Annotated in this window: 35 protein-coding genes, 2 pseudogenes and 2 other annotated features; of the genes and pseudogenes, 7 read left to right on the top strand and 30 right to left on the bottom strand. The window is 35.6% G+C overall.

Going from position 1 to position 42,355, the window contains the following annotated elements; translation table 11 throughout:
* Window positions 1–58: 58 nt before the first annotated feature.
* From ilvA to ilvE, 6 genes are read right to left on the bottom strand one after another with little or no spacing between them, the layout of a single operon-like run.
* Window positions 59–1,321 (bottom strand): threonine ammonia-lyase IlvA, encoded by a 1,263-nt coding sequence (gene ilvA / locus K5S59_RS00005; protein ID WP_000250341.1) that lies wholly within the window; start codon window positions 1,319–1,321, stop codon window positions 59–61.
* 31 nt (window positions 1,322–1,352) lie between these two features.
* Window positions 1,353–3,026 (bottom strand): dihydroxy-acid dehydratase, encoded by a 1,674-nt coding sequence (ilvD, locus tag K5S59_RS00010; RefSeq protein WP_001255794.1) that lies wholly within the window; start codon window positions 3,024–3,026, stop codon window positions 1,353–1,355.
* Window positions 3,027–3,072: 46 nt separating this feature from the next.
* Window positions 3,073–4,080, bottom strand: a complete 1,008-nt coding sequence (ilvC, locus tag K5S59_RS00015) for a ketol-acid reductoisomerase (protein WP_000861122.1) — start codon at window positions 4,078–4,080, stop codon at window positions 3,073–3,075.
* A gap of 14 nt (window positions 4,081–4,094) precedes the next feature.
* Window positions 4,095–4,325: an ACT domain-containing protein gene (locus tag K5S59_RS00020; protein WP_000019914.1), complete on the bottom strand. Its 231-nt coding sequence runs from the start codon at window positions 4,323–4,325 to the stop codon at window positions 4,095–4,097.
* Entirely contained in the window at window positions 4,322–6,037 is a 1,716-nt protein-coding gene (gene ilvB, locus K5S59_RS00025; RefSeq protein ID WP_120449832.1) for an acetolactate synthase large subunit, read from the bottom strand. Before ilvB ends, K5S59_RS00020 begins: the two co-directional genes overlap by 4 nt.
* A 22-nt stretch (window positions 6,038–6,059) precedes the next feature.
* A complete protein-coding gene (ilvE, locus tag K5S59_RS00030) occupies window positions 6,060–6,959 on the bottom strand; it encodes a branched-chain-amino-acid transaminase (protein WP_000528140.1) in 900 nt (299 codons plus the stop codon).
* A gap of 152 nt (window positions 6,960–7,111) precedes the next feature.
* Window positions 7,112–7,357, bottom strand: a binding site (T-box leader).
* Window positions 7,358–7,617: 260 nt separating this feature from the next.
* On the opposite strand from ilvE, the gene K5S59_RS00035 reads away from it, so the two are divergent.
* On the top strand, window positions 7,618–8,376 hold the full coding sequence (locus K5S59_RS00035) for an SDR family oxidoreductase (protein WP_000911792.1): 759 nt from the start codon (window positions 7,618–7,620) through the stop codon (window positions 8,374–8,376).
* Window positions 8,377–8,426: 50 nt separating this feature from the next.
* On the opposite strand, the gene K5S59_RS00040 is transcribed toward K5S59_RS00035, so the two are convergent.
* The 4 genes from K5S59_RS00040 to K5S59_RS00055 are packed head-to-tail and all read right to left on the bottom strand — an operon-like array spanning window position 8,427 to window position 13,533.
* Window positions 8,427–9,116: a response regulator transcription factor gene (locus tag K5S59_RS00040; protein ID WP_000821648.1), complete on the bottom strand. Its 690-nt coding sequence runs from the start codon at window positions 9,114–9,116 to the stop codon at window positions 8,427–8,429.
* 15 nt (window positions 9,117–9,131) lie between these two features.
* On the bottom strand, window positions 9,132–10,622 hold the full coding sequence (locus K5S59_RS00045; RefSeq protein ID WP_120449829.1) for a sensor histidine kinase: 1,491 nt from the start codon (window positions 10,620–10,622) through the stop codon (window positions 9,132–9,134).
* Window positions 10,623–10,649: 27 nt separating this feature from the next.
* Window positions 10,650–11,888, bottom strand: coding sequence for a copper resistance CopC/CopD family protein (locus K5S59_RS00050; RefSeq protein WP_000966874.1), 1,239 nt, complete (start codon window positions 11,886–11,888; stop codon window positions 10,650–10,652).
* A 16-nt stretch (window positions 11,889–11,904) separates the two neighbouring features.
* A complete protein-coding gene (locus K5S59_RS00055; RefSeq protein WP_120449828.1) occupies window positions 11,905–13,533 on the bottom strand; it encodes a multicopper oxidase family protein in 1,629 nt (542 codons plus the stop codon).
* Between the two features lie 247 nt (window positions 13,534–13,780).
* On the opposite strand from K5S59_RS00055, the gene msrA reads away from it, so the two are divergent.
* Window positions 13,781–14,317, top strand: coding sequence for a peptide-methionine (S)-S-oxide reductase MsrA (gene msrA / locus K5S59_RS00060; RefSeq protein WP_098237664.1), 537 nt, complete (start codon window positions 13,781–13,783; stop codon window positions 14,315–14,317).
* A 168-nt stretch (window positions 14,318–14,485) separates the two neighbouring features.
* Here the strand turns inward: msrA and K5S59_RS00065 are convergent, their stop codons facing one another.
* From K5S59_RS00065 to K5S59_RS30075, 6 genes and pseudogenes are all read right to left on the bottom strand, one after another.
* Complete coding sequence (locus K5S59_RS00065) at window positions 14,486–14,686, bottom strand: hypothetical protein (protein WP_080000221.1); 201 nt, start codon at window positions 14,684–14,686, stop codon at window positions 14,486–14,488.
* Between the two features lie 187 nt (window positions 14,687–14,873).
* On the bottom strand, window positions 14,874–15,776 hold the full coding sequence (locus tag K5S59_RS00070) for an RCC1 domain-containing protein (RefSeq protein WP_120449826.1): 903 nt from the start codon (window positions 15,774–15,776) through the stop codon (window positions 14,874–14,876).
* 164 nt (window positions 15,777–15,940) lie between these two features.
* On the bottom strand, window positions 15,941–16,582 hold the full coding sequence (locus K5S59_RS00075) for a FusB/FusC family EF-G-binding protein (RefSeq protein ID WP_000387070.1): 642 nt from the start codon (window positions 16,580–16,582) through the stop codon (window positions 15,941–15,943).
* A gap of 110 nt (window positions 16,583–16,692) precedes the next feature.
* On the bottom strand, window positions 16,693–17,379 hold the full coding sequence (locus K5S59_RS00080) for a DUF421 domain-containing protein (RefSeq protein WP_001015538.1): 687 nt from the start codon (window positions 17,377–17,379) through the stop codon (window positions 16,693–16,695).
* A 451-nt stretch (window positions 17,380–17,830) separates the two neighbouring features.
* Entirely contained in the window at window positions 17,831–18,961 is a 1,131-nt protein-coding gene (locus K5S59_RS00085; RefSeq protein ID WP_120449824.1) for an RNA-guided endonuclease InsQ/TnpB family protein, read from the bottom strand.
* Window positions 18,962–19,601: 640 nt separating this feature from the next.
* A pseudogene (locus K5S59_RS30075) lies at window positions 19,602–19,721 on the bottom strand (hypothetical protein); the annotation flags it as partial.
* 326 nt (window positions 19,722–20,047) lie between these two features.
* On the opposite strand from K5S59_RS30075, the gene K5S59_RS00090 reads away from it, so the two are divergent.
* On the top strand, window positions 20,048–20,752 hold the full coding sequence (locus tag K5S59_RS00090; protein ID WP_000726881.1) for a polysaccharide deacetylase family protein: 705 nt from the start codon (window positions 20,048–20,050) through the stop codon (window positions 20,750–20,752).
* Window positions 20,753–20,791: 39 nt separating this feature from the next.
* On the opposite strand, the gene K5S59_RS00095 is transcribed toward K5S59_RS00090, so the two are convergent.
* Window positions 20,792–22,129 (bottom strand): sodium-dependent transporter, encoded by a 1,338-nt coding sequence (locus tag K5S59_RS00095; protein ID WP_001088179.1) that lies wholly within the window; start codon window positions 22,127–22,129, stop codon window positions 20,792–20,794.
* A 302-nt stretch (window positions 22,130–22,431) separates the two neighbouring features.
* Window positions 22,432–22,654: a binding site (T-box leader), on the bottom strand.
* 220 nt (window positions 22,655–22,874) lie between these two features.
* Here K5S59_RS00095 and K5S59_RS00100 point away from each other — a divergent pair.
* The gene (locus tag K5S59_RS00100) at window positions 22,875–24,509 is read left to right on the top strand and encodes a putative polysaccharide biosynthesis protein (RefSeq protein ID WP_000107878.1); all 1,635 of its coding nucleotides are present in this window, start codon (window positions 22,875–22,877) and stop codon (window positions 24,507–24,509) included.
* A gap of 38 nt (window positions 24,510–24,547) precedes the next feature.
* On the opposite strand, the gene K5S59_RS00105 is transcribed toward K5S59_RS00100, so the two are convergent.
* The 4 genes from K5S59_RS00105 to K5S59_RS00120 all read right to left on the bottom strand — a co-directional run bounded on the left by K5S59_RS00105 (window position 24,548) and on the right by K5S59_RS00120 (window position 28,195).
* Window positions 24,548–25,372 (bottom strand): DUF4037 domain-containing protein, encoded by an 825-nt coding sequence (locus tag K5S59_RS00105; protein WP_000523183.1) that lies wholly within the window; start codon window positions 25,370–25,372, stop codon window positions 24,548–24,550.
* A gap of 93 nt (window positions 25,373–25,465) precedes the next feature.
* Window positions 25,466–25,978, bottom strand: coding sequence for a GNAT family N-acetyltransferase (locus K5S59_RS00110; RefSeq protein WP_000771314.1), 513 nt, complete (start codon window positions 25,976–25,978; stop codon window positions 25,466–25,468).
* Between the two features lie 77 nt (window positions 25,979–26,055).
* Window positions 26,056–26,973, bottom strand: coding sequence for a cysteine synthase A (cysK, locus tag K5S59_RS00115; RefSeq protein WP_000762287.1), 918 nt, complete (start codon window positions 26,971–26,973; stop codon window positions 26,056–26,058).
* Between the two features lie 10 nt (window positions 26,974–26,983).
* Complete coding sequence (locus tag K5S59_RS00120; RefSeq protein WP_001149402.1) at window positions 26,984–28,195, bottom strand: MFS transporter; 1,212 nt, start codon at window positions 28,193–28,195, stop codon at window positions 26,984–26,986.
* A gap of 222 nt (window positions 28,196–28,417) precedes the next feature.
* Here K5S59_RS00120 and K5S59_RS00125 point away from each other — a divergent pair, with 222 nt between their 5' ends.
* The gene (locus K5S59_RS00125; RefSeq protein WP_000730651.1) at window positions 28,418–30,058 is read left to right on the top strand and encodes a peptide ABC transporter substrate-binding protein; all 1,641 of its coding nucleotides are present in this window, start codon (window positions 28,418–28,420) and stop codon (window positions 30,056–30,058) included.
* A gap of 40 nt (window positions 30,059–30,098) precedes the next feature.
* Here the strand turns inward: K5S59_RS00125 and hflX are convergent, their stop codons facing one another.
* Window positions 30,099–31,358, bottom strand: a complete 1,260-nt coding sequence (gene hflX / locus K5S59_RS00130; protein ID WP_000391882.1) for a GTPase HflX — start codon at window positions 31,356–31,358, stop codon at window positions 30,099–30,101.
* Window positions 31,359–31,842: 484 nt separating this feature from the next.
* Window positions 31,843–32,397, bottom strand: coding sequence for a hypothetical protein (locus tag K5S59_RS00135; RefSeq protein ID WP_000822214.1), 555 nt, complete (start codon window positions 32,395–32,397; stop codon window positions 31,843–31,845).
* A 180-nt stretch (window positions 32,398–32,577) separates the two neighbouring features.
* Between K5S59_RS00135 and K5S59_RS00140 the strand changes: the two genes are divergently transcribed.
* The gene (locus K5S59_RS00140; RefSeq protein ID WP_000555743.1) at window positions 32,578–33,561 is read left to right on the top strand and encodes a ketoacyl-ACP synthase III; all 984 of its coding nucleotides are present in this window, start codon (window positions 32,578–32,580) and stop codon (window positions 33,559–33,561) included.
* Window positions 33,562–33,649: 88 nt separating this feature from the next.
* Here the strand turns inward: K5S59_RS00140 and K5S59_RS00145 are convergent, their stop codons facing one another.
* The gene (locus tag K5S59_RS00145) at window positions 33,650–34,918 is read right to left on the bottom strand and encodes an MFS transporter (protein ID WP_000883333.1); all 1,269 of its coding nucleotides are present in this window, start codon (window positions 34,916–34,918) and stop codon (window positions 33,650–33,652) included.
* A 251-nt stretch (window positions 34,919–35,169) separates the two neighbouring features.
* Between K5S59_RS00145 and K5S59_RS00150 the strand changes: the two are divergent.
* A pseudogene (locus tag K5S59_RS00150) lies at window positions 35,170–36,024 on the top strand (leucine-rich repeat protein); the annotation flags it as partial.
* Window positions 36,025–36,092: 68 nt separating this feature from the next.
* Here K5S59_RS00150 and K5S59_RS00155 read toward each other — a convergent pair.
* The 6 genes from K5S59_RS00155 to K5S59_RS00180 all read right to left on the bottom strand — a co-directional run bounded on the left by K5S59_RS00155 (window position 36,093) and on the right by K5S59_RS00180 (window position 42,287).
* Window positions 36,093–36,905 carry a polyphosphate kinase 2 family protein gene (locus tag K5S59_RS00155; protein WP_000427331.1) on the bottom strand — a complete coding sequence of 271 codons (813 nt, stop codon included), beginning with the start codon at window positions 36,903–36,905 and terminating at the stop codon, window positions 36,093–36,095.
* Between the two features lie 277 nt (window positions 36,906–37,182).
* A complete protein-coding gene (locus tag K5S59_RS00160) occupies window positions 37,183–38,124 on the bottom strand; it encodes an ROK family protein (protein WP_000521668.1) in 942 nt (313 codons plus the stop codon).
* Between the two features lie 19 nt (window positions 38,125–38,143).
* Window positions 38,144–39,067 (bottom strand): 1-phosphofructokinase, encoded by a 924-nt coding sequence (gene pfkB / locus K5S59_RS00165; RefSeq protein WP_000562122.1) that lies wholly within the window; start codon window positions 39,065–39,067, stop codon window positions 38,144–38,146.
* A gap of 12 nt (window positions 39,068–39,079) precedes the next feature.
* Window positions 39,080–39,925 (bottom strand): tagatose-bisphosphate aldolase subunit GatY, encoded by an 846-nt coding sequence (locus K5S59_RS00170; RefSeq protein ID WP_000961386.1) that lies wholly within the window; start codon window positions 39,923–39,925, stop codon window positions 39,080–39,082.
* Window positions 39,926–39,929: 4 nt separating this feature from the next.
* A complete protein-coding gene (gene nagA, locus K5S59_RS00175) occupies window positions 39,930–41,093 on the bottom strand; it encodes an N-acetylglucosamine-6-phosphate deacetylase (protein ID WP_001110426.1) in 1,164 nt (387 codons plus the stop codon).
* Between the two features lie 6 nt (window positions 41,094–41,099).
* Window positions 41,100–42,287 carry an SIS domain-containing protein gene (locus K5S59_RS00180; protein WP_000924259.1) on the bottom strand — a complete coding sequence of 396 codons (1,188 nt, stop codon included), beginning with the start codon at window positions 42,285–42,287 and terminating at the stop codon, window positions 41,100–41,102.
* Window positions 42,288–42,355 lie beyond the last annotated feature (68 nt).

Consider the following 42,355-nt stretch of genomic DNA (forward strand, 5'->3'; position numbering starts at 1 on the left):
CTACTTGTATCTATCTTTTTTATTTCAATTACAACTGTATGCTAACTCTTTCCTTCTATTAAATAAGCAAATCAAACAAAATAGGATTTTTATTAAGCTCCATAAATTGAATATTATTTTCTTTAAAACGAGTAATTAATTGCTCATAATCTTCTTTATGTTTTAATTCTACGCCGACTAATGCTGGACCATTTTCTTTATTATGTTTCTTAATGTATTCAAAGCGAGTAATATCATCTCCTGGCCCTAACCCTTTATCAAGAAATTCTCTTAGCGCACCAGAACGCTGCGGGAATTCAATGATGAAGTAATGTTTTAGTCCTTCATAAATGAGCGAACGTTCTTTCATTTCTTGCATTCTATCAATATCATTATTTCCACCACTTAGCGTACATACAACTGTTTTACCTTTTATTTCATCTCTATATAAATCAAGCGCTGCAATAGATAGTGCACCAGCAGGCTCAGCTACAATTGCATTTTTCTTATACAGTTCTAAAATCGTCGTACAAACTTTTCCCTCTGGTACTAAAACAATGTCATCAATTACATCTTTACAAGTTTCAAATGTTAACTTTCCTACCTTTTTAACAGCTGCCCCATCAACAAAACTATCTATTTTCTCTAATGCGACATTTTCATTTTGAAGAAAAGCCTCTTTCATAGATGCAGCTCCCATTGGCTCTACACCAATGACCTTTGTAGCAGGACTAACACCTTTCACATATGTACCAACACCTGATGCTAATCCACCACCGCCGATTGCTGTAAAAATAAAGTCAACCGATTTCTCCATATCATGCATAATTTCAACTGCCACTGTTCCTTGACCAGCAATAACATACGGATCATCAAACGGATGAACAAACGTCATTCTATTTTCCTCACAATAGCGCTGTGCTTCTTGGAACGAGCTATCAAATGTATCACCAACTAATACAATCTCCGCAAAATCACCACCGAAAAATTGTACTTGCGATACTTTTTGTTTAGGTGTCGTTGTTGGCATGAAGATTTTTGACGGAATCTTCAATAAATTACACGTATAAGCAACTCCTTGTGCATGATTGCCAGCACTTGCACAAACAACGCCGTTTTGTAATTGTTCTGCCGATAAACTTTGAATCAAATTGTACGCACCACGAATTTTGAAAGAGCGAATCAATTGTAAGTCTTCTCTTTTTACATAAACGTCACAATCATATTTCTCAGATAAAACTGTATCACGTTGTAACGGTGTTTTAATAACGATATCTTTCATGCAATTATGAGCCATTAAGATATCTTCAATTTTCACTCTCTCCTTTACCTTCTGCACCATCTCATATCATCCTTATCTCTTTTAAATTGGCTCAATCGAAATTCGGGATTTTTAGGACTGCACCTGTATTCGCCGATGTTACCATTTGTGCATAACGTCCAAGCCAACCAGTTTTCACTTTCGGTTCTGGTCGTTTCCACTCTTTTTTACGCTGATTTAATTCTTCATCACTAACTCTTACTTCTAACAATCTCTCCTCAACATCGATACAAACGATATCCCCTTGTTTAAGAAGTGCAATCGTTCCGCCCGCAGCCGCTTCGGGTGAAATATGCCCTACCGAAATACCACGTGAAGCACCCGAGAAACGTCCATCCGTTAATAGCGCAACATCTGCACCTAATCCCATACCAGCAATCGCTGACGTTGGTGCTAACATCTCCGGCATACCAGGACCACCTCTTGGTCCTTCATAACGAATAACAACTACATCGCCTTTCTTAACTTTCCCAAGCATAATGCCCGCAAGCGCCTCATCTTGTGAATTAAAAATAACACAAGGTCCTTCAAATCGTTTTACTTCGGTCGCTCCGCTTTTAATAACTGCCCCATCTTTCGCAAGGTTTCCTTTTAATATACGTAATCCCCCTTCTTCACTATGAGGGTTTTCGAGAGAATGAATCACTTCCTTATCTTTAATCTCTGCATGAGCAATATTTTCTCTTAACGTTTGCCCAGTAGCAGTAATACGATCTAAATGAAGCACACCTTCTTTTCGGCTCATCTCTTTCAAAATAGCACTAATCCCGCCCGCTCGATCAATATCTTCCATATGCCAATTGGAAGCAGGGCTTACTTTACATAAATGTGGTACACGTCTTGAAACGGCATCAATACGGTTCATATCGTAATCTAATCCAGCCTCTTGCGCGAGCGCCAATGTGTGCAACACTGTATTTGTTGAACCGCCCATCGCCATATCAAGCGCGAACGCATCATCAATTGCTTCTTCTGTTACAATGTCTCTTGGTTTAATATCTTTTTCAATTAAAATCTTTAATTTCTCTGCTGCTTGTTTAATTAATTCTTCGCGTCTTGGATCGATGGCTAAAATACTTCCGTTACCAGGCAGAGCTAAACCTAACACTTCACATAAACAGTTCATAGAGTTCGCTGTAAACATACCGGAACAAGAACCACAAGATGGACAGCCATGATCTTCAATATCCTTTAATTCTTCTTCTGAAATTTTCCCAGATTGATAAGCTCCTACTCCTTCGAAAACAGAACTTAAATCAACAACGTCTCCTTTAGATGTTTTTCCAGCCGCCATCGGACCACCTGAAACAAATACAGTTGGAATGTTAATACGAAGTGCAGCCATCATCATACCAGGTGTGATTTTGTCACAGTTTGGAATACAAATCATGCCATCAAACCAATGTGCATTTACAACCGTTTCTACTGAATCTGCAATAATTTCACGACTCGGAAGCGAATAACGCATACCGATATGCCCCATTGCAATACCGTCATCTACTCCAATTGTATTAAATTCAAATGGAACCATACCTGCTGCACGCACTGCTTCTTTAACAAGTTTCCCAAACTCATTTAAGTGCTTATGACCTGGAATAATTTCAATAAAAGAATTACAGATAGCTATAAACGGTTTATCAAAATCTTCATCTTTCAAACCAGTTGCTTTTAATAAACTACGGTGCGGCGCTTTATCAAAACCTTTTTTAATCATGTCACTTCTCATCTTGTCAAATCCCCTCTTACGTATTTTTCACTTACAATCACTTACTCTATTTCTTTACTAATTCTTTCGGTGCATGAATCCAGCTCATCATTTCACGAAGCTCTGCCCCTACTTTTTCTAACTGATGATTTTGCTCTGCTTTTTTCATCGCATTATATGTTGGACGCCCAGCTTGATTTTCTAAAATCCATTTCTTCGCGAATTCACCTTGCTGAATTTCTGTAAGTACTCGTTTCATTTCTTTCTTCGTTTCATCTGTAACAATTCTCGATCCTGTTACATAATCTCCGAACTCAGCCGTATCTGAAATAGAATGGCGCATGTTCGTTAAACCACCTTCGTACATTAAATCAACAATTAACTTTAATTCATGTAAACATTCAAAGTATGCAATTTCAGGACGATATCCGCCTTCTGTTAATGTTTCAAAACCAGCTTTCACAAGTGCCGTTACCCCGCCGCAAAGCACTGCTTGCTCTCCGAATAAATCTGTCTCCGTTTCTTCTTGGAATGTCGTTTCAATTACACCTGCACGTGTACAACCTACACCTTTTGCATACGCAAGCGCTACACTTAATGCCGTTCCCGTAGCATCTTGATGTACTGCGACTAATGCTGGAACACCATTTCCTTCTTGGAATACACGACGCACGAGATGACCTGGACTTTTTGGTGCGACCATCGCTACATCTACGTAACTTGGCGGATTAATTTGTCCGAAGTGAATATTAAACCCATGTGAGAAAAGTAACATTTGCCCTTCACGGAGATTCTCTTCTACTTCTGCTTTATACACATGTGCTTGCTGTTCATCTGGCAATAACATTTGTACAACTTGCGCGGTTCGAACCGCTTCTGAAACAGACATTACTTCAAACCCATCTGCTTTTGCTACTTCAAAAGACTTACCATGGCGAACACCAACTACAACTTCCACACCAGAATCACGTAAATTTTGTGCCTGCGCATGACCTTGAGATCCATAACCAATTACCGCAACTGTTTTCCCTTGTAATAACTCTAAATTTGCATCTTTCTCATAATACGTTTTCATATTCCATACACCCCTTATAATTTATTTACTTGCAGTACATCAATTAATTTTTTCAACTGACCAACAAGTAATGTCGCTTCATTTTCAGTACAAACTGCTGTGAGTTTCATTTCAGAAACACCACTAGTATCTCTTTCGTTTAAATGTAAAGAAGAAATATAATAACCACGCCGAGCAAAAATTCCACTTATACGTAATAAGACGCTTGGCTCGTTATGAATAACGAGTGAAAAAGTATGACTCATTCTTCCCACCTCTTCATAATCATTTCGTTATTCCCTTTGTTTGGCGGAACCATCGGAAATACGTTTTCACCTTCTTCTACACAAAAATCAACTACGACAGGACCTTCATGAGCAAATGCTTCTAACATCACTTGTTTCGCCTCGGTTGAATTTGTCGCTCTTAATCCTTTCACTCCATATGCTTCTGCCACTTTCACAAAATCTGGCGATCCAATTTTTGATTCTGACAAACGATTTTCATAAAACATTTCTTGCCATTGCCTTACCATCCCTAAAAATTTGTTATTTATAATAAATACTTTTACAGGAATATTATTTTCAGCAATTGTTTGTAGTTCTTGAATGTTCATTTGAAAAGAAGCATCGCCTGCAATACAAATGACGAGTTCTTCTTCTTTTGCAAGCTGAGCACCAATTGCTGCCGGGAAACCAAACCCCATCGTTCCTAGTCCGCCAGATGTTAGAAAAGTCCGTGGATTTTTCGCTTTATAAAAATGCGCAGCCCACATTTGATGCTGTCCGACTTCTGTCGTAACAATCGCTCCACCATTCGTTACTTCACTTACTAGGCTAATAACATGTTGTGGTTTTAACTCACTTTCTTTTTGATTGTAGGAAAGAGGGTATTCAGCTTTCCATTCCTCGATTTTCGTAAGCCATTCTTTTGTTTGTGTACAAATTTGCATATGTAACAGCTTGTGTAACGCTTTTTTCACATCTCCAACAATCGGATATTCCACAGTTACATTTTTATGAAACTCTGAAGAATCTATATCAATATGTACCTTTTTCGAATGCGGAGAAAAGAGTTCTAATTTTCCTGTTACACGATCATCAAAGCGAACACCAAAAGCAAGGAGTAAATCACATTCTGTTACTGCCATGTTTGCAGCATACGTTCCATGCATGCCGAGCATTCCTAAAAACAACGAATCTCCCGGCGGATATGCACCAAGTCCCATTAAAGTGGAAACGACAGGAATACAATTTTCCCTCGCAAACTGAATAAGTTCATCAGAACCACCCGAATGAATGATCCCTCCTCCAATATAAAGAAGTGGACGTTTTGCTTGGGAAATTGCTTTAGCTACCTCTCTAAGCTTCCTACTGTCTGGCATAGGCTCTAGTTTATATCCTGGAATCTCAATTACTTCATTATAAAAACTTGTTACCTTTTCATTTTGAACATCTTTTGGAATATCAATTAATACTGGTCCTGGTCGCCCGCTTTCGGCGATGTAAAAAGCCTCTTGTACAATACGTGATAAATGATTCACATCACGAACTTGATAATTATGCTTCGTAACAGGTACTGTAATCCCGACAACATCTGCTTCTTGAAATCCGTCTTTTCCGATGAGAGGTTTTGCAACTTGCCCTGTAATAACAACTAAAGGAATCGAATCCATATAAGCATCTGCTAAACCCGTAACTAAATTTGTCGCCCCTGGTCCAGAGGTAGCAAAGACTACCCCGACCTTTCCAGAAGCTCTCGCATATCCTTCTGCCGCATGAATGGCAGCTTGTTCATGACGAGTTAAAACGTGCTTCAAACCACTTCCGTATAACGCATCGTACACTGGCAAAATCGCTCCGCCCGGATAACCGAAAACAGTCGTTACACCTAATTTTTTCAAACATTGAATAACGTGCCCTGCTCCTGTCACTTCTTCACAATGCAATTTCTCACATGTTGTATACTGTTGCTCCATTTCAATTAACTCCTCTCCCTACCTATAGTAAGCTTTCCGCTAATCCTGGAACACGTACTCCTCTTTCTCTCGTTAACTTTTTAAATTCCTCTGTCAATTGTTTCGTTACACTTCCTGGCTTCCCATCTCCAATTTCTCTTGAATCAACTTTTACAACTGGAATTAATTCTGCTGCGGTTCCCGTTAAAAATACTTCATCTGCTACATATACGTCATGGCGAGTAAACGGTCTTTCCTCACACCGAATATTAAGTCGCTCACATAACTCAATCACACTATTTCTCGTAATACCTTCTAGCGCTCCTAAATAAGAAGGAGGCGTTAACACTTTTCCATCTTTCACAACGAAAACATTATCTCCAGATCCTTCACAAACATATCCTTGTTGATTTAACATAAGTGCCTCTAGCACTCCTGCTTGCGCCGCTTCAATTTTTACAAGTACGTTATTTAAGTAGTTCATTGACTTAATGCGTGGATCTAGTGCATCTGGCGTGTTACGTCTTGATGCAACAGATACAACGCTTAATCCATTATCGTAAAATTCCTGAGGGAATAACTTTAATTGTTCTGCAATGATAATAACGCTCGGTTTCACACAACTTCTCGGATCGAGCCCTAAGTCACCTTTTCCTCTTGAAACAATTAACCGAATGTAAGCATCCGCATACTCATTTTTTTGCAATGTTTGTAAAACTGCTTCTTCCATTTCTTCAACCGTCAGCGGGATTGTAAGTAAAATAGATTTTGCCGATTCATATAATCGTTTTACATGTTCTTTTAAACAAAATACATTTCCACCGTAACTACGAATCCCTTCAAATACACCGTCTCCGTATAAAAAACCGTGATCATATACTGAAACAACTGCCTTTTCTTTTTCTACAAATTCCCCATTCATATAAATGTACTGGTTTCCCATCTCACATCGCTCCTCTTTTTTTCTCTCTATTTTTGCAACCTATTTCTATATCGATTGCTGAGATGAGTATTTTTAACAGAATATTCAGTATATAGATCTTAAAAATATACTCGTCTCAACAATCGATTACATACATACTTGTAGCAATCCATTGCTGAGACGAGGGAATCGTGGTACCACTCAGCTTCCTTACACTTCTCACGAAATATAAGCTTTGCAGGTCCAATTAGACCCCCGTCCTTTTACCGGAGACGATGCCGTCGCCCTCTACTCAGTTTCCCTTTCGCAAGCGATGCTCCGAGGTGATCTTCAATGATTCGATTGTTACTACTCTCACAGCCTAGGAGCAGCTCTCTGAAACGATCATAACCATCTACTTTCCTCTTCTTTGCATATACAACATATAAAGTTAGAAAATTCTTAATTCACTTTTATTTGTTAAACGTATTATAGGACGTTGTTCTTTTTGTTGTCAACATGTTTTTCCAAAAAAAAATAAAATTCAATCAATTTAAAGGAAGTCTATTTATTTTTTCTCAAAACAAAATCGGAATGAACTTCTTACACATACTCATATATTACTTAAGTATGTTCACATTACTACATAAAGAAAAACAACTTAATAACATATAAAATTTTATGAGGAGATGAGAAAACTATGTTAAAAGGAAAAGTGGCATTAGTTACAGGAGCAAGCCGAGGAATTGGACGTGCTATTGCAAAACGTTTAGCAAACGACGGTGCATTAGTTGCTATTCATTACGGAAATCGAAAAGAAGATGCTGAAGAAACTGTTTATGAAATTCAATCAAATGGCGGATCTGCTTTTTCTATCGGTGCAAACCTTGAATCTTTACATGGTGTAGAAACCCTTTATAGTTCTTTAGATAGCGAATTACAAAAAAGAACTGATAGTACTAAATTTGATATTTTAATAAACAACGCTGGAATTGGTCCTGGTGCTTTTATTGAAGAAACGACTGAACAATTTTTTGATAGAATGGTTTCAGTTAATGCAAAAGCACCATTCTTTATCATCCAACAAGCTCTATCTCGTTTACGTGACAATAGCCGAATTATTAATATTTCATCCGCTGCCACTCGTATTTCTTTACCTGATTTCGTTGCATACAGTATGACGAAAGGCGCTATTAATACAATGACTTTCACGCTAGCAAAACAGCTCGGAGCACGGGGAATAACAGTGAATGCAATACTTCCTGGATTTATTAAAACAGATATGAATGCAGAACTCTTGAGCGATCCAATGATGAAACAGTATGCCACTACTATTTCCGCCTTCAATCGCTTAGGTGAAGTAGAAGATATTGCCGATACTGTTGCATTTCTTGCTTCTCCAGACAGCCGCTGGGTTACTGGACAATTAATTGATGTGAGCGGAGGATCTTGTTTGTAATTTCTTAATCTATTTACGCAAAAAAAGCCAGCATTTTTGCTGGCTTTTTTTCACTGTGTAAAACGATACCCTACTCCCCAAATTGTTTCAATATATGATTTATCGAATGGATCAAGTTCAATTTTGTGACGAATATTTTTCACATGGACAGCGACCGTTGCTGCATCACCAATTACATCCATCCCCCATACTGTTTCAAAGAGACGATCTTTACTAAATACTTGGTTTGGATGTTCTGCCATACAAGTTAATAAATCAAATTCTTTTCCTGTTAACATGACCTCAGTTCCATTTACAAATACACGTCGGGCCGATTTATCAATAAGTAATCCTCGAATCCGAATTTCATCTTTTATTTGCTCTCGCTTTCCTGTTAAACGATCATAACGAGCTAGATGAGCGTTTACACGTGCCACCATTTCACTCGGGCTAAACGGTTTTATAATATAATCATCTGCTCCAAAACCTAACCCTTTAATTTTATCGATTTCCTCTTGTTTTGCGGACACCATAAGTATCGGGATGTCCTTTTTCAATCGAACTTGTTTACAAATTTCATATCCGTCTATTCCTGGTAACATTATGTCTAAAATTAACAAATCATAATCTTTCAGAAGAACACTTTGTAAACCTTTTTCGCCAGAGTAATCAATATCTACTGTATACCCAGCAACCTCTAAATAATCCTTTTCTAACTCTGCAATAACAGCTTCATCTTCAATAATTAAAATTCTTTTCAAGATGCTCTCCTTTTTCTAATTGATTTTTTGTAATGTAAATGCCAGCGTCGTTCCTTTACCTTTTTTGCTTTCTACCCAAATATCACCACCATGTTGTGTGATAATCTGATGTGCAATTGACAAACCAAGTCCGCTTCCACCTGTTTTAGAATTTCTAGAATGATCTGCACGATAAAACCTTTCAAATATATGAGGCAACGCCTTCTCTTCTATTCCTACCCCATTATCTTTTATGTAAATCGTTACATAATCAATAGATTCGGTCATGCGAATTCCTATATATCCTTCTTCTTTATCCATATACTTCACACTATTCCAAATGATATTTGTAATAACACGTCGTAATTTTTCACGATCACCTTTTACCAAAATAGAAGTATCCTTTTGAGCATCCCATCTCACTGCAATTCCCTTATCTTGTAATTCAAGCTGTAGTTCTTCTATACAATCAGATAAGTATTGATTAATTTCAACCTCTTCAAATTGAAACGGTTCCTCTTTTAAATCAAGTTTTGAAAAGAGAAAAAGCTCGTCAATTAATTGATCCATATCAAACACTTTATGATAAATAATCGTTAAATATTTATCTAATTGTTCTGGAGTTCGAGCGATACCTTCTTTAATTCCTTGTACATAACCTTTAATAGCCGTTATTGGCGTCCGTAAATCATGAGAAATATTTGAAAGCAATTCTTTACGATTTTTTTCATATTGCATTTGCAACTCGACCGATTCCTTCAACCTGCCACGCATCTCTTCAAACGATAAACTTAATTCACCTATTTCATCTTTCGCAAGTGGCTTTACTTGAAAATCTAAGTCACCCTTTTGAATTCTTTCCGTTGCCTGCTTTAATGAATGCAATGGTTTAATAATACTCCGTGATATAAAATATGTTAATATTCCATTCGTAATAATTAGCCCAAGTATTAAAGAGAATACGAAATATGGGAAAAATTCTCTAATCATTTCTTCTAAAGGATTTACATACTCAAATACAAAAATACTAACCTTATCCTTCTCTTCATCGTAGTAATCAAATTGCTTATAGTAAAAAGAATTACCCTCTATTTTCATATCCATTCCCTTTCTTTGTCCCTCCGTTTCAAATGCGGGTAGGTATTTATCAAACGAAGAGATTTTAAAATATGGGGATGAATATGTAAGCTCATCATTTTTTCGAATTAGTAATCCTGCTTGATTATCGTTTAATTCTTTATCAGTTTCCTTTAAAAAATTTATATCCTCCAATTTATCTGGAGCATACGATGAAAGAATTTTCAACCTACTAAAAATATCATCTTCATCTTCTTTTGTACGAATAGCTCCCTCCTGTTCTTTATCAATGAGAGAATGACTATTTTGATTAAGACCAATAATTGCTTTTGCAATACGAATATCACCAAATAAAGTAACACTAATTAACATAACTGCTATACCGCAAAAAACGATTGGAATAATTACCATCGCAACATACGACAACAGCAATCTAATACGGATTGACATTACAGAACTCCTATGAACATTATAATTTTAGCTTGTTACAGAATTCACCGGAAACGAAACTTGACTCATCCAAATACCAGCTAATAATACGAGTATAGCTAGAACAATTTCTAAGAGCAATAAACGGCGATTAACTGTTCCAATATCGTTATCCCATGTTTTCGTTTGTCTCCATGCTACAATTGTAATTATACATACAGTAAAAATCTTTATATTTAAAAGGTTCGTCCATATTGAATTAAAATTAAAAAGTACCCAATTCCTTGTCTGTAAAAACACAATTAATTCCCCAGAAAGAAATGCTATAATAAATGAAATACCAGCAATAATGCTAAAATGTTTACGAAAACGCTTTTGGTCAAATGTAATTTTGTATAATGTTGTCCAGGCTATAACAAGAGCTAAATAAATAAGTGCTCCTAGCCACACTGCAATACTCATAACATGGACCATTCTAATTATAACTGCTGCCCAATTTGGATTCGTAATCCATACATGACCTGTGAAAGAAAAACTTGCAACAAGAAATCCCCAAACTAGCGCATACCATTCGTTCCCCATATGCTGTAAAGACATAAGAACTAATAATAGCAGTTGAATCATAATAATAACTGAAAATGGAGAATGAATAAGTAAACTTCCCTTCGGAATAACTGACTTATATACTATTAATTCGGCTATTAATCCTACTACAAGTATAGAGAAGAAAATCTTTTTCATATTCTTCATGCTTTGCAATATGGAAGGTAATCTATAACGTTTTACAAACATATCGAGCCACTTTACTCCTGCTCCAATTAAAATCATTCCCTCTACAATATAGCGTAGTGTTACTATCATGACATCTGAAAATACTGAGCCACTCGCATTTCCCTCTACCACTACATTAGTTTGTAATTCTTCTCCAATTGAAAAGGGATAGCCTCCCTCACTCGGATGTCCGTCTGCAGAAATCATAGACCACCTTACTGTGTAAGTACCATTATTTAAGTTTGGTAATTTCACTTTTATTTTTGTTGGGTTATCTAATATTTCAACCTTTGATACTTGCACTCTCTTTGCACTTGGATCTAGCAGTTCAATATTGACTACATTTCCTGTAACTGGTTCACTAAATTCAAGAATAATCTGTTCCGGTTGTACTGTAAGAACTTCGCCCTCCTTTGGAGTGGCTCCTACAACACTTGTATGAGCAAATACACTACTATGAGAAAACAAAAATATACTTACACTTGTTAAAATAAATACTATAATTCTATACAGCATGAAAACCTCCGTATTATTATTCTGGATGATTACCTGAGTGATCTCCGGTAGAAAATGGAGTAGTTACCCCTTCATAGTTCATCATCGTATGCATTCCTTTTTCCGCATGAACGAGATGATGACAATGAACCATCCATAGTCCACTATTATTTGCCTCTAAAGCAATTTCATATTCTTCTCCCGGAAAAACATTAACTGTATCTAAGTAAATCGGACTTCCCTCCATTGGTTTACCATTTTTAGAAATAACTTGGAATGTATGTCCATGCAAATGCATTGGATGAATTTCTTCTCCCTTATTTTTAAAGCGAATCTTAACTTTATCCCCTTTCTCTACTTTAATGGGTGGAATATCAGGTGATGTCTTTCCATTAATCGTATACACCCATTTTTCTTGTCCATTTACATCTTTCACACCTTCTGCCAAATCCATATCATAGACCTTTGTAAACTTTGAATCTATCGTAAACTTGCCAACTTCTTTTTCTCCATATTTCGTAAAGTCAAACCATGGATAACTCTTTATATCAATAGGTTTTTTCGGCAAAGAACCGTTCCCAATAGTCGCCGTTAACATTCGATTCATTTTCTTAGATGGATCCACATTAATAAGTTTTACACTCGTTGTTTCCGGCATTTTAAAAACAAGGTCATAACGTTGTGCAGCTCCCATCGGAAGAATTGCTTTATCTAGCACGTCCCCACCTTTTATATCACGACCATCTAATGCAATAATTTGAAATGGCGCCCCAACTAATGTCATTAAATGCGTATTATTCCCAGCATTAATTAAGCGAAGGCGTACTGTTTCACCTGGTTTTGCATCCAATCGTAGTCCCTCACTTGTATCGTTTAATGTAAATACATCGTAATCATCTCCATCAGATAAATCTTTGAGTTGATCATTACTTGGCATCATTAACGGTCCTTCTAAAGTTTGTGCCTTTTCATTTCGAATATGATTGCTAGGATAGCTATCCCAATCTTTATCTTGTTCGCCATTATGCTTACGGGTTATTATGGCTCCTGTTTTCCATTCATGGACCGCCACTGTATAATCCTTTTCATATTTTACAGCTGGTTTATTCGGTTCAATAACAATGGTTCCAAATAGTCCCCGCTCCGTTTGTATTGCACTTTTTTGATGTGAATGATACCAATATGTCCCCACCTGATCAGCATTAAATGCGTATGTATATGTTTTACCTGGTTTTATAGCATTTTGCGTAACACCTGGAACACCGTCTACCGCCGCAGGAACATCTAATCCGTGCCAATGGATTGTAACTGGTTCTGGCAATTCATTTTTCAAATTTACAACAATACGTTCACCTTGTTTAACTCGAATTTGAGTACCCGGTGATGTTCCATCAAAGGTCCATGCATCTACCTTTTTCCCATCTCCCAAATCTAAACTTGCTACTTTCTCCGTAATATTAAAAGTTTTTGTAACCCTTTTTTTGGCATCTGAATTAGCAAGCGATGTAATTGATTCTGAAGTAGATGTTGCATCTGTTAACTTCTTTTTTTCATTTGTACCTGGGTAATTATTTATTAAAAAATATCCAAAAATAACTAACCCTAATAGTAAGCATGCCGCAATCAATATATTTCTTAAATCGCTTTGTATAAATTCCTTTTTCATATTAGTCTCTCTTTCATTTTTTGTTGTAAACTATTAATTTCCATACGTGGATTCATTGCCTATCACCTCACATATTCACTTCGATTTACATCATAACACTCAGAAAAAAAGAAACTTTGAAGGAATTTTAAAGACTTTATAAAGAAATATATTTCAATTTTTCTTTACTTCTAAATCTTTTTTATTGCGCAATAAAAAAGATTGTATAATACTATATAAAACATATACATTTAGGAGGATTACAACAATGTCCGAAAAAACATACGAACTCGCAACCTTCGCAGGCGGTTGCTTTTGGTGCATGGTAAAGCCATTTGATGAACTTCCTGGTATTCATAAAGTACTTTCTGGCTATGCAGGTGGTCATGTAGAAAACCCAACATATGAACAAGTAAAAGCTGGTACATCTGGTCATTTAGAAGTTGTACAAATTACATTCGATCCTTCTATTTTTCCATATGAAAAATTACTAAATTTATATTGGCCACAAATCGATCCAACTGATGATGGCGGACAATTCTTTGACCGCGGTCCCTCTTATCGCACTGCTATTTTTTATCATAACGAAACGCAAAAAGAGCTTGCTGAAAAATCAAAACAAGCTCTTGCAGAAAGCGGTATGTTTAAAGAGCCAATCGTAACTGAAATTCGCCCGGCTGCACCTTTTTATGAGGCTGAAGAATACCATCAACATTTTTATAAAAAAAATCCGGAGAAATATTCTACTGAGCAAAAAGAATCTGGCCGTGAAGACTTTATAAAAGAAAATTGGCAAAAAAAATAATAAAAATGCATCGTACTTTCTTTTCAAAGTGCGATGCGTTTTTACTTTTGAAAAAAGTACCATACAATTATGAGAACAACCGCTGTTAATGTCCAAAGTATTATCTCATTTTTAGCTTTATTCTTTTTGTTAGTCATTTCAGTTTCTCCTTTTAGCTATTCAATATGTTCAAGATTTCCTCTGTTTAATTGTCCACCTTATATACGTGAATACATCCTTACATATTCTTATAACAAGACCACCAATTATTCCGATTGCAATCGACATTAATAACATCTGTCCAAAACTAAAAGAATTTGTATATGTTATGTAGAAAACAATACACACAAGTAAAATATATGGTAAAGAAAATAAAATCTTTTTAAACAATTCTTCACCTCTCCTATGCTTTTTTTATAACTTATATCGTCTACTGTAACTTTAAAAAGTTCCATTTTGACACTCATTTTACAGAAAAAATAAGAACCTCTTTTAAAAAGGGATTCTTATCTACATATCCTATTCCATAATTACTCCTAAAATAGAATAATATTACTAATGATTTGTTGTACATTAACTATTTGCCAGGCAATCGGATGTTACGCCAGCTACCTACATCACATTGACCGTATGTATTGTCACCTACCGCTACCACGGTGCCATCTAATTTAAGACCGACCGTATGCACACAACCAGCCGCTATCGCTACAATATCGCGCCAATGCCTTACACTTACATTACATTGACCATACTCATTCCTGCCCACTGCCACCACGGTACCGTCTGATTTAAGTCCGATTGTATGATTACTCCCTGCCGCTATTGCCACAATATCTTTCCAGCTGCTTACATCACATTGACCATGTTTATTATTACCCACCGCCATCACTATGCCATCCGATTTCAAACCAACAGTATGAAGATAACCAGCTGCCAACGACGCAATACCACTCCATTCGCTTACATTGCATTGGCCATATCGATTATTCCCCACCGCGGTCACTGTGCCGTCCAATTTAAGACCAACTGTATGCCAGTCACCCGCCGTGACCGCCACAATATCACGCCAGCTACTTACATCGCATTCTCCTTCTTTATTTCGCCCCACTGCTATTACCTTACCATCCGGTTTAATGCCAAGGGTACGACGCCACCCCGCCGCAACCGATACAATATTATACCAGTCGTTTCCATTACACTGATCATGCTTATTCCACCCCACCGCCTCCACGGTATTATCACTTTTCAGAGCGATTGTATGAGCATTACCCGTGTTCGTCGCCATATGAACATTGCCCGTAGCGACTGCTTCAATATCACACCAGCCACTTACATTGCATTCTCCTTCTTTATTTCGCCCCACTGCTACAACCGTACCATCTGATTTAAGAGCAACTGTATGCCCCCGGCCTGCCGCTATCGTATCTTTAGGCCACCGTTTCACTTTTAACATCTCTTCTTTCAATGAAATGTAATTCATGTTTTACCTCCTTGCATATAAGCAAATCTATCCAAATAGATATTTTTATCTAATTTCATTATAAATGACCCGACTTTTTTTATAAATTTACAGCTACAAAAGGGGCCTATTATTATTTCTTTCAAAAATAAAAACCTCCAGTTTAAATACTAGAGGTTCCTTCTTTATTTCTTCAATCGTTCAATAAAATCATTCAATTTATCAAGTGATTTCATATTCTGATTACAAGCTACACCATCTTTGCAAATATAGTTTCCCTTTTTAACGAAAGTTCCTTGTACATCACCTTTAATTTCAACTAAAAACATTCCTACTTCTTCATGCCCATGACATAATGAACAAATGCTTTTTTTATTTAAACTTTGGAACGTTCCTTGCAGACCAACAAACTTATTTTTATCATTTTTCGCTATAATAAATTTCCTGCTTGACCCTTTATCAATCCAGCTTAAATAAGATAATTCTTTCATGTTCAGTTCTTCCATATCAGGAAGTTTTAATTTTTTCGCTTTAGGAAATAATTTTTTTAATGTTTGCGCTGTAACTTCCTGAAACGGAATGACATACGGATTTATTTTCATTAAAAACGATTCTGCATCTTCTCTATTTTGAACTGTTAATACCGTATCAATTAACTCTTTTTGTTCATCCGTTAAATTCTCAAATACATGTATTATCTTTTCAATCGCAAGTGATTTTAACGCTTGAATTACACCTCTATCATTTGCCGTTGCATGCCCATTTGCTAAAATATAAGCTTGTGATTTTATAAAATTGTATTGATCACTTCTAATAAAAGCTTCCATCTTTATCACTCCATACAAATTGTTGATCTAGTTTTATTGTATACAAAGATTCAGCTTTTTGATATGTAAAAGATAACTTAGAAACGAATATTACATACTTCGATTATGTTCTACCGCTTCATTTCCTGACAAAAGAAACCATCGTCTGTTTTCCATTCTGCATATAATACATCTTCAAATTTAGTAATCCCTTTTTGCTTTATTTGTTTATACAGCCATCCTTCATCGAAGCCAGCTTCTCTCAAATTATCTTTCACTACTTTTCCATCACTAATTAATGAAATCGGTAAATATACAGGCTTATGCTTTAAACTTAAATCATTTATAGTGGGTGTTTCGTATTTACTCTTTTTCAGAACACTTATGTTCCCATTAGGTTCCAAAATCATATATTCAACTTCTCTGATTGAAAATATGTCTTTTTGTTGCCTAAGCATTTGTTGTAGTTGGTTAATATCCAAATGATTTGAACTTAATTGTTCTCGGTCAATCTTTCCATTACGAATAATAATTGAAGGATACCCTTCAAAAAACCTTCTTGTTCCTCTTATTTTTTGTGTTATCACTTCTATTGAATAAATTAAAATTACCCAAACAAATACTGAATATAAAATAGACCACACTTTAATTTTAGGATCATATATTGAATTTCCAACGAGCTCACCAAGAACGATAGCAGAAATAAAATCAAAGGGGGTTAGCTGAGATATTTGTGTTTTCCCTAGTATTTTTGTAGCAATTAATAGAACAAAAAAGCCAACTAAAAGCTCTATCGTTATTTGTCCAATATGATTCATAAATGTTCCCCTTTCTGCTTTTCACTCAAATGTTCTATATTCTATTTAGTAAAAAAACGGCATATTTTTCTATTATCTTTCCCACTCATACGTAATATATCCAATAGATACAAAGCAAAAAGAGTCTAGTTCAAAATAACATTTGAACTAGACTCTTTTATCTTCATTTAGAATACACTATCTTTTTAATCGTTTCTCCGGATAGAAAATACTCCTCTGCAAGTTGATGAACGGAAATCCCACTTTTAAACGCTTCTTTAATCGCTTTATTTCTTTCATCTAGTTGTTTTCTTCCTCCAGATCGTGTACCGATACGATAAACTTAACTAAATCTATACAATTCAATCAAATTTATACAAGTTAGTGCTTCATCGTGTTCTCGCAACCCCGAGGGGACGAGGGGTATAACACTCCACACGAGGCAGTATCGTTACCTCCTATTATCAAGCATTTATTTTACCCATCTTGATAAATTTATCGCAGCATTTATATCCCTATCGTGATGGCTATTGCACCCAAAACAGTCCCATTCACGAATCTTTAAACTCCACTGTCCTTCTGGTTGAACTGAATGGTCGTATTTAACTCCGCAACATGAACAAATCTTGCTTGAAGCGAACCATTTATCAGCTTTTACATACGCAATGCCGTACTTCTCACACTTGTATGATAAACATTGAAAGAAGAAGTTTAATTTTTGAAAGGAAAATGCTTTCGATAGTCTTTTGTTTTTTAACAGGTTTGAGATAGATAAGTCTTCCACAACAATCCTCATTGGTTTGGTTTTCACCAATTTAGCTGTCGCTTGATGGATATGGTTATTTCGGATATTCGTAATTTTCCTAGATAACCGCAGGTGCTCAGCTTTCGCTTTTTCATATCCGGCAGATTGAATCTTTACACCTTTTTTAAATCTCCTAGACATATCTCTTTGCGCTGACTTTTTCCTTTTCAAAAGTTTTTTAACCTTGGCATCTTTGTTTATATTTCGTTCTTTCATACCATTAGAAGCTACAAACAGCTCTTTTAAACCAACATCCACACCAATCGACTCATCGGTTAGTTCTTGTGATTCAAAGTCTTCTTGGAATCCTACACTAATCCACCAGTGACGACCATCAAAGGTAACTCTTGGATTGGATGGCTTTTTGTTTCTTGGTAGTTGTTGGCTTGTTTTCACTTCTCCAATAGACTGAATATGAACCACTTTCTTTCCTATAACCAGTCTTTCATAATTGGCATAAAATCCTTGGATTAAATCTTTTTTGGATTTATAAGAAGTGTGAGAACCATTTTTGTACTTTTTGAACGAATGTTTTCTCGCCGTATCAAAATCTTTTGAAGCCTGTTTGGGAACTTGTGCATTAATGTCTTTTAACCACTCATATCTCTTTCGCTTCTTGATCTTTGTAAATCGTTTCTGTAAAGCTAACTGTGAAACAGATTTTCCAAATAGCTTATAGTATCTATCACTCATTCTTTTACAATAGTTATAAGCAAATCTTGCAGCACCAGCATGGTTTCTAAGCACTTTTTCTTGTTCAGGCGTTGGAATCAGTCTGACTTTCTTCGCTAATATCATCAGAATTTAACTCCTTTAATGAAAGGTTTGTTCTTCTGAATAGTAGCGTGTTCCACCAGCATTCTCCTGAGACTACTCGGATGCAAACCTGTTAATTCCGATACTTGACTAACTCGTGAAAATTTCATTATTATTCTCACCTCATTGAACCTAACGTAGCACGTACGTTCGGCATTTTCAATGAAGTTTGATAGATTTAATAAAATTTATCTTGTTCAACTAAGGGCGCAATTCCTTAGCCAGTTCTCTTATGAACTTCTCATGTTTTCACATGAGCGCAGACTATATGTTTATCTCTTTAGAGATAGAGGATTTTTCCACCACCATAAGCTTGTGATGTACTCTCGTCAGTTATACGAGATAGTCGTTGAACGTTCATCTTATCCATTTTGACTTAGATGATTCGAGGCGGAAGACCCATTGTTCTAGTGTTTAGGATTTAACCTTGCACCATCTGATTGATTTTTTCTGCTTTCGCGACATTCACGCTCGCTATTTCTAGCCACGTTGTAGTTCAATCAGCTTTAGGGATTGCCCGCAGTTAACCCTCACTACTAGCCAATCGCTTGACTAGCAGGGCTTACTGATATATTTAATTCACCTTAGTTGTAATTGGTTAAATAAATCGTAACAGTTAGTTACCCCATTTATAATGTTTCGTTTCTTGTTTTGGAATGTAAATTGTTTCACCTTGTATATACTTTTGAATTTCAATAATTAAACTTTCTGGTAAAACCGTCGCAGCTTTAACGTATTTCATTTCTGCTCGCCCCTTATTTTTTATGGTTCATTTCAATAAGGTGCAAAGCCAAATATAAAAAATGATACGAGCTCATTTAGGCGATTGTATATTACTTATCTACCTCACGCAAAGTATCGCCATTTCCATACTTGGCTTTGCATGAGACGCTGCAGTGTCTGGCAATTGAATTATAATCGCCATATAAACACCTCCTAATATACCTTTTGCATTTTATTATATGATAAATTCCTTCCCCTTGCATCCACATCCTTTTTCAAGCATGAAATTACTTAGTTTGATATAATACTTTTTAGTCCAATCCAAAAGTATAGTGAGGTTGCTTTATGAAAAAGAAAATAATCATTACAATCGTTACATTATTCATTATTACTGTAGCATTACTTGGAACATACAAATTGATGAACGCAAGAAGTTTTCAATTGTTTGGAGATTTAACAAATCGAGTAGAAACAAATGAAAAAGTGATTGCTTTAACTTTTGATGATGGCCCTACGAACAATGTAAAACAAATATTACCGCTACTAGATACATACAATGCAAAAGCTACATTCTTTTTAATCGGCAATGAATTAGAGAAAAACCTATCGTTAGGAGAAGATATCGTACAATCTGGACACCAAATTGGAAACCATACATACTCTCATAACAGAATGGTTTTTAAAACACCTTCTTTTATTAAAGAAGAAATAGAAAAAACGAATGCATTAATCCGCCAAACAGGATATACAGGAGAAATTGATTTTAGACCACCTAACGGAAAAAAGCTAATTGGTCTGCCCTATTATTTAAATAAAAATAATATCGAAACAATCACATGGGACCTTGAACCTGATACTTTTTATAAATCTGCTGCTGATAAAATTGAGTATGTTAATAAAAATGTAAAACCAGGTTCTATCATTTTACTGCACTCTATGTATGATGAGTCTAATGAAAATTTACAGACCATTGAAGGTATTTTAGACTCATTATCTAAGAAGGGCTATCAGTTCGTAACAGTAAACGAACTGCAAAAAAGAGCAAAGTAAAAAGGTAGCGTATCATAGAGCGATACGCTACCTTTCTTTTTAAATAATGCCAAGTACATTTAAGAATACGATAATAATCGCGATTGGTGCGATAAAGCGAAGTAAGAATAACCATAATACGAACAGTTTATAGCCTTTATTTTTACTTACACCAAGCTCTTTCATTAATACATCTTTCTTCATTTTTAAAGGAACAAAGATGGAAACTAATAAAACACCAAGTGGCATTAGTACGTTACTCACTGCATAGTCCGCTAAATCAAAGATTGTCTTTCCGAAAATCTTCAGATCACTTAATATACCAAATGATAATGCTGATGGTACTCCAACAACGAAGATTAATAACCCTACGATTAAGGCCGTTTTTTCACGTTTGCCTTTACCTTTTGATGTTAACGACGCAACACTAATTTCTAGCATAGAAATAGCAGATGTAATCGTTGCGAAGAAGAACAGCAATAAGAAAATAACGAAGAACACTTTTCCGAACGCCATTTTACTGAAAATAGCAGGTAATACGATAAATAATAATCCTGGCCCTTGAGATGGTTCTAATCCAAATGCAAATACAACTGGGAAAATTGCAAGTCCTGCAAGTAATGTAATTACTAATGTTAAAGCTACGATAGAAAATGCTGAACGCGGTAAACTTTCTTCCTTCGGTAAGTATGAACTATATGTTACCATTACTGCTACACCGACCGATAATGAAAAGAACGATTGACCCATCGCATATAAAATAACTTCTGATGTTACATGTGAGAAATCAGGTTGTAAGAAGAAACGAACCCCTTCTCCCGCGCCGTCTAATGTAAGAGCACGAACAATTAATACAAAGAATAAAACGAATAGCGCTGGCATAAAATATTTATTTACTTTTTCAACACCGTTTTGTACGCCTTTACTTACGATAAAAATTGTAATAAGTATGAATAATAACTGTGCTCCTACTGCTAAATAAGGATTGGAAATGATTTCACCAAACGTAGCTTCGTATGCGCCATTTCCTTCCCATAGTCTACCTGTAATTGCATTCCATAAGTATAATAAAATCCATCCCCCTACAACACTGTAGAAAGAAAGTAATATGAAACAAGTTACAATCCCTAATTTCCCTAACCATGGCCATAATGTTTTTGGTGCGATTTCTCTATACGCATCAACGGCCTCTTTTTGTGTACTTCTTCCGATAACGAATTCAGCTAATAATAGCGGTAAACCAATTAATAATGTGAAACCGATGAAAATAAGGAAGAACGCTCCGCCTCCTCCGATACCGGCCATATATGGGAATTTCCAAATCGCCCCAAGGCCAATTGCTGAACCTGCTGCAGCTAATACGAAACCTAATTTCGATGTCCATTGCTGTGAATTCATTTGTTAATCTCCTCTCTGTCTCTTTTTCTTTGTTTCAGTTCAGTATTTATATTGTTCTATCAATACTCTTTTCTAATACGTTCACTTCCTCCCTAATCATAAAAAAACGCCCCTACGTAAATACGTAGGGACGACAAAAATATCGCGGTACCACCCTAGTTATGAAGATACAACAAAGTTAGGACCTAAATAAAAAACGTCCCTACGCAAATACGTAGGGACGATAAATTATCGCGGTACCACCCTAGTTATGAAGCCACAACAAAGTTAGGACCTAAATAAAAAACGTCCCTACGTAAATACGTAGGGACGATAAATATCGCGGTACCACCCTAGTTGTGAAACAATCTTCACCACTTTATTTGATAACGGTATAAACTACCGTCTTTCATTTCCTCATAATGTGAGATTTATGAAAGATGCTCCAGGACGAACTTCATGAATAATCTATATACTGATTCACACCAACCATCAGCTCTCTGAAATAGGGAGATATTCACTACTATACCCTTTCATTGCCCAAATATTATTTTCCGAATTGATTACTATCATTTTTATCATACATTAAAAATAGTGTCAACTTATATTTTGAATTTTTATGTATTACATTCTATTTAAAAATGTAAAATATGACTTTTAAATGAATAATATTAGAATATTTATGTTCCATACTATATTAACTACTCTAACAGGTTTATAGTAGTATACGATGAATGCAAGACAGCACGAGTAGGAGGAAAGAATTTTGTCTACTTCAAAAGTTTTAAAAGGTACTGCTTTATTAAGTGGTGCAACAATGATATCACGTATATTAGGTTTTATATACTTCTTCCCTTTTCAATTATTAGTCGGAACACAAGGGGTCGCTTTATATGGATATGCATACTCTTGGTACGGTATTTTATTAAGCTTCTCAACTGCTGGTATTCCTATTGCCGTTTCTAAATTTGTTGCAAAACATAATGCGCTCGGTGATTATAGTACAAGCAAAAAATTATACAACTCAAGCGTAAAATTAATGCTGTTTATGGGCTTTTTAGGGTTTTTAACTTTATTTATTGGAGCACCGTACATATCACAATTTATTATTCGCTCAAAAACGCCAGATCCACAATTTATCGCTGACGTAACACTTACGATGCGAGCATTAAGTTTCGCACTTATTATCGTACCAGCTATGAGTGTTACACGTGGTTATTTCCAAGGTTTTCAACATATGAAACCAAGTGCCGTTTCTCAAGTCGTAGAACAAATTGCGCGCGTTGTTTTCATTTTAGTTGGTAGTTTTATCGTCTCAAAACTATTAGGAGGTTCAGTCGCCTCTTCTGTTGCAGTTGCTACGTTTGGCGCTGTTATCGGAGCACTTGCCAGCGTTTCGATTTTAATGGTGTACTGGAAAAAATATAATAGATTAAAGCCTCCCGAAGGAGAATTAAAGTCAAGGGCATCGAATATCCCATTAAAAAATATTTATATGGAATTACTACGATATGCAATCCCAATTGTATTTGTCGGCATTGCAATTCCGCTCTATACGTTAGTAGATCAATATACTGTAGCTGATGTCCTTAGAGCTATGGGAGAGCCTTTAGAAACAGCGAATGCAGTTTTCGCTTATATAACGAACTATGCCCAAAAGTTAATTATGATTCCAGCTTCACTTGCTACTGGATTCTCGTTAACGATCATTCCGGCAATAACGAAATCTTATACAAGCGGGAAACTAGAAGAATTACAAGAACAAATTGCAAAGATATTTCAAGTCTTGTTATTCTTCACTATCCCAGCTGCATTCGGTCTTGCTAGTATTGCTTATGATGCATTCCGTATGGTTTATGTAAATCCTGAAATTGCACTTGGTGGATCACAATATTTAATTTCATTTGCACCTTCTGCTATATTAAGTGCGATTTTCACAGTTTCAGCAGCTATTTTACAAGGAATCGATTATCAAAGAAAAACGATGATTGCTTTCTCAGTCGGTATTCTCGTTAAAGTTTTAGTAAATACACCGCTCTTACATTTATTTGGTGGACACGGTGCTGTACTTGGAACAATTCTTGGATACCTCGTTTCCAATGTTATTATGTTGTACTGCATCATTAAGTTTGCGAAATTTAATATTAGTGAAACAGCAAAAACAGTACTTCTTATTACAATTTACTCCGCAGCAATGTCTGCTGTTGTAATTGCATTAAAAGCTATTTTAAAATGGTTAATTCCTGGACAATCTTATATGGAATCACTTCTCATTGTTGTTATATGCGGCGCTGCAGGAGGAATTGTTTACCTTTTATTCGTCCTAACGAGCGGACTTGCTTCACATATTCTCGGTGATAGGATTCAGCGATTACCCGTACTAGGTAAATTAGTCAAATAAAAAGAAGGGATGTAACGCATTGTTACATCCCTTCTTTTCTACTTCGCATATTGAATATGTTTTTGTTGTTCAGCAATATGTAATTCTGGAGCATGTTGTTCTACTAAATGTAATAACTCTTCGATTAACACCTCTAACTCCTGTACACTATACTCCGGTTTCCCTATTAACGTATTCGCCATACGCTCATATAAGTTTTCAGGCTTAATACTCATTCGTTCCACATTATTCGGCATCCATTTAAACGCCGGGTGATGCACATACATTCGGTTTAAACCAAATAAGACCCCAAATATATTTCTTTGTACTTCACAAATAACATCATATAACATAAGCCAATCTTTTCGTTTTAAAAGCGCCTCTCGATTATGCCAGCGATTGCTTAACCAAAGATTTTCTGAAATCATCTGTTTCGCAAGGTCTTCTGGATATGGTACCACTCTATCTTTTAATTCATTCACTTTCTCGTCTCCATACAAACTAGCACCGTCATGAACGGATGATACGATACATTGTTTTTCATAACTTATATCATATTGATCCACCACATCCGAAATAACTTTCTCTACTGTTTCTGTTAAAAAGTTACTGATTTCTAATTTAATTCCCTCTTTTGTCAAATATGTTTCCGACCATTCTTCTTCCTCGTAAGGATGATATGACAAAATTGTTCCACCAATATGATTAATAGGCCCTTTACGATCCTTATCCTCTGGTGGCGTTGACCACAATATATGTAATTCTATATCTGAATGTTCATCTTCTAACTTTCTAGCTACTGAACCTGCTAAAATAACAGCCTCCACTTTCGGATTCTTCCTATAAATCTCCGACATTTCTATTGCTTTCTCTTTTAATCCCACTTCATTTCCCCCTAAAATTGCAGTACACCTTTACTTTTTCATTTATCTATTTCGATATTGCGCATTGTATTCCCTTTTCAAAGTTCCACTAAATCATATTTCTACCCAATAACGCTGAACAATTTCACCAGTATGAAAAGAAACTACTTCATTTTCTATCACACCACCAACCTTTTGAATCGTTTTAGCCGAAGCAATATTAGCTTTATCACAAGTTATTAACACTTTCTGCAATCCTAATTTTTGTGTTTCATATAATGCGAGTTTCAATTGTTTTGTCGCGTAACCTTGGCGACGTTTATTCGGATGAACACTATATCCAATATGACCACTTTCCCTCAATAATTCTTGGTTTAATCGTTTTCTAATATTCACAAAACCTATAAGTTCTCCTTGTTCAACACTTAAAAATTGACTAGAAGGTACTCGATTACCTTGTAAGTTTTCTCCCAGTTCCTGTTTACTCACTTTTTCAAACCATTTATCAAGTGAATCAAAATTTTGTAAAGAACTACTGCCATGTGGTTGTTCATCTGCATGTAAAAATGCCTCTCGATACTCCATAATTTGTTCGCTAAATTCATATGTCGGTTTTAATAGTTTCATTGTGTTTCTCCTCTCTTAATAACCTATAACAAACCCCTTAATAGCACTATTTTACCATTAAGGGGTTTCTATCATTTTCATTCAAATAATCCCATACTCAAATACCGTTCTCCCGTATCAGGTGCAATACATAAAACTTTTTTACCAGCGCCTAATCGTTTTGCTATCATGATCGCTGCGTAAACAGATGCTCCAGACGATGGCCCAACTAATAATCCTTCTTGTCTAGCTAAGTTTCTCATTGTCGTTAAAGCCTCTTCATCTGCAATTTGAATAATTTCGTTATACACTTCTGTATTTAAGTTTTTCGGGATAAACCCTGGACTTGTTCCTACTAGTTTATGAGGACCTGGAACACCGCCTGATAAAACGGGAGATCCTTTCGGTTCTACTACTGCAATATATAAGTTTGGTAGTTTCTCTTTTAACGTTTCCCCAGTCCCTGTAATCGTCCCACCAGTTCCAGCTGTTGCTACAAATGCATCCAGCTTACCATCCATTTGTTCATAAATTTCAAGTGCAGTCGTATAACGATGAATATTTGGGTTTGCTGGATTTTCAAATTGTTGCGGAATAAAACTATTTGGGATTTGCTTTTGCAGTTCTAACGCCTTCGCAATTGCTCCTGGCATTCTTTGTTCTGCTGGTGTTAAAACTACTTCTGCACCATATGCTTTCAATAAATTTATACGCTCTTTTGACATATTATCTGGCATAATTAAAATCGCTTTATATCCTTTAGCAGCTGCATTCATCGCTAAACCAATTCCTGTATTACCACTTGTTGGCTCAATAATTGTATCACCTGGTTTGATAAGACCATTCTCTTCTGCAACGTGCAATAAATTATAGGCAGCACGGTCTTTCACACTGCGTGACGGATTAAACATTTCTAGTTTCACATACACATCCGCTGCGCCTTCTGGTATAAATTTAGATAATCGGACAACAGGTGTATCTCCTATTAATTCTGTAACATTTTCACATAATTTCATAGTGCATCCCCTATTCTATCGTTTTCTTATCACTTGGTAATAACCAAGAAGTAAGTCCAATTAATGGTAGACAACTGCATAGTAACATAATGAATTGTAGACTATATATGTCAGCTAATTTCCCAAGGACTACAGAACCTAAAGCGCCGAGTCCAAACGCAAGCCCTACAATTAATCCAGATACCATCCCTACTTTTCCAGGAACAAGCTCTTGCGCATAAACAACAATTACACTAAAACTACTTGAACTAATAAAACCGATACATATAAATAGCGGTACGACCCACACGAGCGAAACGTGAGGTAATAACAGGGCAAGTGGCGCCGAACCTAGCATTGAAAATACAATAATTGTTTTCTTTCCAAATCGATCTGCTAATGGACCACCGAAGAAAGTTCCTAATACACCAGCAATCATAAATGCAAATACGAAATACTGAGCATTTTTTATAGATAAACCATAATGCTCAATTAAGTAAAATTGATAAAAATTCCCGATACCAGCACCGTACCAAGAGCGTACAAAAGTAAGAAAAACAAGAAGTAAAATAACAAATTTAATATGTGTACTTACAATTGCATTTTCCGCCTCAAGCGCAGCCCTCTTTTTTCTTCTCACAGCACCAGTAGCTAATTCATTCCTATACCAATTTGATACGAAAATTAATAATACAATCCCTACCGCTGCAAATGCGGTAAAACCTAAAGAGCCAATTTGGCCGAGCGGAACAAAAATTAAAGCTGTAAAAATAGGAGCTAGGGAATTCCCTGTATTTCCTCCCACTTGATAAATCGCTTGCGCTAAACCTCGTTTTGCACCGGCTGCCATATAAGCAACTCGAGCACCTTCTGGATGAAAGACTGCGGAACCTAATCCGATAAATAAAACAGAAATAATAACAATAATAAAATTCGGTGCAAATGCAAGTCCGATCATCCCAAGCATACTCGAGAACATACCGAGGGGTAATAAAAATGGTGATGGCTTCTTATCCGAATACATACCAAAAACCGGTTGCATAATCGATGATGTCATATTTAACGCAAACGCAATCCACCCTACTTGCATATAGGATAAATTCATCGTTTTTTCCAAAATAGGAAACAACGCGGGCACAACTGCTTGCATCGAATCATTTAAAAAATGACCGAAACTAATCGCAAATAATATTCGATATATTGTCGGTGTTTCTACTGTGTTTTTTTTCGAAACTGCCTGCATATATGAATCTCTCCTTCCTGTACAAAATATATATTTATTACAGTAGGTGTAATAAATTCTGACTTTTGAAACATTTCTATTCTATACTGGTTTCATTTCTTTTTCCAGAAATATCACTTCTTACATAATATATTTTTTCTATACGTTTTATCGGATTTATTTATAGAAATTTTCTATATTTTCTTTTATACTAAGGCAGAGATGAAGGAAAGGATGACAACTATGAAGAAAAAAACAAAAGGGATCGTTGCACTCTCAATCACATTATCTATGTTTTTAACAGCATGTGGTCAAAAACAAGAGGCAACAACTACCGGGGAAAAGAAAAAAGAATCTTCAAAACAAGTATTAAATATTGTAGAAGCTGGGGAAATTTCTACACTTGATTCGTCTATCGCAACCGATGGGTTTTCTTACGCTGCATTAAACAACGTAATGGAAGGATTATATATGCCTGGTCCTGACAATAAACCTGTTCCTGCAGCAGCTGAATCATACAAACTGAGCGAAGACGGAAAAACATATACATTTACATTACACGATTCAAAATGGTCAAATGGTGATCCAGTAACTGCTCATGATTTTGAATATGCATGGAAACGTGCCGTAAATCCAGAAACTGTTTCTGAATACGCACATATTATGTTCGATATTAAAAACGCTGAAAAAATAAATAAAAAAGAATTACCAATTGACTCATTTGGTGTAAAAGCAATTGACGATAAAACGTTAGAAGTACAGTTAGAACACCCTGTTCCATACTTTTTAGGATTAATGGGATTTGCAACATTTTATCCTCAAAACAAAAAGGTTGTAGAAGCGCAAGGTAAAAATTACGGGCTTGAAGCTGCAAATGTAGTTTATAACGGGCCGTTCCAATTAAGTGAATGGAAACATGATACAAGTTATAAAATGACAAAAAATCCGAACTACTGGGATAATAAAAATGTGAAGCTAAATGAAATCAATGTAAATATCGTAAAAGATACTTCAACAGCCGTTAATTTATTTGAAAGTAAACAAGTGGACCGAATTACGATTAATTCAGAGTTTGTTGATAAATATCAAAAAGATCCGAGCTTAAAGAAAATGGAACGTCCTTCTATGACATTTTTCCGATTTAGCCAAAAAAATCCTTTATTAGCAAACCAAAACGCTCGAAAAGCTATTTCGCTTGCTTTTGATAAACAAGGAATCGCAACAACAATTTTAAATAATGGTTCTATACCTGCGAATGCATTCGTTCCGAAAGGATTTGTAAAAGGACCTGATAATAAAGATTTTCGCAGTACAAGTAATGTAAAAGTAGAAACAAATGTGAAAGAAGCTAAAACACTATGGGAAACTGCGAAAAAAGAAACAAATTTACAAAACGCTTCTCTTTCCATCATAACAACTGATGAATCTAACGATAAAAAAATTAGCGAGTTTTTAAAGGGTGAACTAGAGAAAAACTTACCAGGATTAAAAATCACATTACAGCCCCTTCCAGTAAAAGCATTTTTAGATCGTGAAGGAAATGGTGACTATGACATTTCACTTTCTACATGGGGGCCAGATTATCCTGATCCTACAACATTCTTAAATATGTTTGTCACTGACGGACCGTTCAATAAAATGAGTTATTCAAACAAACAATACGATGAATTAATTGAGAAAACGAGCTCTACTTTAGTAACTGACTTACCAGCACGTTGGAAAGCGTTCCAAGATGCTGAGAAAATCTTACTTGAAGATGATGCGGCTATCGCTCCAATCTTCCAATCAGGACTTGTATATTTAGAACGTCCAACAGTAAAAGGTGTTGTTGTTCGTCCATTTGCAGGAATTTATTCTTATAAGTGGGCCTCTATTACAGAATAAGAAAAGGCGATCCTAAAACATATTAGGATCGCCTTTTTTATTAAATTGCAAAACGCTTATACTTTTCGTAATCGCTCGTCTTACATTCTACTTCTAGTTTCGTACCTTCGTTTTCATAACTCGTAGATAAAACGTGCGCATGATTATTGAAATAAGAAACTACCTGTCCTTGATCATAAGGAATTAACATTTCACACTTCGTATACTCTTTATAGATATGTGAGCGAATCATTTTTACAAGTTCTTCAATTCCAACGTGTTTCTTCGCTGATAAATAAACACGGTCTTCTTGTACTTTCGGAATTTCAACATCTACCATATCTGATTTGTTATAAGCATAGATTGTTGGGATATTTTCTACTCCAATTTTCTTTAACGTTTCATTTGTAATATCAATTAACTGTTCGTAGTTTGGATTTGCGTAATCTACAACGTGAATAAGTAGGTCCGCTTCCGCTACTTCTTCTAACGTTGAACGGAATGCTTTCACAAGGTGATGCGGTAATTTGCTTACAAATCCAACTGTATCCGTTAATAAAAATGATTTGTTATCTGGTAAATCAATATTTCGCACAGATGTTTCTAGCGTCGCAAATAACATATCTTTTTCAAATACTTGTTTTTCTTCTGTACCATTGTAAATTTCAAGCATCGCATTCATCGTCGTTGATTTTCCTGCGTTCGTATAACCGACTAATGCTACAACAGGTACTTCATTTTTCTTACGTTGCTTTCGCTGCGTTTGACGCTGCGCAACAAGAGCTTCTAGGTCTTTATTTAAAACTGAAATCTGTTCTTCAATTTTACGACGATCTAACTCTAATTTCTTCTCACCGACACCTTTATTTTTCGTACCAACTCCGCCGCTCTGTCTTCCTAACGATTCACGAAGCCCGATTAAACGAGGCATCATATACTGAAGATGCGCTACCTCAACTTGCAACTGCGCTTCTTTCGTTTTCGCACGTTGCGCAAAAATATCTAAAATTAATATGGTACGGTCAATTACTTTACAATCTAAATCCGCTTCTAAATTTCGAATTTGTGAAGGAGACAATTCGTCATTAAAGATTACCATATTCGCATCTACTTCATTTACGTAGGCTGCTACTTCTTCAATCTTTCCTTTTCCAATATAATGTGATGGATTTACTCGTTGTAAATTTTGCGTCACTTGCCCAATTACCTCTACATCACAAGCTTCTGCAAGGTTTGTTAGCTCTTCCATTGAATATGCAAAATCATCTTCATTACCTAAATTTACTCCAACTAAAACTGCTCTTTGTAATAATTCTTCCATATATTTATTCCTCCATTTCGATTACGTAAAATAAAAAACACAGGTTACTGCCTGTGTTTTCGTAAACGGATAAGGGTTCACCAAAGAAATAGAAGAAAGTTATACTTTCATCCTATCTCATAGTCAAAAAGTCCCATGATCATATAACGCATCCACAATAAGTGTTCACCTATACGATCTCATTCTATTTATAAAGGCAAAACAAAAAGAGGGCGTATTCGTCCCTCCCTCTTTTTCACATATAAGCTTAATAAAGGGTTCCTTTAAAATAGGCAGACCAATCCCGTTCACTCTGTACACAGACAGAGCCTTTGAGCGCTATTCAATTATTGGCACAAAGTATTGAGACGTAATCTGATTAAGATCAAAGGAAGCCCCTCCGTTCATTTTAAGTTACATAAAGTGTAGCATAAGTAATTCGCTTTCACAAGATGAAACCACCTATAGAAACAGAAAGAAATTCTCTATACTTTTACTTTAATCGTCATTTTTTGCGCATTCTTCTTACATTAAAAATCACAAGAGCTACAATCAGTAACATGCCTATAGAAATGGTAACAACTTTCCACCAACTGAAACCACTGACCATCTTCCCTTTTAAATCGACTTTCTTCGTCGGAACAGATTCTTTTGCAATTTGACTTAAAGCCACTTCGTCCGCCCCTGCCTCATCTAGCTTTTTCGTACCACTGCAACTATGTGTGAATAATTGTTTCTCTTCCCCTCTTTGAGAAGAAAACACTAAGTACTCTTCTCCCTCTACAAAGTGAAACACACAATCACCACCATTTGTATATACAATAATTTGCGAAGATGTTGTCCCTTTCCAAATGCCCTTCACTTCAAATAATACTTCAATTCCAACACTTTCTTCCCTTCCAACCTCAATTACCTTCCCCTCAAACACTACATCGTGTTTTTGAAAGGCATCTTCTGCTGATACATTAATACAATCACAAGCATAAGATTTCTCTGAAAAAATAATAAGAATAAAGCTACAAATAATGACAACAGGAAATATATACAAAATCCTTTTCAAGGAGCTCAACTCTCTTCATTATCAATTTTAAAAACTTCTTGTATATTATTTTTACAACACTCGCCAAATTCCTTCATAATAAGTTAAGCATTATCACTTCTATACAATAAAAGTCTTTATTGACATTTTTATAACTTGATATTAGTATCAGGTTATAAAAATAAGTTAGGAGATGTTCCCATGCATTCTAAATCTCGTATTACTGCAATTGGTACTCATGTTCCAAATCAAATATTATCTAATAATGATTTAGAAAAAATAATCGATACGAATGATGAATGGATTGTACAAAGAACAGGAATGAAGGAAAGACGAATCGCGAGCGAAGGCGAATACTCCTCACACTTAGCTATTAAAGCAATTGAAAATTTATGTACAACTTTTAAAAAGAACTTAGAAGATATAGACTGTATCATCGTTGCTACCACAACCGCTGACTATGTTTTTCCTAGTGTCGCATGTCAAATACAACAACACTTTAACATACCTCATACAATAGCATTTGATTTAAATGCAACTTGCGCTGGTTTCACATATGGTCTGCACGTTGGGAATAGCTTGATTACTTCTGGATCACATAAAAAAGTACTTGTCGTAGCAACAGAGACATTATCTAAAGTTACTGATTACACCGATAGAACGACCTGTATTTTATTCGGTGATGGTGCTGGTGCTATTTTATTAGAAAGAGATGAAAACAAACCGAGCTTTATTGCTGCTCATATGGGAACAAATGGGCATGGTGGTATTCATCTATACCGAACAAACTTATCTACTACTATGAATGGCACACAACTGCAAACAAATGAAAAAATCGTGCAAAATGGGAGAGAAGTATATAAATGGGCAACACGCACGGTGCCAGCAGGTATAAAAGAACTATTACATACTGCAAATATGCAAATAGATGATATAGACTGGTTCATACCACACAGTGTTAACTTACGAATGATTGAATCTATTTGTGAGAAAACCGAAATTTCAATTCAAAAAACTTTAACGAGTGTAAAATACATGGGGAATACATCTTCAGCTTCCATTCCACTCGCTCTAGATTTAGCTAGAAAAGAAGGAAAATTAAATAATGGAGAGACACTTTTACTATACGGATTTGGTGGTGGTCTTACGCATTTAGGTCTGATTGTGGAGTGGGATTTAAACTAATCTTTCTCTTTTTATACAACTAACTACAAAAAGCTGCATTCGAAGATTGGTTATCTCCCATTGAATGCAGCTTCTTTTACCTTAATTTTCATTTACCTGTCCGAGCCCATATCACAACAGGAATCAGCATGAAAGCTACAACTCCTCCAGCTAATGATAATGCCGCATAACTTGAATTTGCCACTACCATACCTGACATCGCTCCGCCTGAAGCTCCAGCTAGCGCAATGAACACATCTATTTTACCTTGTGTTTTTGCACGTGTGGAAGGTATAGTTGCATCAACAATTTGAGCCGTACCACTTATTAAACCGAGGTTCCATCCTAATCCAAGTAAAGACAAAGCAACAATTAATAGTATTAAAGAATCACTCGGAGCTATTGCAGCTATGACACCTGCCGCTAGTAAAATTACTCCACCAGCTATACTCATCGTAGTTCTTCCAATTTTATCAATTAACATTCCCGTAACGAGAGATGGAAGATACATTGCACCTACATGAAAACCAATCACTAGTCCTACTGCACTTAATCCATGACCGTGATGCCCCATATGAACTGGCGTCATCGTCATAATTGCAACCATCACAATTTGCGTAAGTATCATTACAATTGCTCCAACAGTAATACCTCGTTTGTTTTCTGTCGCTTCTTCTGTTACTGCTTGCCCTTTATATGTATGTTCCTGTTTATATGTTTCTATCATATTTGCAATAAGTAACGGATCTGGACGAAGCATAACAAATAGAACAATACCCGCTAGTATAAATGCTGCTGCCGATAATATAAACGGACCAGCAAGTTCAGGAATTCCAATTGAATGAGCAAATCTTCCCATTACACCTACTAAATTTGGACCTGCAACTGCACCAAAAGTCGTCATTACCATCGTAATACTAATAGCAGTTGCTCTTTGCTTCTTATTCGCTAAATCCGTTCCAGCATAACGCGCTTGTAAATTCGTAGCTGTGCCCGCGCCATATATAAGTAAAGAAACTAGTAAAAGAATAATACTATTTGTTAAAGCTGCCACTACAACTCCAATAGCCCCTAGTCCACCTACTATAAAACCTCCTGCAAGCCCTATGCGGCGACCATGTTTTTGCGATAACTTCCCAACAAAGAAAGCTGCTACCGCAGATCCCATTGTAAACATAGCTGCCGGTAATCCTGCAAATGCATCTGTCCCAAGCATTTGCTGCGCAAGAAGTGCACCTACTGTAATCCCAGCAGCTAACCCTGCTCCGCCAAACATTTGTGAAATGCTTACGATTATTAACGTTCGTTTATATAATTTTTGTTGTTCTTCTTCTGAATATATATGATTACTTTTTAAAACCCCCGCCTCATCTAACAAGTTCTCATCCTCCCTTTGAAATAAAATCCCCTTGTTAATGTACTATGTTTTACATTACATATTCAACGGCATTTTCTATTCGTTCTTTTCATTCTAAAAACTTACTAACCATAGACTACTTATCTCATGCTATATTAAAAATACTACTATTTACAATATGCAAGGAGAAAACAATGAAAAAAAATCTAGAATTATGTGAGGCTTGCAAACAAAATCCAGTACATAAAATAGAAGAATCCGATGAAGCAAATCAACCACAAAACTTTTTAGTTATGAATGGTAGCGTACAAATTCATGAAAATAGACTGGATGAATACGTAGACTTCATTAATACAAACAACTTTACCGACGTTTATATTAATGATCTAAGGTATAGTTTAAATCATATTAGCTTTCTAGAACGCTGCCCGCAAATTGAAAGCTTACACATTAGTAGTACATATATTACTGATTACTCAGCTTTATATAAATTAAAAAACTTAAAATCTTTAGCACTAGAAGAACCACAAGTTCCACTAAACGTAACAGCACTAGAAAGCTATACAAATTTGGAGGAACTTCACATACAGTGGAATAATAACATTACAGGATTCGAATCTTGTCCCAACTTAAAAGAACTATACATTTGGAAATACAAACCGAAACAAAAAAACCTTGAAGAATTAATGTCTTTACAAAAACTTGAAAAACTAAGCATTACACATGGGAATATTAACTCATTAAAGGGATGTAGAGCATTCTCAAAATTAAAGCACTTAGAAATCAATTATTTAAGAAATTTAGAACATATTGATGAAATTGAAAACAACGCTTCAACTTTAACATACATCGAATTCGATCATTGCAGCAAAATGAAAAACCACGACTATTTACGTTATTTAACAGAGTTAGAAACAGTTATTCTATCAGGTTGTGGTAACATACAAAATCTACAATTCGTTAAAGAGCTACCTAAATTAAAGCTTTTAAGCTTCGTGGATTCTACGATTGTAGACGGCAATTTAGAACCTTGCGTTGGAATTGATTTCGTTGGCTTTAATAATAAAAGGCATTATAGTCATAAGTTTAATGAATTACACAAAGATCATAAATCCACTCTAGTATAAGTAAAAAAACTATCCCATAAATATACTTATGGGATAGCCCTATTCATACTGTATATACACGTCTTTTACTATTTAACTCCTGCATCTTGCACGGATTCAATTTCTTCTGTCTTTCCCTCTTTTATTTCATAATAATAAGAAGGTAATTCTATACCATGCTCTAAGAGATAACCCTCAATTAATGAAATAATTACTTTCAACGTTTTCAATCGAGCGTATAATTTATCGTTACTCGCGATAATTTGCCATTTCGCATTTGGCTTATTTGTTTTTTCAAACATGTCTTCCATCACTTCAACATACTCGTCCCATTTTTCACGGTTACGCCAATCTTCGTCTGTAATTTTCCATTTTTTCAAAGGGTTGTTCTCTCTATCTTTAAACCTCTTTAATTGTTCATCTTTACTAATATGATAGAAGAACTTCCCAATTATATAATGATCATCTGTTAATAGTTTTTCAAAATCATTAATCTCATCATACGCTCTCGTCCACTCTTCCTTTGTAGCAAAACCTTCAACACGCTCAACTAACACACGACCGTACCATGAGCGATCAAAAATAGTAATTTGCCCGTACTGAGGTAATTTCCGCCAGAAACGTTGCAAGTAATGGTACCGTTTTTCATGAGGTGCTGGTGCTCCAATTGGATTTACTTGGAACCCACGTGGATCAAGGTGTTCTGTCACTCGCTTAATCGCTCCGCCTTTTCCAGCCGCATCCCAGCCTTCCATAACGAGCATCACTGCGATTTTTTCTTCTTTTACTATTTGCTGCAATGCTAATAAGCGCCTTTGATATTTTTCAAGTTTCCTATTGTACTTAGATTTCGATTCAATTCTTTTCGTTACATCTACTTTAGCAAGATGTCCATTTTCCATAAAACAAATCCCCCTTGTTGTATGACAATGTTATTTTAACATATTTTTGGGAATTTTTTCATAATCATATTCCTTTTGACTTATACTTCAAATCGAAAACCGAAATGATAAATCACATCCGTAAATACTTTATAGTACATCATTAACGAATGTATATTCCCCTTAAATCCCAAAATAAAAACAACCATCATCTTCTACATAAACAAGATGATGGTTGTGTGAATTGAATAAAAAAGCTCTACACATGTTAACTATTCTCGATAAATATTTTCTAAGATTATATATTCATTGACTTTTCCTCACATCGATTCAACGCTACATAACAAGCTCCATATACACCAGCATCATTATGTAATGATGCTAAAACGATTTTCACCTTATTTTGATAGATGTCCATTATTTTGTCATAGAACCTTTCTTGAATTTGTTTCAAAAATGGTTCACCTTGCTCTGTAATACCTCCCCCAATAATAATTAATTCGGGGTTAAATATATAAGTAATATTTACTAAACCAGCAACAACATACTGTAGAAACTGTTCATATACATTTTTCGCCAACCGCTCTCCTCTGTACATACGTTCTATAATTTCTTCACCTGTGATTGTGCCTATCTCTAGCCCTTGAATTTTGGATGCTTCTTTATACTGACGAATCAATGCCGAAGTCGATGCATATCTCTCATAACATCCCTCTCCGCCACAACTACATTTTTCTCCATTATGAACAATTATCATATGACCAAGCTCTCCTGCTAGCCCTTTCACTCCCTGAAGCATTTTGCCATTTGTAATGATTCCACTACCAATCCCGGTTCCAAGTGTGATTAAAACAATATGTTCTTTCCCCCTCCCTGCTCCTTTCCACATTTCACCGAGGCAAGCTGAACGAACATCATTTTCAACTATCGCCACATACCCTGTCTCACTATAAATGTAATCTGCTATTTTTGTACCGCTATATCCCGAAATATTGGCAGAATACAGAACTTCCCCTTTGATATTATCGATAATCCCACACGATGATACACCTACAGAATGAATTTTATAGCTCTTTTCAAACTCATATATTACTTCACAAATACGATACAAAATTTCTTTCTTTTGATTTTGTACTGGTGTTGTTATTTTCCCTTGTTCATGTACTATTCCTTGTTCATCAATCATTGCATATTTTATAAAAGTTCCTCCAATATCAAAACAAGCAACGTACTTCCCCATATTTCTCCCCTTCCTACTTTTAGACAATTATAATTTCATTATAGAAATTCTCTACATTTTTAAGCTGTATGTAACCTGTTATTTCCTCAGCTGCGTTAGCCATTCCACACGCCACTGAAAAACGAAGTGCATCCTTTATCCCATACCCCTTTGCGAGTGCTAACGTTATTCCTGCAACCATTGCGTCACCTGAGCCAACAGCATTGATAGTTTTTATTTCTGAAATAATTGCCCTTATGCTTCCATCTTTCGTAATAAGTATCGCTCCTTCTCTTCCAAGTGATAACAAAACATACTGCACGCCCCTCTCGCAGATTTTAGTTGCTTCCGCAATCATTTCTTCCTGTGACACACGTTTTTTTTGAAGCAACTGGCAAATTTCTTGCCTGTTTGGTTTAATTAAAAATGGTTTTCCTTGTATGCCATGCAATAATGGTTCTCCACTTGTATCTAATATGAATTTTTTACCATTTTCAGCTGCCTTTTGTGCCAACTGCTGATAAAATGAATTTGGAATACCCTTAGGTAAACTTCCCGATGCAACAATAAACTCAAAATCTTTTACTATCCTTTCATATTTTTTTATAAAAAGAGCTATTTCATCCTCTGAAATAGCTGGTCCTGCTTCTAATACTTCAGTAGCTGACGCAGATTTTTTTGTGATTAACGCTATACAATTGCGAGTTTCTTCTTTAACGGAAACAAACTCATCAATAATTGATAAATCTTTCAAGTTTTTTCTTATGAACTCACCATTACTACCACCAAGTAACCCAGCTCCAGTTACTTCTTCTCCTAGCAAACGAAGTACTCTCGATACATTAATGCCTTTTCCACCCGCAGTTTTTTCATAGTCTTTCGTGCGATGTACTTTGTTTAGTTTTAATTCTCCTAATTCATATCGCATATCAACAGATGGATTCAATGTAATTGTCGCAATCATAAGAATATCTCCTTACACACGATTTAAACTTTTGCACATCTTTATTTTATCTGCAACAACCCGTTTCATCGCCATAATTGCATCTGAAAAATATTTACGCGGATCATTTTCTTCTGGATGAGAAAATAAATAATGACGTAATGCTGTTCCGAATGCAATTTTTAACTCTGTTGCGATATTCACTTTACAAATTCCTAAACGAATCGTTTCTTGCACTAAACTGTCCGATAATCCAGAGGCACCATGTAATACAAGGGGAATATCAACTTGCTTTCTAATACTTGTTAATCTTTGTAAATCTAATTTTGGTTTCCCTTTATATAGTCCATGTGCCGTTCCAATTGCAACTGCCAATGAGTCAATATTTGTACGTTCTACAAACTCTTTCGCTTGGTAAGGATCTGTATAAATTGAGTTTTCCACTACTATATCTTCTTCTATTCCTGATAATTGCCCTAACTCAGCCTCTACTGTTACTCCATTTTGTTTTGCATACGCCGAAACTTCCTGAACAATCTGAATATTTTTTTCGAATGGATGATGCGATGCATCAATCATAACAGAGCTAACTCCTAAATCGATACAATTTTTAATATCACTTATATCTTCATGATGATCCAAATGTAGACTAATTGGTATATCATATCGCTTTCTCGCTGCTTCAATCATATGCAAAAGATATTCTTTTCCCATATATTTTATCGTGCCTGGTGTAGCAGCTATAATAACAGGTGACCTAAGCTCTACTGCTGATTCAATTACCGCTTTTAAAGTTTCTAAATTATGAATATTAAAAGCTGGTACTGCATAGCCCTGTTCTTGTGCATTTCTCAGTATAAATTGATTTGAAACAAGCATACTCTCAAATCCTTTCTTTTTTCTTTTTATATTTCATTTCTCCACCAACAACTGTTCCTATAAGATTTAAATCCTCTGTTAATATAAGAAAATCAGCTCTTTTCCCTGGTGCTATACTTCCAATTTCATTATCTACTCCAATACTTTTAGCAGGAATTAACGAGCCCATATGAACACATTCCCATAACGATGCATTTGTCCATTTCTCCATATTCTTCACACCATCAATAAATCGAAGTGTACTTCCTGCTAAAGAACCTGCCTCTGTTCGGGCAATGCCGTCTTGCACTTGGACAACAAATTCTCCTAAATTATATGTGCCATCCCCTAATAAGCCCGCTCGCATACAGTCACTAACTAAACATGTTTTGTCGTATCCTTTACATTTATATAAAATATTCACTACACTTGGATGTACATGATGTCCATCTGTAATGATTTCACTATACGCGTGCTCGGTTGAAAGTACCGCTCCAACAACGCCAGGTTCACGGTGATGTAATCCTTTCATTCCATTAAACGTATGCACAAAAATCGTCGCTCCTGCTTGAATCGCACTCTGGCATATCTCATAGTTTGCATTCGTATGCCCAATTGCTACACGGACATTCTTTTTCACAGCATGACGTATACAAGCAATAGCATCTCTTCTCTCTGGTGCCATTGCAATTTTTTTAATTGTCCCTTCTGATGCAGCAATCCATTCCTCTAACATTTCAACGGTTGGATCAATAAAATATTTAGGGTTTTGTGCACCTTTATAGACCTCCGTAAAACAAGGTCCCTCAAGAAAAGATCCAATAATACTTGCCCCTTTCACTCCTCTTTTTTTTGCATGAGCTATATTTTTCAAAGCTCCCATTATATTTTCCGAAGAATCAGTTAATGTTGTAGGCAAAAAGCTCGTAACACCATTTTCCAATAACTTAATAGAGATATTGTTTAACGATTCATATGTGCTATCCATGACATCATGTCCCGCTACACCATGAATATGTGTATCAACAAATCCTGGAGAAATAATTCTACCTTCAAAATCCATTACTAACGCTCCGTCTACTATTTCTTCAACATGTTTTAGAAAGTATCCATTTACAATATGTAAATATCCACTTTCACGAACACCATCTTCTAGTAGATATATAGCTGCTTTGACGTAGTAGTTCATAAATTACTATTCCTTTCCTTTATAAGGATGTACTGTTACCCCTTGAACGATACGATTTACACTTCCACTTGGACAAGGGTTATCTGGAGTAATCCCTAATGCAATTGATTTATATAATGCTAAAATTTGTCCGTATAATATATAAATAAACGTAATATACATGTCATCTTTTAGATTTCGTCCTTCATTGCATAAAAACGTATTACAATGTCTCCTTGCTTCTTGATTATCTTGATGTGCTATAACAATAATCTCGCTCCTTTCTTTCTCTTGAAAAATCTCTTTTAATAAATCAAGATCATATTTTTTCGTATACTCATCATTAGATAAAAATAATACAACAACTGTATCCTTATCTAAAATTGATTTCGGTCCGTGCCTAAACCCAAGGGGGGTGTCAAACATAACTGGGATACGACCAGCAGTTAACTCTAGAAATTTTAAAGCAGCCTCTCGAGAAAGCCCTTCAAATACGCCTGATCCTAAAAATACAATTTTACGAAATTCCTTTTCTGCAATTCGTTGAATTTCCCGTTCTTGTTTTTTGATAACATCTTTTCCTATTCTTACAATATCCATAATGCTAGATTCTAAAAGATGGGGATGATTATAGTTACATAACATAAGTGCAGTTAACATCATAGAGGTAAAACTTCCTGTCATCGCGAACCCTTGATCATTTGCCTTCTGTGGCATATACATAACAAAAGCGTTCTCCTTATGTTGAAACTGCTTCGCTAAATTTCCTTCTTCATTACATGTTAAAATAATATGATAAACTGAATGAATAATTTGTTCTCCTAATTGCACTGCCGCTACACTTTCTGGACTATTTCCAGAGCGAGCAAAAGATACTAAAATTGTTGGGATGTCTGGCTGAAGATAGTAATAAGGACTTGAGACTATATTTGTTGTTGGAATACTTTCAATATGCATTTTCTTTAAATCTGTTATTCTTTTTATATATGGAACAATTGTGTCTCCAACAAAAGCGGATGTCCCTGCACCAGTGAAAATAACTCTCACTCGTTCATGCTTTCTTGAAATACTTGAAAAGAAACCTATAATTTCATGATGCTTGCTTTGAAAATTCAAATATACTTGCTCCCAAAGATCTGGCTGTTGTGCAATCTCTTTCGCTGTAAAACATGCTCCATATATTTCTCTTATTTCATCATTTGCATGTAATAACATTTGAGAACCCCCTTAATATTAGTTCATATCTTATCACGTCATCATTACCAGTCGAATTACAATAAGTA

It is taken from the genome of Bacillus sp. BML-BC051, assembly GCF_019656175.1.
GTDB lineage: Bacteria > Bacillota > Bacilli > Bacillales > Bacillaceae_G > Bacillus_A > Bacillus_A mobilis.

Bases quoted from the DNA above. Each gene is read 5' to 3' on its own strand.
- K5S59_RS00120 (WP_001149402.1), bottom strand. From the start codon at position 28,195: ATGCAGGCAGTTTCGAAAAAAAACACAGTAGAAACACCGACAATATAT.
- ilvE (WP_000528140.1), bottom strand. From the start codon at position 6,959: ATGGGAAACCAGTACATTTATATGAATGGGGAATTTGTAGAAAAAGAA.
- hflX (WP_000391882.1), bottom strand. From the start codon at position 31,358: ATGGAAGAATTATTACAAAGAGCAGTTTTAGTTGGAGTAAATTTAGGT.
- K5S59_RS00170 (WP_000961386.1), bottom strand. From the start codon at position 39,925: ATGCTTGTTTCAAATCAATTTATACTGAGAAATGCACAAGAACAGGGC.
- K5S59_RS00035 (WP_000911792.1), top strand. From the start codon at position 7,618: ATGTTAAAAGGAAAAGTGGCATTAGTTACAGGAGCAAGCCGAGGAATT.
- ilvA (WP_000250341.1), bottom strand. From the start codon at position 1,321: ATGGTGCAGAAGGTAAAGGAGAGAGTGAAAATTGAAGATATCTTAATG.
- K5S59_RS00110 (WP_000771314.1), bottom strand. From the start codon at position 25,978: ATGAAACTATTAAAACCGACATATGAATTTAGCGAACAAATTATGGAG.
- K5S59_RS00020 (WP_000019914.1), bottom strand. From the start codon at position 4,325: ATGAGTCATACTTTTTCACTCGTTATTCATAACGAGCCAAGCGTCTTA.
- ilvD (WP_001255794.1), bottom strand. From the start codon at position 3,026: ATGAGAAGTGACATGATTAAAAAAGGTTTTGATAAAGCGCCGCACCGT.
- K5S59_RS00075 (WP_000387070.1), bottom strand. From the start codon at position 16,582: ATGGAAGCTTTTATTAGAAGTGATCAATACAATTTTATAAAATCACAA.
- ilvB (WP_120449832.1), bottom strand. From the start codon at position 6,037: ATGGAGCAACAGTATACAACATGTGAGAAATTGCATTGTGAAGAAGTG.
- K5S59_RS00140 (WP_000555743.1), top strand. From the start codon at position 32,578: ATGCATTCTAAATCTCGTATTACTGCAATTGGTACTCATGTTCCAAAT.
- K5S59_RS00155 (WP_000427331.1), bottom strand. From the start codon at position 36,905: ATGGAAAATGGACATCTTGCTAAAGTAGATGTAACGAAAAGAATTGAA.
- K5S59_RS00080 (WP_001015538.1), bottom strand. From the start codon at position 17,379: ATGAATCATATTGGACAAATAACGATAGAGCTTTTAGTTGGCTTTTTT.
- K5S59_RS00160 (WP_000521668.1), bottom strand. From the start codon at position 38,124: ATGGGGAAGTACGTTGCTTGTTTTGATATTGGAGGAACTTTTATAAAA.
- msrA (WP_098237664.1), top strand. From the start codon at position 13,781: ATGTCCGAAAAAACATACGAACTCGCAACCTTCGCAGGCGGTTGCTTT.
- K5S59_RS00125 (WP_000730651.1), top strand. From the start codon at position 28,418: ATGAAGAAAAAAACAAAAGGGATCGTTGCACTCTCAATCACATTATCT.
- K5S59_RS00085 (WP_120449824.1), bottom strand. From the start codon at position 18,961: ATGATATTAGCGAAGAAAGTCAGACTGATTCCAACGCCTGAACAAGAA.
- K5S59_RS00095 (WP_001088179.1), bottom strand. From the start codon at position 22,129: ATGAATTCACAGCAATGGACATCGAAATTAGGTTTCGTATTAGCTGCA.
- ilvC (WP_000861122.1), bottom strand. From the start codon at position 4,080: ATGAAAACGTATTATGAGAAAGATGCAAATTTAGAGTTATTACAAGGG.
- nagA (WP_001110426.1), bottom strand. From the start codon at position 41,093: ATGAACTACTACGTCAAAGCAGCTATATATCTACTAGAAGATGGTGTT.
- pfkB (WP_000562122.1), bottom strand. From the start codon at position 39,067: ATGATTGCGACAATTACATTGAATCCATCTGTTGATATGCGATATGAA.
- K5S59_RS00045 (WP_120449829.1), bottom strand. From the start codon at position 10,622: ATGTCAATCCGTATTAGATTGCTGTTGTCGTATGTTGCGATGGTAATT.
- K5S59_RS00180 (WP_000924259.1), bottom strand. From the start codon at position 42,287: ATGTTATTACATGCAAATGATGAAATAAGAGAAATATATGGAGCATGT.
- K5S59_RS00055 (WP_120449828.1), bottom strand. From the start codon at position 13,533: ATGAAAAAGGAATTTATACAAAGCGATTTAAGAAATATATTGATTGCG.
- K5S59_RS00090 (WP_000726881.1), top strand. From the start codon at position 20,048: ATGAAAAAGAAAATAATCATTACAATCGTTACATTATTCATTATTACT.
- cysK (WP_000762287.1), bottom strand. From the start codon at position 26,973: ATGAAATTATGTGAAAATGTTACAGAATTAATAGGAGATACACCTGTT.
- K5S59_RS00070 (WP_120449826.1), bottom strand. From the start codon at position 15,776: ATGAATTACATTTCATTGAAAGAAGAGATGTTAAAAGTGAAACGGTGG.
- K5S59_RS00050 (WP_000966874.1), bottom strand. From the start codon at position 11,888: ATGCTGTATAGAATTATAGTATTTATTTTAACAAGTGTAAGTATATTT.